This window comes from Desertivirga brevis (assembly GCF_017355835.1).
Genome location: NZ_JAFEWF010000002.1, coordinates 519044 through 567537, shown reverse-complemented (window position 1 = coordinate 567537; position 48494 = coordinate 519044). Strand labels below are relative to the sequence as shown.

The window sequence follows — 48494 nt, the reverse complement described above, 5'->3', positions numbered from 1 at the left end:
TCGCTTTAGCGCATCTTCTTTCCTTTCATACTTCTCCATAAAAGCAACCTCCCAATCCGACGGACCGCCAGTAAAACCTTTATGCTTGGTATTGTGCTTCCTTAAACGCTCAGGCAAGTTAGAGGTACTACCGATATAATACTTGTTTAAGGAGGAGGAATAAAGAATGTATACGATATACATATCCGGATAAGGCTAAAATAAAAAAAGCCGCATTTCTGCAGCTCTTGTGGGAGATACTGGGTTCGAACCAGTGACCCCCTGCTTGTAAGGCAGGTGCTCTGAACCAGCTGAGCTAATCTCCCTTCGGGTATTATGTTTTAGAAAGAAAAACCCTTCAATCGCTGAAGGGCTACTTTTTGTGGGAGATACTGGGTTCGAACCAGTGACCCCCTGCTTGTAAGGCAGGTGCTCTGAACCAGCTGAGCTAATCTCCCTTTTTTTGAACTAGTCAACTGAACCAATGACCCTCCCGATGTTAATCGGGATGCTCTGAACCAGCTGAGCTAATCTCCCTTTTTTTGAACTAGTCAACTGAACCAATGACCCTCCCGATGTTAATCGGGATGCTCTGAACCAGCTGAGCTAATCTCCCTTATGATCTAGAATGGATAATCTACCACCCCGTTTTCATGCTGCAAATATAGAGTCATAAATTAGTTATCCAAAATTAATTTTAAAATAATCTACAACCGTCTTTTTTACAGATATTTAGTTAACTCAGGTGATGTTGGCTTAACATTAGAACGGAACCTATGAATCAATTTTCCGTTCTCGTCAATCAAAAACTTCTCAAAATTCCATTTAATATCACCTGTAAAATCAGGATTTTCAGCAGTGGTTAAATACTTGAATAACGCATCAATATCTTCACCTTTTACACTTACTTTTTCTGCTAAAGGAAAAGTAACACCGTAATTCTTCTGACAAAACTCTTTGATCATAGGATTTGCCCCAGGTTCCTGGCCACCAAAATTATTGGCGGGGAACCCGATTACCACTAACTTCCCCTTGTACTGTTGCGACAATTTCTCCAGATCTGCATACTGCGGCGTGTACCCACATTTAGAAGCAGTATTTACGATAAGTACCTTTTTACCCTTGAAACTTTTCAAGTTCAAATTCTTACCGTCAATGGTCTTGATTTTGAAGTCGTAAACTGACTTTAATGGCGCTGCAAATAAAGTCAGCATCAGTACTAAAATAAATTTCATAACCTTTTTCTATCTAAGTTTAATTTTTTGACAGCTGTAAAAATCTTCGAAATACTTCGATAGGAGTATGTAGATGAAGACCTTTCTTCCAAAGTTAATACAAAAAAGCCTGTACTCTTTACAAGTACAGGCTTAGCAAACAAAAATTTACAACATAAACAGAATTGAAACCTTTACGATTGCAAAGGAAGCTTATTAAAAATCTTCGAAACAACCTTCGGGATGTCGTTAACTGCCTTTTCTGGATTAGTTACCTCTCCCTTAGCCACTCCCCTCCAAACTACCTTAGAGGTAGAGCGGTCAATAAGATCGATAACGATATTACCTTCTTCAAATTCCTCCTTACGCATTTCAGATCCTACATAAACTGGAAACGGTGTCATATATTGATAATAATAATAAGCCCTCCCACGTGCATATGCCACTCTCGGCACTAGCCGGGATGGGTACTGATAGTACATAGGATCATTAACAGTGCGCGACTTATTATCCACTACTGCAGTGTAACGAATTAATAGATCAGGTTTTTTTGCATCGTATTTTAATCCCCTTGAATTTAGTGCAGTACTTGCAGCATCTATAATCTTATCTTCTGCGATATCATTCTTATAATAATCATCCAGTTTAGACTCGTTTCCGCGAACCCAGGCATAGGTTTGATATTTTTCAATATCAACTTTGTTACTGTTTAAGGAATAATAATTATAAGATGAGCAGGAAGACAAAATCAAGGCCGTCAGTACAACTAACAACATTGCTTTTTTCATCTTTTCTTCCCTTTCTAATGTGTTTATTAATTAACGCAGGGAAGCTCATGAAGATATTTAACTAAATGCTTGTTACAGTACAATTACGCATCCTTGACAATGTAACTAAAAGGAAAGCTTACTTACGCCTCCGTAAGTAAGCTTTAATATCAGGAGAGATACTTTCCAACAATAGGCATTCTTCTGCCCATTCCGAAAGCCTTTGGAGAAACTCTTAAGATTGGCGGTGTTTGATAGCGTTTAAACTCTGCCTTATTTACCATTTTTATCACACGCTTAACCAACTCTTCATCAAAACCTGCAGCAATAATATCTCTCGAGCTCTTCTTCAACTCAATATATTGATAAAGTAGCTTATCCAGCACGTCATAGTCTGGCAGTGAGTCACTATCTTTCTGATCAGGGCGGAGCTCCGCTGATGGAGGTTTTACAATACTATTTTCTGGAATGATCTCCCGCTCCCGATTTATGTATCTGGCAAGTTCGTATACCTGCGTTTTATAAACATCACCCAAAACAGAGATTGCTCCTGCCATGTCCCCGTACAACGTACCATATCCAACGGCCGACTCACTTTTGTTTGAAGTATTTAATAGCACATTTCCGAACTTATTCGAAAAAGCCATTACAATTACCGCGCGGCTTCGAGCTTGTATGTTCTCCTCTGCAACGTTAAAAGGAAGTCCTCGGAACGCAGGCTCAAGTACATGATCAAAAGCATCGGTGATCTCCTTAATCGCAACAACCTCATGTTTACAACCCAGGGCCGCCACCAAGTCTAAGGCGTCTTTTATAGAGTGATCTGTTGAGTATTTTGAAGGCATTAACACAGCTAAAACATTTTCTGCCCCGAGTGCTTCGGCAGCTAAAGCACAGACTACGGCAGAGTCTATACCACCCGAAAGACCTAAAACTGCTTTAGTAAAACCCGACTTATAGAAATAGTCTCTTATACCAAGAATCAGAGCATCATAGATCTGTTTTACGTCTGGCCAAGGCTTATATTCAATCGGAGTATATCCTTTTATCTCCTGATCGGCAAATTCGTATATCTTAAGGTCTTCCTTGAAATATGCTAATTGGTCAAGAAGTTCACCTTTTTCATTGAATACAAAAGATCCGCCGTCAAACACAATTTCTGTCTGTGCTCCCACCTGATTAACATACAAAAGCGGAAGCTGATATTTCTTTGAATTATCGCTTAATACCTTATATCGGTTATCATCGTGATTATAAGAAAATGGGGAAGCTGCTATATTGATCATGAGATCCGGCTCCTCCTTTATCAACTCATCCATAGGCGATGAGATATAGAGTGGATTATCATTAATATTCCACAAATCCTCACAAATAGTAAGGGCGATCTTTACACCCTGGTATTCAATACAACTAAAATCCTGGTTGGGTTCAAAATAACGATATTCGTCAAAAACATCATAGGTAGGAAGAAGTGCCTTATTTACCACCTTCTTAACCTCTCCGTCTTCTATAAAATATGCTGAATTAAAGAGATCCTTTCCCTGAATTCTTGGATTTTTTGTGGGAGAACCTATAATACACGCTATGCCTTTTGTGGCAGCTGCAATTTCTGTTATACTATTTTCACAAAGCTCAATGAATTCTGTAAATTCAAGGAAGTCACGGGGAGGATATCCACAGATAGCGAGTTCAGCAAAAACGACGAGATCTGCGCCATTCGTCTTTGCTTGTTCAATTGCACCAATGATCTTGGCAGTATTTGATTCAAAATTTCCTATGTGATAATTCAGTTGAGCCAGAGCTATTTTCATAATTTTCCTAAGGTATTAAAATCAATTAAAACAGAACTCCAAGGGTTAAAGCCAGATAAGAGTTACGGATTGAAGGCCTCTTCGATAAAACATCAGTAAAGCCATTATTGAATGTAACACCAGTAATAAACTTTGAGTTTTCATTATAATCCCACTGCACCCCTGCACCCGCTACTAATCCTAACCGGACTTTGTTATCATTATCAAGACTTTGGTTCTTCAAGTCATCCGTGACAACAGTTGCTGTCCTTGTTTTCACATCGCTCTTGGCTCTGATATTAAAGGCTGTGCTTAAGCCGAACTGTCCGTAAAAGCTTTTTTCTGCAACGGTATTGGTCTTTAACTTTATTGTTAATGGAACCTCGATATACTGGATATCATAGGAGCGTGTAATGGATGTAGAGCCCTCTGTAAATGCACCATTTTCTTCAGTCTTTGCATTAATACTCGTTATGGCGAATCCTGTAGAAAAGAAATAGTTTCTGGCAAAGCCAAAGTCTCCAATAAGTCCATAAGAAAAACCAATCTTACTTGATTTTGATGCAAACGTGGAAGGAGCATCATTAAATCTTGCCCAACCAATATTCGGACTGGCTGTAAATCCCAGCTGAAAATTTTTCTCTGTTTCCTGAGCTTTAATTACAAAAGGTAACATTAGCACGAGGAGGTTAAACAGTTTCTTTTTCATTGTTTTTCGATATTCTTTTAACTGTAGTATTAGAACTTTCCCAGACAAATTAAATTATCTGATACAAACATAGCTTTTGTTATTTTCGTTCACTAAATTAAATTACACGAAATGGTAAGAGTGGTTCAAATCTACCTGTTTTTTTTAATTAGCTTATTTATGCTGGCTGGGTGTAAAAACAGAAAAGATGTAGATGTGTCAGATATAGAGCTGGATGTAAAGATCGAACGATTTGACAGGGAATTAGCTGCACTAACACCCAAAGAATTACCTGCAAAGATCCCTACCTTACAAAAGCGTTACGATCCTTTTTTCTCTGATTATATGCAGAGCATGTTGAGTGTTGGAAGCACAGCAGACACAACATATTATAATAACCTACGAACTGTTCTTAATAACAAGGACTATAACGCTTTAAAAACGGAAGTATTAAAAACGTTCCCTGATTTGAAGGAAACTGAAGAAAAACTTACAGATGCATTCAAGCACGTTAAATACTATTACCCTCAACAGAAAATACCCCGGTTTATTAGTTTCCTTTCTGGATTTGCTGTTCAGGTCCCTATCGGAAATAATTACGTTGGAATTGGTCTTGATATGTTTCTTGGCGGCGACTCTAAATTCTACCCTGCCTTAAGACAAAGTATCCCTCTATACATCTCCCGGAAGTTCAGTCCGGAAAATATCACCCCCCGTGTGATGGAAACTTACACCCGGGAAGAGCTCTTTCCTGAGCCCGACGACCTCAAAACTTTTCTGGATAGGATGATTTACAATGGCAAGGTTCTTTACTTTCTGGATGCCACGATGCCTGAACTTGCTGACTCTAGTAAAATTGGCTACACCACCGCGCAGATGGAATGGTGTAAGGGATATGAAGCAGGGATATGGGGGTATTTTTTGGAGAACAATCTCCTGTACGAAACAGACTATTTAAAAGTTCAAAAATACCTTACCGAGGCTCCTTTTACTCCAGGTATCGGAGAGAAGAACGACTCAGCTCCTAAACTTGGAATATTCTCGGGTTGGCAGATAGTGAGGAAATATATGGAAGAGAACGACGATGTTACGTTGCAAGAATTGATGGCAGATACCGACTATCAAAAAATCCTGACGAAATCGGGGTACAAACCAAAATAAGAAGGCCCAAATGATGGGCCTTCTTATTTGATTTATTTTAAGATTTTCTTTACTGCGCTAAGACAGATAACAACTCCGATAACTAATATGATATTCGAAATAATATCGATAAATCTGATCGTACCTATAAAGCGAATTAATACACCCGCCATCGTTACAATAATACCCAAAGCAAGAGTAGAGTAATAGCTTGGGTTATTTGCGTTATTTGTTTCTTTAATATCTGCCATTTTTATCTCTTAGTAGCCGCGAAATTACAAAACAGAATCTAATATGTGAAAAATAAAGCTGGCTTTCTGTTAACCAGTTGAAATCTCAAACTAAATAGCTAATTCTAGGTCAGACAGGCCATTAGTAATAAAACTGTACTCTTCATGGGTAAGTGAAAAACTCATTGCCTTAGCATTTTCTACTGCCTGAAACACGTTTCTTGCACCAACTAATGCTACCGTAATTCCAGGTCGTTCTAGGGTCCATCGCAACACCAATTGTCCAAGAGTTGCTCCCTTTTCATCTGCCAATGGTTTAATCTTGTCGAGGAAAACGTTTATTCTCTCAATATTCCCAGTGCTAAAAAATTTGTGATTCACACGATGATCACCTTCGGAGAATCGGTGTCCTGGCTTTATCTTACCAGTTAATAACCCTCTTTCTAAGGGGCTATAAGCCAAGATAGATTTATTGTTAGCCAAACAATAGGGCAACACCACCTCCTCTATTTTCCGATTAACCATACTGTAAGGAATTTGATTAGATATGATATTAACAACGCTATCTGCCAGCTTCAATTGCTCATCATTATAGTTGCAAACCCCTGCGTATCTTACCTTACCTTGTTGAATTAAAGCAGACACAGCTTCCATTGTCTCTTCAATAGGAGTTGTTGGATCAGGCCAATGGATTTGATAAAGATCTATGTAATTGGTACCCAAGAGCTTCAAGCTGGTTTCACATTCCTTAATGATGTTGTCCTTACCAGCGTACTTGTAAATATCAATATCTTGTCCCTGATTATTCTTGCTTTTGAAATAAAACTCACCCACCGGTGCATCCCATCTCAATCCATACTTGGTCAGGATTTGCACCCTATCCCTTGGAAGTTCTTTAATGGCCTCACCAACTATCTCTTCACTTAAGCCCTGCCCGTAAACAGGTGCAGTATCAATAGAGGTAACACCTTCAGCGTAAGCCGCACGAATTGCTTCGATGGCCTCCTTCCTTTCAGTTCCTCCCCACATCCATCCCCCTGCAGCCCATGAACCAAAAGTTATTGCAGAGAGCTCTAAATCAGAATTGCCTATTTTCCTATGTTCCATAATCATATTTTCTGCTTGAACATGAAGAACAATATTAAGTTTAAAAAATAAACTTCTTTAACGAGGATGGCTTTAATAAGAAATTATAATCCAACAAAAAAGCCCTAGCGTTCGCAAGGGCTTCATATTCAAAAAATATTGTTTTATCTATCCGTTTGATAATGCTGCTGCACCACTTACAATTTCGGTAAGCTCTGTAGTGATAGCGGCTTGACGGGCCTGGTTGTATGAAAGCTTTAAACTTCTTAACAATTCTCCGGCGTTATCTGTTGCTTTATCCATAGCTGTCATCCTTGCACCATGCTCTGAAGCATGAGAATCAAGGATTGCTTTATAAAGCTGGATCTTAATAGACTTGGGAATTAGCTGATTAACAATTTCTTCCTGTGAAGGTTCCAAAATGTAGTCCACATTATTGGAAGACTTCTTCACTTCCTGCTGTGCTCTCGGTATTGGAAGAAGCTGTTCAGTGATTAATTCCTGTACAGCAGCATTTCTGAAGTGATTATAGATCACCTCTACTCTGTCAAAATCTCCTTCTACGAACCCTTTCATAATAGCCTCAGTTATTTTAGAGGCATTTTCGAAAGTTAAAGCCGCATATAGCTCATTATTGTTACCAATAATATTGTACTTGCGTTTTTCGTAGAAATCCTGAACTTTTTTCCCAATAGCTATTATGCTCAAATTACCTTTCCTGTACTGTTCAGCGTATCTGGTCGAAATAAGCTGATTAGCAGTTTTGATAACATTGGCGTTAAATGCTCCCGCTAAACCCCGATTTGAAGAAACCACGACAATAAGAACTTTATTGGGCTCACGTTCCTGAATGTATGGAGAGGAAGCTGCTTCAAGATTTGCAGAAAGATTTGCCAGAATATCCTTTAACTTGTTAGCATAAGGACGTAACTGAACAATTGCATTAGTAGCTCTCTTCAACTTCGCCGCCGAAACCATTTTCATAGCTTTGGTGATCTGCTGGGTTGAACTTACCGATACAATCCTGTTTCTTACTTCTTTTAAATTAGCCATTGTTTTTTGAGATGTGAGATAAGAGATGTGACATATTTGACAAAGTCTTATATGCTCAAACTCATCCCGCTTTTGATCTATTTATCAAAAAGATTCCAGAAGTTAAGTTTGTAACCGGATTGATTTCCAACTTCCAAACCTAACTTCTTAAATCTAGTATCTTCCTTAGTATCTTCCTGAAAGCTCTTTAGCTACAGTTTCAAGAACTCCTGTAATTTGATCATCAAACTTACCAGCTTTTAATGCTTTCAAAGTTTCAGGATGACGAAGTTCTAGTTGCTGAGTATATTCAGCCTCGAACTCTTTCACTCTATTTACAGGCACTGAACGTAACAAACCTTTGATACCGCAATAGATGATCGCAATTTGTTTCTCAACTGTTACAGGAGAGAATTGACCTTGTTTAAGGATCTCCACGTTACGCGCACCTTTATCAAGAACAAGCTTCGTAGCAGCATCAAGATCTGAACCGAACTTAGAGAAAGCCTCTAACTCACGGTACTGTGCCTGATCAAGCTTTAATGTACCTGCTACTTTCTTCATCGACTTAATCTGAGCGTTACCACCTACACGAGATACAGAGATACCTACGTTAATAGCCGGACGAACACCTGCGTTGAACAAGTTAGACTCCAGGAAGATCTGACCATCAGTGATCGAAATTACGTTAGTTGGGATATACGCAGAAACGTCACCCGCCTGAGTTTCGATGATAGGAAGTGCTGTTAATGAACCTCCCCCTTTTACCAAATGCTTAATAGAATCAGGAAGGTCGTTCATGTTACGAGCAATCTCGTCAGAGGCATTGATCTTTGCAGCACGTTCTAACAAGCGACTGTGAAGATAGAATACGTCTCCAGGATAAGCTTCACGTCCAGGAGGGCGTTTAAGTAGAAGGGAAACCTCGCGGTAAGCAACAGCCTGTTTTGATAAGTCATCATAGATGATCAATGCAGGACGTCCTGTATCACGGAAGAACTCACCGATAGCAGCGCCGGAGAATGGAGCAAAGAACTGCATTGGAGCAGGGTCTGCTGCAGAAGCAGAAACAACTACTGTGTATGGCATAGCGCCATTTTCTTCAAGTGTACGAACGATTTGTGCTACTGTAGAGTTTTTTTGACCAACAGCAACATATATACAGAATACTGGCTGTCCAGCTTCGTAAAATTCTTTCTGATTGATGATCGTATCGATACAAACGGCAGTTTTACCAGTTTGACGGTCACCAATCACAAGCTCACGCTGACCACGACCAATTGGAATCATAGCGTCGATAGCTTTGATACCAGTTTGAAGAGGCTCAGTTACAGGCTGACGGTAGATAACACCAGGAGCTTTACGCTCGATAGGCATCTCGTATAGTTCACCCGCTAATGCACCTTTTCCATCGATAGGCTGACCTAACGTGTTAACAACACGGCCAAGCATACCATCACCTACTTTAATTGAACCAATACGGTTAGTACGTTTAATAGTATCACCTTCCTTAATTCCGGAATAATCCCCCAGCAATACGACACCCACATTATCTTCTTCAAGGTTCAATACGATACCTTGTAAGCCGTTTTCAAATTCAACCAATTCTCCCGATTGAACCTTAGTGAGACCGTAAACACGGGCAATACCATCGCCCACTTGTAGAACAGTTCCCACCTCCTCAAGCTCGGCCTCTGATTTAAATCCCGACAATTGCTGGCGCAGAATAGCCGAAACTTCGTCTGGTCTTACCTCTACCATAGTTTTATTTATAAATTTTAATTTTTTAAATCTTGAATACTTTTCTTAACAATAAAATGATCAAGGTCACAACCTGATCAACACAGCTTCACAGCTGCAATTTAGATCTTACGGCCGAATTCTTTCTTAAGCTGATTTAATCGGCTGGCAATCGTTGTATCAATCTGCCTGTCACCAACTTTAAGAACGAAACCACCAATAAGGTCAGGATTTATCTTTGATTCCAGTTCTACAGACCCACCGTTGGGTAAAGATTGTTGAACAACCTGAGTAATTTCCGCTTTAACAGCTTCAGATAAGGGACTTGCCGATGTAACAGTAGCCCTTACAGTGCCTTTAATTCTGTTATACTCGTTTATAAATTCTTTTGCAGTTGGGAATAAAATAGAGGAACGTCCTTTGCTAACTACAATTTTAAAAAACGACAATACAACCGGGTTGAACCCGCCAAATAATTCGTTCAGAATACCTAGTTTTTTATCCGTATTGATAATAGGATTCTTAAGAATAGCCTGCAATTGACTACTAGCACTTACAACAGAGATAAATGTATCAATATCTAGTTTAATCAGCTCTAATGAGTTCTGCTCCTTAGCAAGGTCAATTAAAGATTTTGCGTACCGGGAGGCTACTTGAATTTCAGACATAATTTTAGCTTGAATTAGAATATCAAAGTATGATATTCCTGCTTACGCGATTAGTTTAATTTAACCTCTTTTAACAAGTCAGAAACCAAGGCTTCCTGTTTGCTTTGATCAGCAAACTCTCTGCGAAGGATCTTTTCTGCAATCTCAATAGACAACGATGAAACTTGATTTTTTACGTCGGCTAGTGCAGCAGCCTTTTGACCTTCTATTTCAATTCTTGCCTTTTCGATCATTTTTGCGCCTTCAGCTTGTGCAGTAGCACGTGATTCAGCAATCATTTTTTCCCTTAGTTCTTTGGCTTCCTTAAGAATCAAATCGCGTTCAGCGCGTGCTTCTTTTAATAATGACTCGTTCTCACTTGTCAATCTAGCCATTTCTGCTTTTGCATTCTCAGCAGCTTGCAAAGCCGATTCAATGTGGCGCTCTCTCTCGTGGATAGCTCCAAGGATTGGTTTCCAGGCTAGCGCTCTTAACAATACAAATAGTATCACAAAAGCAAGTGTTGACCAAACAACAAAACCAATGTGGTGATTTAATAAACCTTCGAATAATTTATCCATTGTTTTCTATCGAAATAAAGTTCTGACTTAGAGATAAAGAGCCGTCTGATAACCAACCGTTATCTAACGGCTCTTAAATTGAGTTCTTGCTTTAGGAACGAAAATTATCCGTTTCCTAATAGAGCAACTACCACACCGAATAGCGCAACACCCTCGATAAGAGCGGCAGCGATAATCATAGCAGTTTGAATTTTTGAAGCAGCTTCAGGCTGACGAGCAATACCTTCCATTGCTTTACCACCTAATTGGCCGATACCTAAACCAGCACCTAATACTGCCAAACCTGCGCCAATCGCAGCAATTGAACCACCTACCATAATTGATATATATTTATTTAATTAAAAAATGATTTCAGATTAATGATGATGCTCATCTACAGCAGTTCCAATGAACAATGCTGTTAGCATTGTGAAAATGAAGGCCTGAAGAAACGCAACCAACAACTCAAGAACATCCATAAACAAAACAAATGCAACAGACACAGGCGCCAAAGCAATTGATTTGAAAATAAAGATCAACGCAATTAAACTCAACACGATAATGTGTCCGGCAGAAATGTTCGCATACAAACGGATCATCAAGGCGAATGGCTTAGATATAACACCGATGATCTCTACAGGAATCATAATTGGATACAACCACCATGGAACATCAGGAAGAAGGATGTGCTTCCAGTAATATTTGTTTCCATTTAGATTAACAACAACAAGTACTATAAATGACAGAACAAATGTCATGAAGATATTTCCTGTTACGTTGGCACCCCCTGGGAAAAGCGGAATCAAACCAAGCAAATTATTGATCCAGATAAAGAAGAACAAGGTCAACAATAAGGGCATGAACTTGCTATACTTATGCCCGATGTTAGGACGGGCAATTTCATCTCTCACAAAAAGAATAATTGGCTCGATAAATGATTGAAGACCCTTAGGAGCTTTTCCTTCTCTTTTCTTATAAGCTGAAGAGACAGATGAAAAGATAATAATAAGTAAAGCTACAGAAATCCAAATCGCTAAAATATTCTTAGTGATAGAGAAATCATAAACCTTTGAAGATGCCTCTTTATCGATAGCCCCGCTTGGGTTTACAACAAAGATCTTATCTTCAATAAGCTTGTAGGTGTAGAACTTACCTTCGTAAGCTTCCTCACCATGATGAAATGCAGAAGACGAAAACGTTTCAATACCTTTATCTGTATATAATATAACAGGAAGACCGATTGAAGTATGCCCCCAAAGATGCCAAGTATGGGAATCAGCAATGTGCTCCATAATAACAGTAGTTGGATCAAACTTTTCGTCTGCACCATGTGCGGCTTCATGCCCTGCAGCTTCAGCGCCAGCTTGGTGCTCCGCGACGTTCAGGATAGTGTCGGGTGCTTTTCCGAGAGATGTATCAGCCTGAGCTTTTACAGCAGTCTGATAGTTAACAAAAATTAAAAAAAGAGCAAAAACAGCACTAAATCTAATTTTTTTTGAGTTCAAAATGCGGCTTAAGGACATTTATTGCGAGTTTTTTATGTTTTGTTTTGGTCGCGCAAGTTACATAACAAGCCATAAACTTCAAAGGCAGTGAACAAGAAATATAAAGAAAAAAACTGAATTGCAAATGAAACGCCGTTTACATTGATTTTCAGGAGGTAAGCTAATACAAACCCCATACTAAAGAGCATCTTTATAGTAATAGACCCAATAATGGTAAACGTACCAGTTTCAGGTCCTTTTCTGATACCGATAAGGGATACGGAATAGGCAATGAGGGTAATAAAAAATTGAAAACCAAAAATCACCCAGAATTTAGGAACAAGAGAAACACTTTTACCACCGAATTGGGCAATTGAAAAAAAAACAACACCTAAAACAAGAGCAATTAGTGAAAAAAGTAAAGAAAAACGGAAAAAACTCAAGGATTTAATTTCTTAATTGAACGAATTACTAAATACAAGGAGCAAAAAACTCCTAGCAAACTCAAAAAAGCGGTCCATAAAGGTGTTTTAGAATTTTGGCGTTCATCTATTTTATAACCTATAAATGCAAACACCGCAATAACTGCAAACATTTGAAATCCCATAGCTGAATACTTTGCGTACGCACTAAAATATTTACGCTGCTTGGCCAGGCCCTTTTCTTCTTTGGTTTCTTCTGTTTGCATAAGCCCCGCTGAAATGTCTCCATCAAAAATAACAAATTAACCTACATTTAGTTGTCATTTAATTTGCATCCGCACTTAAAACTATCCCTTAAATGTACCCTTTTTATTATTTTTCAGTAATAAGAGTATTTGTGCAAATAGTATCTTTAACCACATTTGCTTACGGATAATATTTTTCACAAAGCTTTGTTATTGTATTAGTTTAGTCAAACCTGAATAATTTTGAAATCTGTCTATTTATCTGTAGCTGTACTTCTTTCCTGGCTGCTTATCGTGAGCGGATGCAGCTCTTCCAGAGACACAACTGCAAGCAGAGGCATGCAAAATCTTACTTCAAGATATAATATTCTCTATAATGCGAATATTCTTCTCGACGAGAGCGTTCGGAATATGAAGACTACTACTCCAGACGACTACAGTCAGCTGATCTCAGTTTACAAAGAGCCGGATGAAGCCGCAGCCCAGGCTATTTCTTCAGATCTTGATTCGGTTATCGGAAAAGGTAAGAATATCGTTGAAGATAAATTATACAGTAATTATGTAGATGATGCTTATTTCCTTATTGCAAAGGCTAACTATTATAAGGCCCGGTTTTTCTCGGCAGCAGAATTCTTTACCTATGTTTACAATAGCTACCCTGACGAAGATGAGCTGAGACTGCAAGCACTTACCTACCAGGCCAGATCCCTGATTCAACTTGATAAACTTCCGGAAGCGAAAGAATCCCTCGATACAGCTCTGAAACATATCGACGATTCAAAAAGAACAAAGAAACATGAGGCTGATGTATACGCAACAAGAGCTCAATACCTGATAAAAACAGGTAAAGAAGCTGAAGCAATCGTGATGCTGCAAAAAGCACTGGATGCCAAGGGTGTTAAACGGAATAAACTTCGTTGGACTTATGTATTGGCACAGTTGCAGGATCGTAATCAGCAATACGCAGACGCCTATAAGAACTATTCTTCAATCGTAAAGAGCAACGCTCCTTTCAATATGGCATTTAATGCTGGCTTAAATCGCATTGCGATAGAAGACGCCAGGAGTGGGCAGCAGGTTGATAAAATAGCCAGATTAAAATCCTTGCTAAAGGACGAAAAGAACAGGAATTTCATTGATCAGATCTACTACAGGATAGGAGATGTGTATTTGAGCCGGAATCAAACTAATGAAGCGATAACAAACTATAACACCGCTATCAGGCTAAGTGCTACTAATCAAAATCAAAAGGGCCTCTCCTATTTGCGAATAGCAGATATCTATTTTAAAAATGGAGACTATGTAAGTGCTAAAACTTACTACGATAGTACACTCACATCACTCTCTCCTTCCTTTAAAGGCTATGAGCTGATTCGACGCAAAGCCAATAATCTCGAGCTGCTGGCTAGTCGTTTCCGTATTATCGGAAGAGAAGACACCCTGCAGATCTTAGCGAGACTTCCAGAAGGAGAAAGACAAGCAAGGATTGGAGCCTTGGTAAGGGAACAAATTGAAAAGACACAGTTTCTTAGCAGTAACAATTCAGCACCGGAAACAATGGTAGCCGGACTTGACCGACCGGAAGCTGCAGGAACTGTTCAGGAAGGAAAGTTCTATTTCAATAACACTTCAGCAATAAGTCAGGGTCTGAACGATTTTAAAAGGCGTTGGGGAAATCGTCCCCTGGAGGATAATTGGAGAAGGAGCAGTAAAACTGCTGCTGAACATATTACAAGTGTTATGGGAGATCCGGATGCAAGCCCCATTAATTCAGGAAACATTGCCAATCCGGGAACTGCTAGTCCCGCAACTCCTGAAGCAATAAGAAATTACTACGTTGCCAATCTCCCTCTTACAGAACCGGCCCTCCAACTATCTAATCAGCGCATTGCCGACGCCTATTACGATATTGCAAGCTTCTACCGCGACGAATTAAAAGACAATGCAGAGGCTATAAAAATTTTTGAAGAACTACTAAAAAGAGTACCTGAAAGCAATTATAAACTCTCTATCTATTATAACCTCTATCGACTGTATGCGGATATTAATCAGCAGAGATCGGAGGAATACAAGAACCTTCTGCTTACTAAGCATCCTGAATCTCCTTTTGCAAAAGTAATTCTAGATCCCGACTATAGCAGGAAAAGTTCAGAGAAAGAGTTCGCGCTAAATGAGGCATATAATAAGGTTTATGAGCTTTACAGCCAGAAAAAATACCAGGAGGTAGTAACAGGAATATTAAAGGTCGAATTCGACTTCGGGAAAAATGTTCTATCGCCTCAGCTCTCCTATCTGAATGCTTTGGCTATTGGTCATCAACAAAAACTTCCGGCCTTTGAGCAAGCCCTAAAAAACCTCGTTAACTCATTTCCGGAGGATAAACTAATAACACCTCTAGTTAAACAGCACCTATTATATATAGATAACAACAGGATCCTATTTGCCAATAGGACAACAGCCCTAACAGAGTTTAACCCGTTTGAACCAGTAGTAATTGAACCATCTACCCAACAGGTAGCAGTTGCTACAAATAACCCTGCTCCTGTTAACACTCCGACTCCTGCAACAGATAAGTCATCAGTAAAAGTAACTGAAGCAACACCGATAGCTGAACCAGCACCGGTAGTGAAAGATAATTCGACAGGTCAACTGCCACCTAAAGCTACTGTTACTACTCCATCAGTAGAGGTCCCAAAGGCAAAACCTCTGTATGACCTTCCCTTGGTTGCAGAATACTATTTTACAATTCAAGTCACAGACCCCGCTGCTAATCTTAGCTCATCCAGGTTTGGAATTGGCCAGTTTAACAGGTCGAGGTTTGCCGACAAGCCAATTAAGCATCAGGTGAAACTGGTAAATGATGAAAGTCAATTAATTTTTGTAGGACCGTTCGAGAATCGTGACGAAGTAAAAGCCTATGAAAGAGCAATTCTGCCGCTAGTTAAAGATATAATGAAGGTACCTGCTGAAAAATACAATACTTTTGTGATCACAAAAACAGAGTTGGATAAACTTGCAGACAACTCGAAGATTAATGCATATTTAGATTTTTATAAGAACAGCAGCAGATAAAATGCAAAAAAAGACAAACACATTAACAAAAGAAGATATAACCCGGTACACCATTACCTTTTGGAAAATCGTTATCGGTTGTATTGCTTTTGGTATTATTCTACTTTTCAGCGTTGGCTTGGGCTTATTTGGAGAACTTCCTTCTTTTCGCGATCTGGAAAACCCTAAAAGCAATCTTGCATCAGAAGTAATTTCAGACGATGGAGAAGTTTTGGGAACTTATTTTGTACAAAATAGATCTAATGTGCGCTATGACCAAATCTCGCCCCATGTAATAAATGCGCTTATCGCTACCGAAGATATTCGTTTTTACAGTCATTCCGGGATCGACTTTAGAAGAACCTTTAGCATTCTTTTCTATAACCTAATTGGAAAAAAGCAAGGGGGTAGTACCATCACCCAGCAGCTTGCTCTAAATATGTTTCAGGAAGAAGGTCGCGCACGCAACCCCTTCAAACGCTTTATTCAAAAGTTACAGGAATGGATCATCGCGATCAAGTTGGAACGAAACTATACAAAGGAAGAGATCATCACTATGTATTTGAACACAGTGGATTTTGGCTCTTACAATAGCTTTGGAATAAAAGCCGCAGCAAGAACGTATTTTGATACAACTCAGGATAAATTAACCGCCGATCAGGCCGCTGTTTTAGTAGGTATGTTAAAGGGAACCTACATCTACTCCCCCATCAGAAATCCGGAGAACGCCTTAAAAAGAAGGAATACGGTTTTGTCAAATATGCATAACGCTAATTTCCTAAGTGATGCTGAAACTGCCGAACTTCAGGCAAAGCCATTGATCCTCAAATTGAATCCTACATCGCATAATGAAGGACTTGCAGCATATTTCCGGGGTTTCCTGAAAAAAGACATTCAAAGAATATTTAAGGAACAAAAAATTGCCAAAGCAGATGGTACTCCTTATGACCTTGACCGGGATGGCCTGAAAATTTATACTACCATCAACTCTAAAATGCAACGTTATGCAGAAGAGGCTCAACGTCAATACATAAGAGAATTACAGGTACAATTCGTTAAGCAATTCAAAGGTAGGAATCCTTTTAAATTTGAAGAAGCCGACATGGTAATTGAACAAGCAGTGAAGCGCTCTGATCGATACCGTGTACTAAAAGAAGAAAATCTGACAGAGAGTGAGATCTGGGAGAACTTCAGAAAGCCGGTAAAAATGACGGTGTTTAGCTGGAACAAAAAAGGTTCGAAAGACACCACGATAAGCCCATTGGATTCTATCAAATACTATAAACTCATCCTTCGTAATGCAGTAATGTCAATGGAGTCCAGCGGTCAGAATGCTGGGTACATCCGGGCCTGGGTAGGCGGAATCAACTACGAATACTTCAAATATGACCAGGTGAAGATGGGAGCAAGACAGGTTGGGTCGACCGCTAAGCCTTTCACTTATGCGGCGGCTATTAATGCTGGCTATTCTCCTTGCTATAAAGAACCTAATGAGCCTATTACTATCAACGGTTGGACTCCTAGGGCACACAAACCAATTCCAGGTTATATCACACTCAAAACGGCTCTTGCCCATTCAGAAAACTGGGTAACCGCACGCGTTATGAATCATGTTGGTCCTACAGCGGTCTCAACTTTAACAAAAAAGATGGGGATCACTACAAATGTTCCTAACTATGAATCTATTTGCCTGGGCTCTTTTGACGCTACCCTATTTGATATGGTTGGAGCCTATAGTGTTTTTGTAAACCATGGAATATGGAACGAACCGACCTATCTTCTTCGGATTGAAGATAAAAACGGCACGCTGATATATGAACAAAGTCGAAAAGTAGTTGAAGCATTGAATCCCCAAACTGCTTATGTAATGACCGACATGTTAAAAGCAGTTGTGCAACAAGGAACTGGAATGAGATTGAGAGGTCCAAAGTATCGGATCATGAATCCCGTAGGTGGCAAAACGGGAACAACACAAAATAATTCCGATGGGTGGTTTATAGGAATAACCCCTCAACTGGTAACCGGTGTCTGGACGGGGGCTGAAGATCGTGCTATCCATTTCCTTTCGATGAATCAGGGAGAGGGAGCTAATTCTGCTCTTCCTGTGTTTGCTTTGTATATGAAAAAGGTATATGCCGATCCTTCTCTACATTACTCGAAGGGTGATTTTGAACCACCTCCGGGAGGTTTAAACATCACTATAAATTGCGACGCTTACGCACCAAAGCCAGCTACAGACTCAACAGCAACCGCTGCACCACCAGCTGAAGATCCAAAACCATAAATTTAAAGGGACAGCCGAACAAAGCTGTCCCTTTACTTGTGTGAATGATAACGTGAATGGAAAAATTTAATCACCGCGAAGCTTTAAAACAAATTCCGCCTCGCCCGGGCGTCTACCAATATTGGGATGCTGCTGGCGAACTTATATATATTGGAAAGGCAAAAAACCTTAAGAACCGGGTTTCATCCTATTTTAACAAAGACAATTACAAAATCAATGCGAAGACAAAGGTTCTGGTAAGTAAAATTGCCAACATAACCTTTACTATCGTAGATACCGAGATCGATGCATGGCTGCTGGAAAACAGCCTTATCAAGAAGCATCAACCCCGGTATAACGTTATGCTGAAGGATGACAAGACCTATCCATGGATTGTTATCAAAAATGAACGGTTCCCACGCATATATTGGACCAGGAGGATTGTTAAGGATGGCTCTAAATATCTTGGGCCATATGCTTCTGTAAGCATGATGCATACTATACTTGATCTAGTTAAAGAGATCTACCCTTTGCGCACCTGTAACCTTGATCTTTCCCCTGCCAACATCGCTGCTGGGAAATATAAGGTATGTCTCGAATATCAGATAGGAAATTGTAAGGGCCCCTGTCAGGCATTGCAATCCCCTGAAGACTACGACCAGAGCATAGAGGATATTAAAGACATCCTAAACGGTAAGACGGGACTTGTAATAAGGAAAGTAAAGGCCGCTCTGGAATCAGCTGTTGCTAACTTAGACTTTGAGCTTGCTCACCGACTGAAACGCCAGTACGATCTCCTGGAGAAGTATCAAAGCAAATCTACTATAGTAAACTCATCAATATCAGATCTGGATGTATTTAGCATAGCATCGGATGAAAAACACGCGTTTGTGAACTTCTTGAAGATCATGAATGGAACGGTTATTCAAACTCAGACCCTGGAAATGAAAAAGCGTCTGGACGAGACAGATGAAGAATTACTAACTATTGCTATCTCCGAATTCAGGAGCAGGTTCAACAGCCACTCAAAGGAAATTGTAGTTCCATTTGAGATCGAGATTGATGATCCTGGAATCAGATTCACAGTTCCAAAATTGGGTGAGAAGAAGAAGCTCCTCGAATTGTCTCAGAAGAACGTTAGTTTTTTTAAGCGCGAAAAGCTTGAGCAGTACGAGAAGCTTAATCCCGAACACCGGACTGACCGGCTCCTAACTCAAATGATGAAGGATTTGCGCCTCAATCAATTGCCGAAACACATTGAATGTTTCGACAACTCAAATTTCCAAGGGAAATATCCTGTTTCAGCTATCGTCGTATTCAAGGACGCAAAGCCCTCAAAAAAAGATTACAGGCATTTTAACGTTAAGACAGTAGAGGGCCCCAATGATTTTGCAACGATGGAGGAGGCTGTCTATCGCCGCTATAAACGGATGCTTGAGGAGGGAGGAACTCTGCCTCAACTGGTGATCATTGACGGAGGGAAGGGGCAGCTTTCTGCTGCGATGAAAAGCCTGAAGGTATTGGGCATAGAAAATCAATTAACAGTTATCGGCATTGCAAAACGCTTAGAAGAGCTTTTCTATCCCGGGGATCAATATCCCTTATACCTGGATAAGAAATCTGAGACATTGAAGATCATCCAGCAATTACGCGATGAGGCACACCGCTTTGGTATTACATTCCATAGGGCAAAGCGGAATAAGGGAACTTTGGCAACAGAACTCGAAAGGATTCCGGGAATCGGCAGAACAACTTCTGAGAAACTTTTAAAACAGTTCAAATCGGTAAAAAGGGTTAGGGAAGCAACCGAAGAGGAACTTTTAAGTGTTGTAAATAAAAAACAGGCAGAAGCTCTGAAAAGCTATTTCGAATTGAATAAAAAAACCCCGGCAGAATCTTAATCTACCGGGGTCTTTTTTTATCAGAATTACTTAGTATGACCACAAATCGTGTTCATAGTCCATAAGTTCCTTTTTAACTCTATCTGATTCGTAAAGGCGGTCAATGCCCTGTGCATAATCCTTAATCCTCAAATCATCAACGTTAGATTCTTTAACAATGTAACTAGAGAATAACCGTTTCATAAACACATCATCAAAACTTAACCCTGTTGCATCGTTCATGCGACTTACAACTTCTTTAGTAACAAAGATCTGTCGGGCTTCAGGAAAATAGATCCAGAAAGCTGGTTGTTCACCTAAATCCTGTCCTGCAGCTTTGATCTTAACCATAGGAGCAATACCTACAATTCGTGGTTCAAAAATGGAACGCTGTCTGTCAAAGATCCAGTCCTCTTTAATTTGAAATTTAGTCACGCTATCAGGGTTAAATTCACCCGCTCTCACGCTTGTACCTATCTGTTCGCCATTATTATTGAACTCAGGAACAATAACACTGTCAGCAAACTTTGCCATAGCCTCTTCAGGCTTCAGAATATTACTGAACTCATCACCTCCGCGATCTTCCTTTGTAGGAGCAGCACTGTAAGCTGTTAATTCTCCTGCCATTACAGCGTTCATAATAACATCTATAAGCCTTGCTTTAGGCGATGCATAGGTTGCATTCATCTTCTCCCTTAAGTCAATCTCCCTCCAGATGCGCTTTTTAAACATCACATCCGATTCGCGAAGATTAGCGTAAGGTGTTACGCTTGCTTTAAAGATATTATCTTTTTTGAAGTATCCGTCTAAAGGTCTTTCAGTCGGAACTTTAGAACTTGCTTTAGAAGCTGCCGGTTGCTGAGCAGGCTCTGCTGCCAGTACACTATTATCTGTCGAAGCAACAGCAGGTGTAGAAGCCTTAGTTTTAGACGCCGCGGTACGGGTCTTAGTAGCTACAGGCTTCTTTTTAGAAGCAGTTCTAGGTTTAGCTTGCTGTGCGAAAACACCAACACTTATCATTACCGAGAGCAAAATCAAGCTTATCCTCTTCATAAAACTTCCTTTTTTAGTTTGCACTTAATGCGATTGAATTTAATTGACGTTGTGAACCATCCGGACCAACTGCAACAATACCATCGAAGATCACTTTAGATCCTGGAGTAATAGTGCTTATAGCAGACTGCATAGCGCCGCTCAAAGTATTACCAGATGTTTGTAATACGACAGCGTCTGCCCTAGGTTTCACGATTATAAGATTAAATCTGGTTACAGAGAAGTTAGCATCGAACTCGAAACCTTCAAGTACTGCGAACACTTTATTCTGAGCTTTAATCGCTACCGTAGGTAAGCTACCTCCGGTTTTACCACCAAATTTAGCAACCGGGTCAGGAATACGTTTCACACGGAACCTGGAGCTACCAATATTCTGGGTTTTTCCACCAATGTTAGCAGAAACGTTTACAGTAGCTTCTCCAGGAGAACTTACTTTTACTGTATAGCTACCACCTGATCCGGAAATACTTCCACCAGACATAGACACATTTATGCTCTCTTTAGGGATACCAGGAGCTGATACTGAAACCGGGTTTGGTACACCAATGTAGAACACGTTCATCTTATCAGGAGATACAACCGCTGATGGTCTTGCAACCTGATATTTTTGCTCCGGAGTCTCATAGTATTTGACAGATCCGTCAGTTTGTTTCACCGCAATCTTACCTTTCCAGCTAAATACGCCTTCACGGCCAGTGTTTACCGAATAAACCCCTCTTCCGTCTTTCACCTGTAAAGATGATCCGTTTACAGAGATTGAAGGATTTGCTTTTGAATCATAAGCAGTTAAGAACACTTCAGCAGTATAAGGCTGGCCCTGGATCAAATATGAAGTAGGAGCAACTGCCACTGCTGCAAATTTATCAAGGTTAACTACTGCCTGATCCATCTTACCAAAGATCTTTTTTACAACGTCAGACTCTGCGTTCTTAACGTCAGATTGCAATTTAGTAAGGATAGTCATGGCCGCAGTTAAAGGTGTTCCTTCACCAAAGTTTACATCTGCCCACTTTTTGTTTCCTTTTTCAGGATCTTTAGCCTCTAATGAGAAAGTTACCGTTTGACGCTCCTTTGCATCTAAAAGACCCAAAAGTTTTTCTCTGGTTTCGTTCACTTTCTTTTGAAGCTCTTCACCTTTTTTCTTATTGACCATGATACCAGGAGCGATATCAAGGTTAGCTCTCTCTACCAAGTCGCCAGTTTCGGCATCAATTCCCTGACCCGCAGTAGTGAACTCCTGTTTTATTCCTTCAATATATGTATTTAGCTCTGCAGCAATAGCTTGTGCTTGCTTAGCCTTCTCGTACAATGGTTTAGCACGAACAGGCTCTTCTTTCAACTTTGTTGCTTCAAAAGAGCTAAACAATTGCGCAACGCTTACATCAACGTTCTTGCGCGAGGTTTCTAAACTATCGTTAATGTTTTTGAATGCATTTAATATAGTATCAGAAACGTTCAGTGCGAGCATAGCGAGCAATACCAGGTACATGATATTGATCATCTTCTGCCTTGCTGTTTCTTTTCCTCCAGCCATTTTTTATTTTAAGCTTGTTTTCTGAAAATTTAGATTAATAAAACCAATTTAAAATGCGCGTTAAACGCGAGGCTGATTCATTGCAGATAGCATATTTCCGTAAACAGAGTTCAAAGAAGCAAGGTTCTTAGCCAAACGGTTCACTTCATCTTTGAATTGTTTAGAATCGTCTAATGACTCATTGAAGTTTTGCATAGTCAATGATAAGTTCTGATAGAATTTATTCATTGATTTCAAGTGAGCACTTGAATCCTGTAACTCAAGTTCGTATACTGCATTTAATGCTGACAAGTTCTTTGCAAGGTTATTCACCTGCTCGTGATATGCCTTGGAATCAACATTAGTATTAGCCATTTCAGTCAGGTTAGCTGTTGCTTTATCAAAAGCTGAACTTAATTTATCGAAGCCAGCACCTGCAGTTTTAATTTTGTTAGAAAATTCTACTGTTGCCGTAGCAGCATCAGCGGTGTTAGATATTGCAGCTACTTTATCACCGAAAGTACGCAAACCTGTGCCGAGACTGTTAATTAATTCAGGTCCAATTTTAGCGTCAGCTAACATTTTATCAAGAGCAGCAGTGTTTCCAGTTTCAACTTGTTGTTTAGGACGCACAGACGCTTTAGGTAGTTCTCCATCGTAGTCATCTGCTAATTCAGGATATACTTTATGCCAAGCAGGATCTGGTTTTGGTGGGAAAAATCCAGTTAAGAAGAATAGGAATGCCTCCACTCCAAGACCCGCACCGATCATAATGTTACCCCAAACACCTCCTAAGTGAAGGATCTTAAATAACGCACCAAGAATTACAATGGTAGCTCCCCAAGAAATTGCAACGTGCAACCAATCAAATTTTTTCTTTCCAGCCATGTTTTTTTTTAAAAGAATTAAGGATAATATAAGTGTTATTTGTTATGCTATTTAATTAATGCTTATCTCTAATATCTCTTCCTGTGAATGCAGTTACGCAACGGAAGCCTATGTAAGATTTAGCAGTATCTTGATATTCGTAGGATTTAGTCGAATTTTGAAGGAAATACCCAATGTCTTTCCATGATCCTCCTTTAATAACCTTTCTTTTCAATACCTCAGGATCATTGGCCTTAGCTTCATAATAGAATGTTGGGCTCAAATCATGGGTAAAGGTTGAGGCCGACTCGTCGTATGCTGAAGAAGTCCACTCTGCTACGTTTCCAGCCATATTGTACAAACCGAAATCGTTAGGGAAATACGACTTAACATTCACGGTATAGGCTCCACCATCGTCGATATAGTTACCTCTGCCAGGTTTAAAGTTTGCCATCAAACAACCTTTTGCATTCCTGATATATGGACCGCCCCACGGGTAGTCGTTTCCAATCCTTCCACCACGGGCTGCATATTCAAACTCCGCTTCAGACGGCAGAGAGAAAGGCAAGCGGCTTAACCTCGGCATACCTTTACTTTGAGCATAGTTTGCATACAAGTTAGTACGCCACACTGTAAATGCCCGTGCCTGGCGCCATGTAACACCAACTACAGGATATTCTGCAAAGGCAGGGTGGGAAAAGTAACCTTCTACCAATGGTTCATTTTGTGCATATGAAAAGTCTGCCAACCAAACAAGGGTATCCGGATAGATTGCAACAGTGTCCCTGTAGATATTATCAGAACGTTTTCTGTTTTTGTCACCACGGTGATTTGCAGCCTCGCGTTGAAGCATAATTGCAAAATCGTATTTTAGCAGGCGTACATCCACTTCGTTCCTGCCAAAGATCTTGTCTTCTCCCTGGTAGTACATGTTCTGTAACTTCGAAGCATTGGTATTCCCTTTCTTCTTGCTGCCCCAAATTGCAGCACCGTTACCAACTTTTTTCCAATCAATATATTTAGTACCATCAGCGTTTGCCGCCGTAGCGCCCTTACCCTTAGGTTTAATGTAAAATTGATCGTCCTTTAAGTAGTCAGTAATTGCAATTGAATCTCGAACCCAGTTAACGAACTGATGATACTCACTATTAGTGATCTCAGTTTCGTCCATAAAGAAAGCAGGAATTGTCACCTGCTTGTTTTGCGCTATTTGAGCGAAAGTTATATCCTGATCGGTTTGCCCCATCACAAAGGTTCCTGCCGGTACATAAACCATACCTAGAGGAATTTGTGTTGTAGGAAGTCGCTTTTGACGCACCCCTACTAACTCTCCATTACTTGCTCTCCCGCACCCACTTACTGCCGCCATTATCACAGCAAGAGCTATAAAGTAAATTTTTCTCATTGTCACTTAGATAGTATACTTGCAAAAAACGATTCTAATATATTGAAAAAACTTATCTACAACATAAACTTTTAACTTGGGCGGTAGAATACGCCTTTTTCAATATATCTTCTCCTCGTAATCCACAAGTACCACCTGTTACGAGGTTGGGTGATGCAAAGTTTCTTGAATTTTACTTTTTTTATTAATAAGACCTTTATCCCGAGCTATTGAAGATATAAAACGGGCATTAGAGCCAGAAAGATAATAGATCTTAGCCGCTGAAAATGAGCCTATAAAGCCAATAGCTCTACAAGTAGAGCTATTGGAAATAAGTATTACTTAAAAGAAATTTATTTATTAACCAGCTTGATATACTGCTCAATGGCCATAGTCATACTAGGAGCATTGGGTGTCGGTGCCGGAATATCAACAATAAGTTCCCTTTCAGCTATTGCCTTTTGTGTGCTAGCCCCAAATGCAGCTATACGAGTGTTATTCTGTTCAAAATCCGGGAAGTTTTTATACAAAGACTGGATGCTGGAAGGACTAAAAAAAGCGATCACATCATAAAAGACGTCTCTAAGATCAGACAAATCACTACAAACAGTTCTAAATAATACTGCTGGAGTAAAGTTGTAGCCATTTTCTTGAAGAAACTTCTGTGTTTCTTCCGCAGCTACATCTGAGCAAGGATACAGGAAGCGCTCGGAAGCATGCTTTTTAAGAACCTCAGCCAGATCAGCCGCCGTTTGCTTTCCAAAAAATATCTTTCTCTTACGATACTGGATATACTTCTGAAGATACAGAGCAATCGTTTCCGACAAGCAAAAGTACTTTAGCTCTGAGGGCACCTCATATCTCATTTCCTCGCAAATGCGAAAAAAATGATCAGCTGCGTTACGGCTCGTGAAAATCACTGCTGTATAATCAGGAAGATTAATCTTCTCTTTCCTGAACTCTTTTGCCGGAACACCCTCAACGTGTATAAAAGAGCGGAAATCTACCTTCACATTATATTTCTTAGCAAGATCATAATAAGGAGATTTTTCAGTATCCGGTTTAGGAAGGGTTACTAGGATACTTTTTACTTTCTTTTTTCTTGCATCAATTGATTGCATACTGTCCTTTAGAATCTAAGAGCTTTAATTAGTACTAATAATGGGCAAATTTCGAGGGCACAAAGATAGATAAATAAATAGATTAAAGGAAACTTGTAGCTAGATAAAATATTTGTGATAGCCCTCAAAAATTGGAAAAAGTAAATAAGTATCAGCAATATAAGAGATACGTATATATAAATAATCCCAAATCTGCCAGCAGTTAGACTAAGAGCAATAACAACAGGTAAAAAAAGCAGGCCAGCGTTAAAATAAGTAAGGAACAAAATTGAAATATACTCGCTCGCGATCTTTTCACCCTTAAATACAAAACCCAAACATTTAATTAGCAAGACTTTTAAGGTATAAAAAGCAATCACAATTATTGAAAGTCTCAAAAACCAATGCACGCCGACGTAATCGTATGACAACTGATAGTACCGGCAACATTGATATAAGAACATTCCTATAATAAAGCCAAATAGCAGGTATAAAAATACAAATGGCCAAGAGCTGAAAAACTGTTCCTCCTTATTGATCTGCCCTAATATCCTGTTGCTATAAAATGCGTGAATGAGTGAGGTAGACTCTTTTGTAAACCGGCTCTTAAGGATTGCAAATAACACCAGAAGAATAAACAAGAAGCCAATAACCCAGAGGTCCCCCTTCTTTTTCAACTTACCTTCATCGTACTTCTGGACCTTCTTAGGGAACCGGGAGGCCCACTCTTGAAAGTTGAAGTCTTTTACAAGGTAAACTTTAAGCAAGCTGTCAACGAATCTGTTCGGCCTTTCAGGGTCAGGTCTTTTGATATTAACCATGGCCAATGAATCCCCTACAGCACGAATAGAGTCCTCTACCCTTCTAATTGAATCTTTACGTTCAAGCCACCGGGCAAGGTAGGCCGAATCCCTAAAAACAAATCTTCGACCAGAGGTAGCTTGCGGAGCCTGATCGGAGGTACGTTGAAGAGAATCAGTTTGAGCTGAGCCCTTAATTACACTAAGAACAATCAACAGAAACAGTACAATAACCTTTTTAAACAACATTAGAACAAAGTAACCAGGCCGAAGTGAATTTTTCCGCTTTGCAAATTTAGCGGATTATCTTTTTGTTTTCCTAAAGCATAACTCAGAGAAAATATGCCTGTGTTTACACGCAAATTAATTCCAGCCCCAAATCCGAGTGGGTCATCTTTAATAACAGATGAAATCGTCGACCTCTTTAGGAATCCCTGGTTGATGAAGGCAAACAAATAGGAATAGTTTTCTATCATTAACCGGTATTCGGCATTGAAATAGGTATAAGAACTGGCTAGCATCGACTGCTCGTTAAACCCCTTTAGACTATTAAAGCCTCCTATCCTATAAAGTTCATTATCAAAAAGATTCTTTCCTACCAGTATTCCAGTTTCGTTGTTAAACCTCAAAACACTTCTGTTAGAGACTGGGAGATAGACATCTATCTTTGAATTTACTCTATACTGCTGACTGGCTCCTTGTATTTTATCAAAATTTGACGGCAATTCACTAAATTTTCGCTTCCCTGATTCTGCAGTTAGGGTGAAAGACATTCCACGGGTAGGTGAGATGGGCGAGTTTAGGTTTTGATGTAAAAATCCAACTCCATAGGTGGTTGAGTTAGTACTAGCAAAATTAGGAAAAGAGTTGCTTGCAGTATCCAAGTTTATCGGTGAAGCTGACCGGTTTTGGACAAGTAGAGATAGATTGCCACCAGGTAGTCTGTAATTAAAAGAAGCCCGGGAATTTATGTTCTGAAAATCATCTCCTTGTTTATACAAATTAAAACCTAGAGAAATCCCAAAAGGAGTAGAAAACAGCTCGCTAAGATTAAGTCCGAGGTTGAGCTCTTTACTCTTCTGAGGCAATCCTTTGTAATTGAACTCAATTTGCTCTGCTCTCCCGAAAGCATTCTGCAAATGAAGCTTTAAATCGCCTATGAACTGAAGTTTGCCAGTATTATCGTTGGGCAAAAAACCTAACACACCATCAAACTGATTGATTGGCTGCTTCTCCAAAAACAGCGTAATTTTCGCCTTATTACCAGTAAAACTTAACACCGGCGGCTTTACCGACTTTATAAAGGGTATAGTTCTTAAACGGTCCGCTACTTTATCTATTGAGCTTTGTCGGAACACCTCCCCCTGTTTTAAGTCCAAAAAAGACTCAAGATACCTCCGTGATACCTTTGAGTCTCCAGCTATTCGCAGAGAATCGTAGACAATAAAACTACCGGTCTCTGCATGTAGCGAGGCCTGAAGACTGGATACTCCTAGTTGCACACTATCAAGCCTTATAACAGTAAAAGGGTATCCACGGTCAGAATACAACGTTAGGAGCTTTTGAATAAGTCTTTCGATCTCATTAGGAATAAGATTCATACCCTCCAAACCATTGTCAGAAAAACCTGCCTTCGTTAGATAATCTCCTGGTATATTCCCTCTTGAGATCCTGCTGATCCGAAAAATGTTATTGGGAGTAATAGTTGCAGTTACCTTCCCGCTATTCCATTCAACTTTACTTACCTCGGCGAGTAAATACCCCTCTCCTCTCACCTCAGCCAATACCTCTTTGATCTTTCCAACAACCGCAGTACTATCTTTTAAGGACAACTCTCCGATCTTATGCAAAATTTTGAGTGGCAAGCTGCTGCTTTGGAATCGCAGGGAGTAGGTTTGAGACATCAGCAAAGGCTGCGAAACAAAGAATAGGAGGAGCAAACAAATAAATCGTTTCAATGCCTTAAAACTGTTCAATAAGCAGACTTTCAAATCTTATCAATTCAAGCCGGATAATAAAGATTTTTCCAATAATTATTTAGTAGTTAATTGTAGGTTTTTCTCGCGATCTGACGTGTTATCTCGTCGAGCTCGCAGCCACTCAGCTCCAGAAGCTGGATAAGCTCTTTGAGATCACTTTCCTCAGCAGCTTTTATAGTTTGTATTAAAGCCAGAATGTTAGCAAGGGGTTTCCGGATATAATGTGAATTGATACGAGCGATCTCTCTTAGAACAGTATTTTGTTTAAGGATCTGCTGTTGATGTTCCTTAATCTCTGTATGGTCCTGCATAGCGCCACACATTCTGGTAGGCTTTCCAAGACTATCTCTTAGAATGAACCCCGCCTCTTTTATATGAGCATAACAACCATCTGCTTTCAAAAACCGATATTCTGCGTTCCATAATCGTTTAGAGGGATCGTTAAGGCAAACCTCCAGAGAAGAAACTATTTCTTGCAGATCATCAGGATGCACCTTCTCTTCCCACCACCCTAGTCCTGTCACCGAATCTCTATAGCCAAAAATTTTTTCCAGACCTTCTCCCCAGTAAAGTTCATCGCTTAATATATCCCAATCGTAAATTGCATCTTTTGAAGCTTGGGTGACCAACTTGTATCGCTGTATATTCATGGCCAGAAAATCACGGGTTTGGTGACTTTCAATAATTATCTGAGTAAATGTAGCAACACGCTTTATAAGCTCATCATCAGCTTCAGAAGGGGACTTGAAGCCTTTGTAAAAAACAGCAACGCTAGCCAAAACATCCTCCTTCTGGTTGATAATTGGATAGGACCAACAAGAATTTATGTTATTCTCTTTTGCAAACTCCTTGAACTTATTGTTAGCGTTAGAAGCGCCAATATCAGGAAAACCACAACTTTTTTTGTAGTAAACAGCTGTTGAACAGGTGCCAATAAAGTCGGGAGCGATCGGAAATCCCATTTGAAATAGATCAATAAAGCGGGAAACCTTTGGTGAAGACAAAGGAATAATTAAATTTTCCTTCTTATTAACCAAATTTACCGCCAGTCGCATTTCTGGGTAGATCTTTGTTAATTCACTAAGATAGAAGTCAATAATATGTTTTAAACTGTAATCAGAGATTGTGTTCATTTTAAGTACACTCTTCTCTAATTTCAAATTGAGCTCGCGTAACTTGCTATCTGTAATATCTTTAAAAAAAATAGTGAGATTATTTTCAAAAGGATATGCGGAAACTTCGAACCAGCGCTTAAGGGCAGTAGCAAAACCGGCCACTTTAACATGAACATTTTCACAAAAGGCTTTTTCGTAAGCTTTGAAGAAAGAGCTGGCCTCAAGTTTATAGAAGAAATCCATTAAAGAGCGGCCATTTATTACTTTATCATTTAACCCAAGTAGCTCTACAGCTCTTTCATTATAATCTAAAATATTGTACTCTCTGTCTACCAGAATGAAGCCGTCGATGAAATTTTCGCTTAAGTTCTTTATTCGTGACAAGGCAGCCTTTTGAACTTCCGAATTCAATTGCTTTTCTTCAGTAATATCACGGACTGAGGTATAAATAAGATTATCTTCAGGATTTAGGCTCCTACTCCAGGATAGCCATCTGTAGTCGCCATTTGCATACCTAAACCGGTGCTCAATTTTGGTGGAGGAGTTATTAGTGCCTAAGTTGAGACTAACTGGGAGCCTATCCTCAGGATGAACGAAGGAGATGATAGGTTGAATTAAAAGTTCTTCTTCTGAATACCCTGAGGTGCGCTGAAAAGCAGGGTTAACAAGTTTGAAGTATCCATCCAAGCCCTCTATACACAGCAGATCATTAGAAAAGTAGAAAAATTTATCTGTGTGCATTGCTAGCATATCTTTATAATAATATCCTTTTCCTTAATGTCCAAAAGCGGATTCTAGCATTAGAACAAAGCCTAATTCTGTCAACATGTGCTTACGTAACTGCATTTTCGAGGTTACAAATATTTGAACACCAGGTTTATATTTAATCTCCTAAACAATTGGATAAAACAAGGGACCTTGATGAGGTGTTGTTAAGATATGGAAATATTCGACATCCAGATAATGCTTAAAGATGGGAGCCTGGCGCCCTATCAGGTCCAGAATGAGCGCGGTTCAGATCTATATAAAGTATTTGAACAAGAGAAACATGTTGCCACCTTCGCTGCGTCTAGGGATGGAAGCTGGAACTTAAATGAAAACCCTGAAAACATTAATGAAGACCTTGAGCATCGACTTATTAATCAGTTGAACGGTTTAAGGTATTAACGCACAAGGCAGCGTAAGCAGCGCAAAAGTGGGGTATTTGCCGACTTGCTAAGCTTCAATGAAATTCTTATCAGAGCTTAAACTTGCGACTTTCTGAAAGTTTAGAAAGCCGGCACCTCCCCTATTTATTAACTTAAAAGAAATTCCGGTGAAGATAATTCTTTACACCTTGCCTAGGTCTCAACCGTATCTAAACCATATCTTCACCGTATCTTGACCGACTCTCCACCGACTGGAGTCGCGAAAAATACGAAGGAAACACGCTTCAAATACCTATCGTATAAGTTAAATAACCCCACTTGCTAATCTCGATGTATTGTGTTTTTTATTACCAGACAATTCAGATTATGCGAGTAGAGATAACTCAGCGTCGAATAGCTAGAACTAGTCGAAAAATTATTGGTCGATCCTTAAGTACAAATGGGGAAGTAGATATCTAAGATATACCAAAAGCCCATGGAATATGAAGGCTGCGAACAACCTCTATTCAATGGGCTAATTGGAAATTTACGGCCTTCGCCGTATTAATCTGAGGAGTTTAAAAATAACGGGGACTTAGCGAACGGAAAATCCTTTTCGGGAAAGTAATACCAAGGGTAATTTCATGGGAACCGTTTTGAATTTTACTAAGTTCATTTAAGTTGTAATCGTAAGAATATCCCAATCTCAGATTATCATTAAGAAAGAGTTGAGCCACCGCTGAAACAGAGTTAGTCTCACTTAGGCTCTGGTTCTTTGAATAATCTTTTTCCCAAAGTTTCAAGCCCTGACGATAAGAGCCACCGATCCAGAACTTATCCCGGAAAATGAACATTGAATTAATGTCAAGACTTGTGGGGCCTTTAAAGTCCTCCTTGACCAAAATGCTTGGGCGGATCTTAATGTCTTCATTTAAGCCTAAGACAGTGCCTGCAATTAAATAAAAATGTTTATCATGCTTTATCACAGCCGCATTATCGGTCTCATTGCCCATAATTTTTGACGCGAAATCAAAATCAGCGAAAATATCCATCATAGAAGCCCCAATGTATACTTTACTGCTGGAGTAATATATGCCGAAGCGTGCATCTGGTATAAAGCTGTGAGTAGTTCCCTGTGACACGTATGAGTCGGTACCATCAATAGCGCTCAGCTTACTGTAGTCAAGCCCGTATTGAGATACACCAACTCCTAGACCAAAAGCAAGGCAACTTGACCCCTCGTCATTTAATTGCAGACGATAGGAATAATTGACATAAGCTGAATTAGCGCTTTGGGGTCCTAGCTGGTCGGAGGTAATTTGGAGACCGATCCCCATCCGCTTTGTTTCCGGATCGATAAGGCCGTCGATTGATACCTGCCCAGTCTTCGGTGCATCTTCAATTCCCATCCATTGTGCCCGCAAGCCCATCTGCCCAAACCACTCCTCCTTGTAACCAGCATAAGCAGGATTTACACTTAAGGAATTAAAAATATATTGAGTAAACTGAATGTTCTGTTGTGCATTCACATTAACTATAGCGAATCCCAGCAGTGCAACTGCAGTTAAAACACTTCTAAAAATAGTCCTTTTCATCATCTCTGATTCCTCCCAATTAACGTTTTATTAGAACCCATCCTTTTTTAACCTCGGTATTGCCGCCCTTTTTCAGTTTGACCACGAAATAGTAGGTACCTGCGTTAAGTCCCTCACCTGTCCACGTACTTTGGTAGTTAGGGTTCCTATATACCTCATTTCCCCAACGATTATATATAGTTAGATCTGCGCTATCATAATCTTCTGCTCCTACAATGACGAATGTGTCATTCTTACCGTCGCCATTAGGGGTAAACACATTTGGAAGGATATATCCAATAACCTTGATACTTACAGTGGCAATATTAGTAAGGTTCCCCATATCATCCTTTACCTGATAAGTAAATTGGTCCTTGCCAATGTATCCTTTCTCAGGAGTATAAGTAATTGAACCATCAGCATTTACTTTGACGGTTCCGTGAGTGGGCAGGGCAACAATTACTACTGTACCAGGGTCAAGCTTAAGGCTTTCATCGCTCGTGTCGTTATCAAGGATCACGATAGTAAGCTCTTTCGAATTTTCAACTTCTCCCTGATCGTTTACTGCCACAGGGTTATCAATACCTACCTTAACTTCTGTCGGGTCGTTGACTGCAGGAGTAACAGGATCATCTGATGGAACTGGTGTCAGCGAGGGACCTGTTGGAGGGGTACCTGTAGCATAAGCTATATTAGAAACCTTTCTTGCATCAATATCTGCCTGAGTAACAATATGAGCAGCAGTGATAGCCGTGGAAGTAGCTCCGGGAGCTAGCGAGGCAATAACGCTTGGAGATGAAATTGCTGCATTCGGATCAGTCACGGTCACATTTGTTAGAGTAACATTTCCGGTATTGGTAACCTTAATAATGTAATTAATAGAGGATCCCAGGATATAAGGGCCTTTTCCTGTGATTTCTTTTGTCACACTTAATGATGGAGTTGGATCAATAGTAATATCTGTTGGTTCCGTGCCAGGGGTAGAAAGATCTGAGTCAGAAGGCTGAACAACAGGAGTGCCTACAGGAGGTGTACCTGTTGCAACTGCTACGTTACTGATCTTACCCGCGTCGATATCCGCCTGAGTAATAGTATAAGTTGTTGTAATCACCGACGTGGCTCCTACTGCAAGACTTGCTATCGTTCCTCCTGAGGAGATCGGTGCCTTTAGGTCCTCTACCATTACTGGAGAAAGCGTAACATTTCCTGAATTCTTTATCTCAATTTCGTAAGTGATCACCGATCCTACTTTGTTTCCATTAGTCGAGCTTTTAACCTTTTTAAAGACTGATAGCTTAGGATCAGGCGAAATAATAGTCTCAGTCGGCTCGAGAGTTGGAGTATTAAGATCCGCATCAGATGGCTGATTAATAGCAGGTCCCGTAGGCGGGGTTGCTACAGCTATGGCAACATTACTAACCTTTCCAGCGTCCACGTCCTCTTGCTTGATGGTGTAAGTTGTGGTAACAATAACTGCTGCACCTGCTTCAAGCTTTCCGATAGTCCCTCCCGTGGTGATTGGGGCTTTCGCATCTGTTACCGTAACCTGGGAAAGCGTCACATTTCCCGTATTCTTAACTTCTATATCGTAGGTAATAACTGAACCAACCTTTGTTCCATTGCTTAAGCTTCTCACCGTTTTGAAAAGCGAAAGTCTGGGATTAGACGGTATTATTGTTTCAGTTGGCTCGAGTGCAGGGGTAAGAAGATCTGCATCCGAGATCTGGCGAATCGCAGGACCTGTTGGAGGTGTACCCACTGCCACTGCCACATTGCTTATTTTACCAGCATCAATATCTGCTTGTGTAATGGTATAAGTTGTGGTAATAGGCGGCATAATTGCCCCTACTGGCAGGCTCGCTATCGTTCCTCCTGATGTTATAGGTGCTTTATCATCGGTTACCTGAACCTGTGTAAGTCCCACATTACCGGTATTCTTAACCTGTATTTCATAGGTGATAACCGATCCAAGCTTTGTACCATCACTTAAGCCTTTTACCGTCTTTAAAACATATAATTTGGGATCGGGAGTAATTACAGTTTCAGTAGGTTCAGTTGCAGGGGTAGAAAGATCTGAATCTGAAGGCTGACTAATTGCTGGTCCGCTTGGAGGAGTACCGACTGCCAATGCCACATTACTTACTTTACCGGCATCTATATCAGACTGCGTTATGGTATAAGTGGTTGTAATGAGTGGCATGCTCGCTCCTACAGCCAGCGAGGCAACTGCATCTCCTGATGTTATTGGAGCTTTATCATCAGTAACCTTTACTGAAGAAAGGGTAACATTGCCTACGTTCTTAACGGCAATCTCATAAGTAATCACTGAGCCTAGTGATACACCGTTACTTAAACTCTTTACCCTTTTGTATACCTGTAACTTTGGTTCAGGGGTAATAATTACGTCTGTCGGCTCGAGAGGAACTGTATTAAGATCTGCATCAGAGAATTGTTCGACAATCGCTCCTAACGGTGGCTTTCCTACGGCTTTTGCTACGTTAATGATCTTTCCCGCATCTACATCTGCCTGGGTAATAGTATAAGTAGTTGACACAACAACAGTTTCTCCTACTTTAAGGCTTGCAATCGTTCCTCCAGACACTATTGGTGCTTTAGTGTCTGTTACGGTAACAGGAGAAAGGGTAACATTACCGGTATTCTTTACTTCAATATCGTACGTGATGACAGAGTTTACCTTTGTGCCATCGCTATAGCTTTTTACCTTTTTGAATACTGATAACTTAGGCTCAGGAGCAATTATAATATCAGTAGGCTCATCAGGAATAGCATTTGAAAGATCTGCATCTGATACTTGTTCTACCGGAGTTCCAACAGGTGGTGTACCTATCGCTTTAGCAACATTGCTGATCTTTCCTGCGTCGATATCTGCTTGCGTGATAGTATAGGTAGTTGTAACAATCTCAGTTTTTCCTACTTCCAGCTTTGCAATAGTGCCGCCAGTTGTTATTGGAGCTTTAGCATCTTCTACTTTAACAGGAGCGAGAGTAACATTTCCAATATTCGTTACTGCAATCTCGTAAGTAATTACAGACCCTAATTGTGTTCCGTTTGTCTGTCCTTTTACTTTCTTTTCTACAGCAAGCTTGGGCTGGGCAGTGATGGTAGTTTCGGTCGGCTCAAATGCTGGTGTATTTAAGTTCGCATCGGATACCTGTTCAATTGTTTTCGAGTCCGGAAGGGTACCTTTAGCCACTGCCACATTACTTACTTTCCCTGCGTCTACGTCTGCCTGGGTTATGGCATAGCTGGTAGTGATTATACTTGCAGTAGCGCCCGGCGCTAGACTCGCTATCGTTTCACCAGAAATTATAGGCGCCTTGTCATCTCTTACTACTATTGGAGCAAGCGTTACTGTACCGGTGTTTTTCACCTTAATTTCGTAACTGATCACAGAACCGGCTTTTGTACCGTCGCTTAAGTTTGAAACAGTTTTTTCGACTTGAAGGTCAGCAACACTGATCGTTACAGTTATTTCATCAGATTCGACTCCATCGCTGGTGACCAGTTTGTACCCGTAGGTATCAGTACCAGCATAGTTGGCGTTAGGAGTATATTCAATTGTACCTGTGGAATTACTTACGATCCGAGGCGTGCCATTTAAAGGGTTTTTCGTAATGACAATTGTAGTTCCGGTTCCACTAGGTCCATCGTTCGTTTTAACATTTGTGGTTACGGAAGAGTTCTTTTGTACGTAGTCATTGTCTGCTGTTCCAACTGGTTTAACATTAATGGTTACGGTTATCGGATCTGAAACTACACCATCTTTAGCTAAAGTGTAGGTGTAAGTGTCTTTACCTACAAAGTTTAAAGAGGGAGTATAAATTACTTTTCCTGTTGCGTCAACAGAGGTTGTGCCTTGTTTAGGGGTTGGTGAAACTGCTTGAAAAATAATTCCTGCAACACCTTTAGCCGCATCATTGTCTAATACCGGAGTGGATTTAGGATTACCTATAGTTGTAATATCAGCATCAGGTGATCCTATCGGTTTCACATTGATTGTAAAGGTTACAGGAGAAGATTTATCTTTCCCCCCATCAGCGGTTCCTCCATTGTCCTCCAGTACTACAGTTACCACTGCCTTGCCTGCAGCGCCTGGTGCTGGTTGGAAAGTAAGTTGACCTGCTAAAGTGAGCGCTGGCTGAGCGCTAAATAAGCCGGGATTATCATTTGTTAGATTGAACGCAATAAGACTTTGAGTAGATTCGTTCGGACCTGTGCTCATTCCTGTTGCCCATCCAGCTACAGTCTTAACTCCGGTATTCATATTCACAGCTTGGTCCTGACCTTTAGTAAATGCAGGAGGATCATTTACCGGTTTAACGTTGATCTTTACTAATGCGTTTGTTGTAGAATAAGAAGTCCCATCAGATGCTTCCCAGCTAAAGGAGATTTGATTGTCGCCAAAGAAATCTTTTGCAGGCTCAAACGTAAGTTTTACGATATCTGCCACTGCTATTTCCTGGTTTACGGTAATGGCAACTCCATCATACTTAAGAGTACCATTTGAAGGAAGAGTAGTGATCTGGATTTTGTTTAGAGGGTCATTATTTGTGTCTGTGTATTTATTTTGGAAATCAGCAACAGTGAATGTGTAAGTCTGGTCCTCAAGGATCTCTATCTGAAGATCATTAACCGTTGGAACTGTGTTTGAAATGGTTAAACTAACTGCGGCATCAATTGAATATTCAGTCCCATCGGTAGCTTGCCAGGTAAAGGAATCTGTACCTGTAAAATTTGTATTAGGTACATAAGCTATCGTAGCAAGGTTCGCTGCAGGAATTTCGTCACCAACAATAAGATTTACTAAGCCAGCTCCCTTATTTCCTTGAAGGATTCCGCTCAATGGCAATTTAGTTATCTTGATTTTAACGAGAGGGTCGTTATTGACATCGGAATATTGAGATGATATATTAAATTTCGTATTTGTAAGAGGAGATAGGGTATTGTTCTTAACGACTAATTCGGAAGTATTTTGAACGACAGGTCTGGTATTTTGAAAGGTTAAACCAACTGTTGCAACATTATCAGCCCAGTCTGTTCCATTGTACCCGTTCCATTCGAAGTTCACAGGCCCCGTGTAATTTGCAGCAGGGACAAACTCAATGCTTCCAACATTAGCCCAGGGAATTTCCTGAAGATTTGTGATAGCTACGCCGTTTAATCTTAACTCACCCGAAGTATTAGCAGGGAGTGAACTGAAGCGTACGGAAGTAGGAGTCGCAAGAACGTTATTAACTTTAAATTTCGAACTAAAATCGGTTTGGCTGAAAGTTATTTTAGTATTTTTTTGAACTGGAGGTTTGGCAATGGGGTCAACAGTTGGTTTAGGGGTAGCCACAGTAACAGCTATTTCCGCCGTATTGGATTCCATTCCAAAGTTATCCTTAAACTTATAATCAATACTAAATTTCCCTGTAAAACCAGTCACCGGTGTAAACGTAACTAATCCATTAGCATCAACCGTAAAAGTCCCTTTGCCACTAACAGTAAAAGACTTATCGATAATAGCGGTGGAGGGATCTAAATCCACTGAGCCCGGTTCATATTTAGAGTCAGCACCATTCACTTTAGGGTCGTCCGTAGAAATAATATTAATCGCTTTAGCTGTATTTATAAGAGTATTTATTTCATCCTTTACAGCAAATGGATTCTTCAACTCACTAGCTGAAGGTGTAATCGTTACGTTCCGAATTTCATGATTATTAACAAATTGGCCGGTGGAGGCCGAAAAACCAGCTTGTAATTTAGTGGGAGCCCCACCTGCGGGTATATAATGGACCTCCTTTAAAACACTTATCCATTTAGCCTTACTACCGCCTCTGAAAACATCCACATTGATGACAAATTCAGATGCATTAATCTTTTTCACATCCATTCTAACCCTACGGTACCCGTCCTGAGTTTCGGCTGTCCTTCTACTTTCCGTAGAGATCGAAAACTTATCCTCATCAGCCAATAGGAACTCGGAATCCGCTTGTGATCCGTAAAGATACCCAGTTACCTTCCCACCTATAAAAGGATACGCAGCTTCAGAGAGCCTGTCTCCTCCCGCACCTACTGCTCCGCGTACTGTTATAGCTCCATCTCCCTGTAATTCATGAGTATGTGGAATACCCTTCCAAGTATAACCCGGGCCTCTTCCCTCGTTATTTACTCCAAAATTCATATACTCATCAACTCCTATTGCCAGAAACCCTCCCTTCATACCAGGCCTACCTTGACTTTGAGCATATCCTAAAGCTCCACCGAACTGACCCGGCTCAAAAGCTCCTGAAGGTTCAAATAAGAAGAAAGTGATACCGTCTGCTTTTCGGACTAAGCTGTATGAAAAAAACTCAAATTCTACCCTTAGACCTTTACTAAAATCAAATTCTTGTTGAATGAGGCAGTACCCTTGCTGCTTTTCTATTGCATCTGTTAGTCTTAATACACCATTCCCTGAGGGATCTATATTTCCGCTTGTTAATTTAGCCGCATCTCCTAGCTTAATTCCATTTAGATCGTCGGTCTTGAAGGAATTCTTATAAACAAATTGAGAGAAACCATTATTGCTTAGTAATAGCGCAACAATCAATAAAGGCAGAAAAAGTAAACGTTTTTGCATCTGTGGTTTGCTTATGAAAGCTTTTTGCATTCCCGCGGCTATTGAGCCATCCGGAAAGTTAATTGCGTTAGGTGGTAGCTAAACAAAATTAGTTCTAACAAAGAGGAATATGACTACCTTCTTCATTAGAACTAAATTGTAAACCCTAAATTCTATTAACTAAACTCATCTAACAGCACGGCATTTGCCAAATCTATGCCAGCTGTTTCTGCTATTTCAGCTTCCTGTTCTTCCTGAACTTATAACCGTCTTTATTTACCTAAGGAGTATGAAAAATTTAAAATCAGGAGAAATCATTAATTAAAAAAACTTTTCGCTTTATTACTAACCACTAGTATTTCAAAACCTTCAACCCTTAAATGTAGAAAATTTTTCCCCATTTTTCACCTAAACATCTCGAAATCCGCACTATAGATCTTTTCTCAACACTTCCAGGGGCGGCCGGTTTAGAATACCCCGGATATTAAAGAGCCCTATAATGACTGTTAGCATTGAAATAGCAACAAACAAGACCAATGCAGGAGAAAGATCAGGTGCAAAGGCGGTCTTGAAACTAAACTTAGCTAATGCCCAGCTAGCGAGGATAGAGAGCAATATTCCGGTAAAAGAAGCTAAGGCCCCTAGAAAGAAATATTCAAGAGCGGTGATTATGAGTATTTGCCGCCTTTTTGCACCCATTGTTCGTAACAGGACGCTCTCTTGTATCCGCTGGTATTTACTTATAAGAACAGATGCTATTAGCACTACAATTCCGGTAACGATACTGAAAGCCGCCATGAACTTTATGACGAAGCCTATTTTAGTCAGGATCTCGTCGAGCACACTCAGCACAAGTGTTAGATCAATAACAGATATATTCGGAAATTTTTGAACCAACTGTTGCTGAAAGGAAACTGAAGCTTTGCTATCAGGCACTCTAGTTATCAATACGTGAAACTGCGGAGCATCTTCCAGGACACCCTTTGGAAAGAGCACCCTGAAATTCGTTTGAATACGATTCCAGTCAACCTCCCTAAAGCTTCCAACGATCGTAGGAACCAAGGCCCCCTGCACGTTAAAGGTCAGGGTGTCTCCAACGTTAACACGTATCCGGTTAGCATACTGTTCTTCAAGGGAGACGTAAATCGTACCGTCTTTAGCTGTATTTCCACGCCATTTGCCTTCACTAATTCTTTCGGCAGCAGTTAAGGTATCACGAAAGGTAACACGGAGTTCTGAACCGAATGCTTTTGGGGAAATTTTCGAGCTGCTGTCTTTTTTAACTTCCGCAGCGGTTTTGCCATTTATTTCTTCAATCCTTACTGTGATTATCGGGACCTGTTGAATTATTGGCAGCCTATTCGCCTGTGTAACACGAGCAACCTCTTGCTTTTGTTCCGGCTGGATATCAAAGAGGACCATATTTGGCTGATTCCCGCTTGCGGAAAGGCTTACCCGCTTTATTAAAATGTCTTGAACAAGAAAAAGATTGCTGATAAAAGCAGTACCAAGACCGATAGTGACAATCAATATAAGTGTTTGATTATTGGGGCGAAAAAGATTAGCCAAACCTTGCCGCAACAGATAACTACCTGAAGTGGGAAAGAAACGGCGAACCATCCAGACAAGAAGGGAAGCTATACCGGTAAGCACCAGGAAAGAAACGATCACACCTGCCGTAAAGATCAGTGCCTGTTTTATTCCGTCAAGCTGGAAATAACCAAAAGCAACTATAAACAAAAGCACGAGAGCGTAAACAAGCCATTTTAAGGGATCGTTTATTTTGCTGGCCCCTTCATGTACAACGCGAAGGGTATTTAGAGGCGAGATTTTGCGAATAGAAATTAAAGGAAGAAGTCCAAACAGAACTGAAATAACTAAACCAAGGAGAATGCCCTGCCCTATCGCAGCCCAGGAGATATTAGAGCTTATCGCAACCGGTAGAATGTCCTTCAGTACAAGAGGAAGCAACTGTTGTACTAATGTTCCTATTGCGGCTCCAATAATTCCGCCTATGAGTCCGATGCCTGCTATTTGGATCAGATAGATCAGAAAAGCTTCCCATCCCTTCAGACCCAGGCAGCGAAGAACGGCAATAGAATTTATTTTTTCCCTGATATAGATATGAATTGAACTTGCTACACCAATACAACCTAAAAGCAAGGCGATAAATCCTACAAGGGATAGAAACTGGGTAAGATCTTCAAATGACCTTCCTGTATCCTTTTTCTGCGAAGCGATGGTGTCGTAATCCAGACCTTCCTTCTCAAGTTTGCCACTTATTTTCTTTAGCGTTTTCTCAACTTCGGTAGCGTTGCCAATCCTATAGAAATATTTATAATTTACCCGGCTCCCCCTTTGCATTAATCCTGTCTCTTGCAGATACCTAAAGGGAATATATACAATGGGAGCAATAGAGGATGAAAGCCCTGTTTGTCCGGGGGCCTTGTTTAAGACGCCCGCTATCTCGAATGAAAGCTCGCCTACTTTGATCGAGTCGCCAACTTTCGTGTTAAATTGAAGCATTAAAGTTTTATCAACTAATGCGTCTCTTCCCTGCCTGAAAGTTTTACCTGCAGCGGCCGGATCTGTCTCGATTTCCCCATAATAAGGGTAATTGCCCTCTAATGCTCTGATTTGAACAAGTCTGGTACCGCCAGCTGTAGGAAAAAGCACCATAGAAGCAAAGCTTTGTTCTTTTGAACGATCGTTTCCAATAGAATCCAATAGAGGAACAATTTTGTCAGATGGCTTTTTATTTGAGGAAACAACGAGATCTGCCCCCAGTAGAGTTGCTGCCTGATCATCAATATCTTCAGCAAGGTTATCTCCAAAAGAATAAATGGCTACCAGGGCGGCTATACCAAGAATAATAGATGAAATAAAAAGAAAAAGCCTGGAACGGTTACGGCGACTATCGCGCCATGCCATTTTAAAAAGCCAGGGAAGATTTAAAGGTCTTTTACTGTCCATCTTTAAGCGCTTGTTACAATTTCATCGCTGATAATGGCACCGCCCTTAATGCGTATTATCCTCTGAGTTTTTTGAGCGAGATCCATGTCGTGCGTTACCAGAACCAGGGTTGTGCCTTGCTCATGATTCAAATCAAAAAGCAATTTTACTATGCGGGCGCTTGTCTCGGCATCGAGGTTACCGGTTGGCTCATCAGCAAATAGGATCTTAGGACTATTAGAAAAAGCCCTGGCAAGCGACACTCTCTGCTGTTCTCCTCCGGATAGTTGCGATGGGTAATGATGACCTCTTGAAGCCAGACCTACCTTATCAAGCAGATCCAACGCACGGCCTTTTATATTCTTTTCGCCTCTCAATTCTAAGGGAACCATCACGTTCTCAAGAGCTGTAAGGGTAGGTAAGAGCTGAAAGTTCTGGAAAATGAATCCCACATGTTCATTACGTACCTGAGCTCTCTTATCCTCGCTCAACTGATCAATTCGTAAACCGTTTAATTCTATAGAGCCAGAAGAACTCCTGTCGAGCCCGGCACACAAGCCTAGCAAAGTAGTTTTGCCACTACCGGAAGGGCCAACAATAGAAACGGTGGAGCCTGCCTCTATTGAAAAATTTACCTCATTTAATACCGTTAAATTTTTCCCGGCACTCTGGTAGGTTTTACCTAGATTTTCAACTTTTAATATTTTATCCACTAGTTTAGCTTGTGTTTGTTTTATTTGTTTGATTCCTATCTTAGGAGAATATTACAAATCGTATGTAAAACTATTGTAAGAGGGGCATGTTTAAAACTCTTACAAAGATTTAGCACTTGTTGCTTTAAAATTACTTTGATTCCGTTTATGCAAAGATTACCCATTATCCTCCTCGCATTATTACTGATAGTAGCGTCGTGCTCTGGTAACAAGCCTGAGAAAGAGAAGCAAAGTGAGAAAAAAGAAAAAATGACAGAGATAAAAAACCTTGTATTTTTTGGTAATAGTTTAACAGCTGGGTATGGGCTGGAAGATCCGTCAGACGCATTTCCTGCAGTGATACAGAGAAAAATCGACTCTCTAAAACTCCCTTATAAAGTAATCAATGCAGGCTTAAGCGGTGAAACCACAGCAGGTGGCAAAAGCCGTATAGACTGGTTACTAAAACAGAAAGTGGATGTATTTGTGCTCGAGCTGGGCGCGAATGATGGTCTTCGGGGCATCCCTGTTACTGAAACAAAGAAAAACCTTCAAGCTATTTTAGACAAGGTAAAAGCTAAATATCCTGAAGCTCAATTGATCCTGTTGGGAATGGAAATACCTCCTAATATGGGAGGCACCTACGTTCAACAATTCCGGTCGATATTTAGACAAGTGGCAGAAGCAAATAAGATTCCGTTCGTCCCATTTTTATTAGAGGGAGTTGCTGGCAATGTAAAGCTTAATTTAAAAGACGGCATACACCCTACAGCAGAAGGATATAAGATCGTAGCTGAAAATGTATGGGAAGTCCTGAAAGAAGAACTTTAAATCGGAACATGCATTTTCATTAGGAATTATCATAACATCTTCGCCTCTTGGCATGATATTTCTGCTCTCATAGAATCTACCTCTAATGCTATGAAAACCTTAATAATAACATTGACTGCTTCGCTAATTTTATCGGTTTCATCTTTTGCTCAAAGCAAAAAAGATAGTTTGAAACTACGGGCCGACCTTGACGCCATCCGTCAGGGCAAACAAGTAAAGTCAGGTAAAACAAAAAGTGTGGTGAGGGCTAGTACCCCCGCGGCTAAAGTTGATACTGGTGCTATCAAATCGGGCACTCCAACCCCTATTACGCCTACGCCTAACAACCCTAATCCTCATGACCCACGCCCAAGCGTGATTAACCCTAACTCTTCGACCACCCCTCCGGAAAATCCAACAGTCCCTCCTGGCTCACCTAAAGGACCCGAATTTGATCCGAACAAAAAGAAAGAATAATAATTCTTAAAAAGCTGGGTTACATTTCCACCTACCGCGTATTAATTTAAAAGAAACAAAAAGTATATGACAGCAAAGAATATCCCCTAAGCAAGCAACAACACTTAGCGCAAACTAATCGCTATATACCATCTTAAATTAACAAAACACGGTTTTTTCACGAAAAACCAATTGCTGAAATTTCTATTTCAGTATACTTTCAAGTAATCTTAATTTTTTCTTATAAGTTAATTAAACGAAAAAAAAACTCGTAATGACACGCTATTGCCTAATTAAGAGCTCAAGCAAAAGTGTGATCAGAAACGCTTACAAATTTAAATAACAGAACAATTTAACCCTATACCCACGCTAAAATGAAAACTATTAAATTTTCATTAGGGATGCTTATTGCCCTAACTTTTGCAGCCTGTAGTGCAAACAAAGGTAACTACGAGTCAGATTCAGCTTCTGCCGACTCCACTTCTATTGAAACTTCCGTATCGGATCTCCCAGCTACTGAGACAAAACTGGTGAAGACTGCTAATATAGAGTTTAAAGTACATGATGTTTATAGAAGCAGCCGTCATATTTCTCAGTCTGTAAGAAGCCTGGGAGGTCTGGTTACTCACCATAATATTGAAAGCACTCCTCAAGGAAGTAAAACTATCCCCCTATCCAATGACTCACTCCTTGTTGTTTCATCTTATGATGTTGAAGCAGAAATGACCGTACGAATTCCTTCTAATCACCTGGAAGAGTTTGTTCAGGCAATAGCTGATGACGCCACATTTATAAAACAGGCGAGGTTAGATGTAGACGACCGTAGTATTGATTTTCTCTCTTCGAGCCTAAAACAGCAAAGCAGACAAAAGATCCTGGATGCCCAGAACCTGAAGGAGAAGTTAAAAACTAAAGACGCATTAACTATTGCGGACGAGCAGGATCAGGTAATTGAACAGAAGATGAATAATTTGAGAACCGAGGCGAACACCAGGTACAGTACCTTGGAGCTGAGGTTTAATCAAAATACATTGATAAAGAAAGAAGCTATTCCTAATAATGATCTGAGTACTTACCGATCTCCGACAACTCAAAGGTTCGGTGACGCTCTTGCCACAGGTCTGAACTTCACTTTGGATCTCATTATCGGCATTACTCATCTCTGGGCTTTTATTATATTAGGAATAATAGGGTGGCTTGCCTACAGATATTTTTCACGGAATTGGAAACAGAAAGCTAGTTCCGCACAATAATGGGAGCCAAATGCAGAGCTACTAGAGCTCTGCATTTGCTAAATATACGATACGGCAACAGTTGATTCGGAATTATAGAACACCGGATTAAATACATCCTCTGCCAGTTCACACCCTACCTCAATCCAACTACAATTTACATTCCCGAACAAATTTGCTATTGCTGTGTCTGCGGCGTCCCTTCCGGTTGCTATCTTAACTAAGCCGTTCAGAGGAGCTAATTTTGTAGCGTCGAAAATAACCCATTCACCTCCCAAATAAGCTTCAAAACATGCATGGAAATCGGCTGGCTTTAAAAGATAAGAATACCCGGTAAAATACCTGGCCGGTATGGATAAAGCACGACATAAGGCTATACCCAAATGAGCAAAATCACGACAAACGCCAGCCAACTCAGTAACCGTATCATATGCGGAAGTTTGAGAATTAGTAGAACCGCTTAAGTATTCAACATTGTCGTGGATCCAGTCAGAAATCGCCAGCACTTTATTAAACGCAGGTTCAATACTGCCAAACTTATTATTTGCAAAACGATAAAGTTTATCCGACTGACAATATCGACTGGGATTTAAAAAGGTAAGTACGCTGGCTGGAAGCTCTTCTACCGCGACCTCTGTTAATGAATTGGTGTCGAGATGCTTGTAAGAGTTATCAATAAGCGCTTTATACTCTATCTTGACATTAGTGCCAGCGTTCACTTTGAACCTAACAAGCCTGCTTTCACAACCGGTACTAGTGATTTCTTCGGTCTTAATGTAAGGATCAATCTGGAGAGTTTCTTCAAGTATTGTTTGCGTAGGGGTCCTTAACGCATGGACGTTCAAAATTATAGTAGAATCCTCCTGAACATAGTAAGTAAGTCGACTGGAAACATTAAACTTCATTGGCCTGCGTTTTATAGGTATTCATCTTGTCAAAAGCCGTTTGCATCCAATCATTCGATATATTCTGTAACGACTTTTTCAATTCACAAGCCCACTGCGCTGAAATATTCTCCAGATCCTGCTTCTCGTAACGGTGTTGTATCAAATTGAAGCTATTTTTTCTGTATAAAACTACATCGATAGGAAAATCTACGTCGTTTGCAGCTGCTCTTGTTGAATCAAAAGAAAGGAATCCTGTTTTAAGGGCAAGCTCCATACTGGAGTCATTATGAAGTGTACGTTGAAGGATTGGTTTGCCGTGCCCAGAATTTCCAATGATGACAAATGGAGAACCTTCATCCATCTCCACCCAGTTACCTTCGGAATATAAAAGGAACATTTTATGTTCTTCATCATCCCGCAACTGACCTCCTATGATTGTTGTTAAGTTAAACTTAAACCCGGATTGTTCGAGAGCTGCCCGGTCTTCTCTACCTACTCTCCTTACTTGTTCACCAAATGCATTGACCGCTTTATATAACTTATTATACTCAGTTCCTTCGTCAATCAGCTCTTTGAAGTAAATAACAGCCTTATCTCTTACTGACCTCAATCCACTAGTCATGATAAAAATGGAATGCTGTTCACGTTGATCAACATACACCTTTTTTTTCACGGTGGTATCTGTGCCTGAAGTGATACGGGTATCTGCAATAGCAACAAGACCTTCCCTTACCTTAATTCCTAAACAATAAGTCATATAAACGATAGTACTAAAAAAACAAAGTGGAAAGATAAGGATATTAAGCAAGTGTTTCTTAATTTGAAGATCCTTTCAACACTTTATCCAGAAAATTCACCGTGTATTTTACAGTATCATTGAACCATGGATGGAATAAAGGAAAAACGTGAGGAGCTTCGGGAAAGCTTTGCACCTCCGAATAAATGTTATACTGATTCAGCTTTCCGATCATATCTGTTCTGCCGGCATGCATCCTTGCAACAGAGCTATTGATAAATAATATAGGCGGAGTTTGAGGACTAACGTGATTCAAAGCCCCGGCTTCATGCCATAATGCAGGATTTTCTGCTTTGGGTACACCAAACCATAATGTTGCTGCCGACTTACCTTTACTGTCGTCACCCTCGCCTGATTCGGGATGTATAAAGGCCAGAGTCCCGTCGAGATCGACGATTGCCTGAACCTTACTTGAGTAAGTAGAATTACAGGTATTGCCTTCATCAAACTTCTTCATTCCATTAGTGGTTCCTATCAAGCTTGCTAACTGACCTCCCGCTGAGAAACCAAGAACAGCAATTTTGGAGGTATCAATCCTATACGAATTAGCATTTGCCCTTGTCCAACGAATAGCTGCCTTTACATCCTGTACTGCTGCGGGATAAAGAGCTTCGGTGGATAACCGGTACTCCACATTTACAGCCACGTAACCATTTTTTGCAAGCTGTTGGGCTAAGGGAACATTTTGAGAGCGGTCTCCTGACCTCCAACCACCGCCGTGAATCAATATAACTGCAGGATAACCCTTTTTAACTTTCCTGGAAGGATGAAATACATCCAAAGAAAGACTCCTGGAACTATTAACAACACAGTACGCTATATCTTTTTTAGCTTTAACCTTTTTAGGCATCGCCTCGGATACCATTTGAATATTCGGATACGCCTTTTTGGTTTTAACATAAGTACTGTATAAAGCAAAGGAAGTATCTTTTGGCACAGTAACTTTTTGGGACATTGCCTTATCTACAAGCGAAACTAGTAAGGTTAGGACCATCAACAACGACAAAGACTGTTTTTTAAATTTTAACATACCGTGATATTTATAACATGCGGGGGATTTTAATTACCTAAAAATACAAGGTTATAATCAGTCGGCACGAGTGAAAAATGAAATATATGAAAGCCTCTACAAAATCAAATTACGTTAAACAGTATCAGTAACAGTTGGTTAAATATTTAGATCTAAATGAGGCTGACCCTTTTTCAGAAATTTGAATTAGCCTCAACCTTTTAAAAACAAAAACTAATTGAAGAACATGAACAATTCGATGATTAACAAGGTATCTGAAACATTAAACAAAAATGTTTTGCAGCAAAACCCTAGCGCCAATGTTG

At 40.2% G+C, this 48494-nt stretch carries 38 protein-coding genes and 2 tRNA genes (1 of these 40 cut by a window edge); 9 read left to right on the top strand and 31 right to left on the bottom strand.

Annotated features, from left to right (window positions below; genetic code table 11):
- The 7 genes from J4N25_RS10430 to J4N25_RS10400 form a co-directional block, all read right to left on the bottom strand.
- On the bottom strand, nucleotides 1-183 hold a 183-nt coding region (locus J4N25_RS10430), incomplete at its 3' end, for a GIY-YIG nuclease family protein (protein ID WP_207422125.1).
- Nucleotides 184-230: 47 nt separating this feature from the next.
- Nucleotides 231-305 (bottom strand) — tRNA-Val (locus J4N25_RS10425).
- Nucleotides 306-362: 57 nt separating this feature from the next.
- Nucleotides 363-437: transfer RNA gene (locus J4N25_RS10420), tRNA-Val, on the bottom strand.
- 264 nt (nucleotides 438-701) lie between these two features.
- The gene (locus tag J4N25_RS10415; RefSeq protein ID WP_207422124.1) at nucleotides 702-1214 is read right to left on the bottom strand and encodes a glutathione peroxidase; all 513 of its coding nucleotides are present in this window, start codon (nucleotides 1212-1214) and stop codon (nucleotides 702-704) included.
- Nucleotides 1215-1387: 173 nt separating this feature from the next.
- On the bottom strand, nucleotides 1388-1981 hold the full coding sequence (locus J4N25_RS10410) for a DUF4136 domain-containing protein (RefSeq protein WP_207422123.1): 594 nt from the start codon (nucleotides 1979-1981) through the stop codon (nucleotides 1388-1390).
- Between the two features lie 149 nt (nucleotides 1982-2130).
- Complete coding sequence (locus J4N25_RS10405; protein ID WP_207422122.1) at nucleotides 2131-3771, bottom strand: NAD+ synthase; 1641 nt, start codon at nucleotides 3769-3771, stop codon at nucleotides 2131-2133.
- 25 nt (nucleotides 3772-3796) lie between these two features.
- Nucleotides 3797-4459: a porin family protein gene (locus tag J4N25_RS10400; RefSeq protein ID WP_207422121.1), complete on the bottom strand. Its 663-nt coding sequence runs from the start codon at nucleotides 4457-4459 to the stop codon at nucleotides 3797-3799.
- A 111-nt stretch (nucleotides 4460-4570) separates the two neighbouring features.
- Here J4N25_RS10400 and gldB point away from each other — a divergent pair, with 111 nt between their 5' ends.
- Nucleotides 4571-5599: a gliding motility lipoprotein GldB gene (gldB, locus tag J4N25_RS10395; protein WP_207422120.1), complete on the top strand. Its 1029-nt coding sequence runs from the start codon at nucleotides 4571-4573 to the stop codon at nucleotides 5597-5599.
- A 32-nt stretch (nucleotides 5600-5631) separates the two neighbouring features.
- Here gldB and J4N25_RS10390 read toward each other — a convergent pair whose 3' ends face one another.
- The 9 genes from J4N25_RS10390 to J4N25_RS10350 all read right to left on the bottom strand — a co-directional run bounded on the left by J4N25_RS10390 (nucleotide 5632) and on the right by J4N25_RS10350 (nucleotide 13045).
- Nucleotides 5632-5829: a hypothetical protein gene (locus tag J4N25_RS10390; protein WP_207422119.1), complete on the bottom strand. Its 198-nt coding sequence runs from the start codon at nucleotides 5827-5829 to the stop codon at nucleotides 5632-5634.
- Between the two features lie 90 nt (nucleotides 5830-5919).
- Nucleotides 5920-6915, bottom strand: a complete 996-nt coding sequence (locus J4N25_RS10385; protein ID WP_207422118.1) for an aldo/keto reductase — start codon at nucleotides 6913-6915, stop codon at nucleotides 5920-5922.
- Between the two features lie 147 nt (nucleotides 6916-7062).
- Nucleotides 7063-7947 (bottom strand): ATP synthase F1 subunit gamma, encoded by an 885-nt coding sequence (gene atpG / locus J4N25_RS10380; protein WP_207422117.1) that lies wholly within the window; start codon nucleotides 7945-7947, stop codon nucleotides 7063-7065.
- Nucleotides 7948-8112: 165 nt separating this feature from the next.
- Nucleotides 8113-9687, bottom strand: a complete 1575-nt coding sequence (atpA, locus tag J4N25_RS10375) for a F0F1 ATP synthase subunit alpha (RefSeq protein ID WP_207422116.1) — start codon at nucleotides 9685-9687, stop codon at nucleotides 8113-8115.
- Between the two features lie 101 nt (nucleotides 9688-9788).
- Nucleotides 9789-10334 (bottom strand): ATP synthase F1 subunit delta, encoded by a 546-nt coding sequence (gene atpH, locus J4N25_RS10370; protein ID WP_207422115.1) that lies wholly within the window; start codon nucleotides 10332-10334, stop codon nucleotides 9789-9791.
- A gap of 50 nt (nucleotides 10335-10384) precedes the next feature.
- Nucleotides 10385-10894, bottom strand: coding sequence for a F0F1 ATP synthase subunit B (locus J4N25_RS10365; RefSeq protein ID WP_207422114.1), 510 nt, complete (start codon nucleotides 10892-10894; stop codon nucleotides 10385-10387).
- 104 nt (nucleotides 10895-10998) lie between these two features.
- Nucleotides 10999-11211: an ATP synthase F0 subunit C gene (gene atpE, locus J4N25_RS10360; protein WP_207422113.1), complete on the bottom strand. Its 213-nt coding sequence runs from the start codon at nucleotides 11209-11211 to the stop codon at nucleotides 10999-11001.
- Between the two features lie 39 nt (nucleotides 11212-11250).
- Nucleotides 11251-12396, bottom strand: coding sequence for a F0F1 ATP synthase subunit A (gene atpB / locus J4N25_RS10355; protein ID WP_207422112.1), 1146 nt, complete (start codon nucleotides 12394-12396; stop codon nucleotides 11251-11253).
- Nucleotides 12397-12796: 400 nt separating this feature from the next.
- The gene (locus J4N25_RS10350; protein WP_207422111.1) at nucleotides 12797-13045 is read right to left on the bottom strand and encodes an AtpZ/AtpI family protein; all 249 of its coding nucleotides are present in this window, start codon (nucleotides 13043-13045) and stop codon (nucleotides 12797-12799) included.
- 222 nt (nucleotides 13046-13267) lie between these two features.
- Here J4N25_RS10350 and porW point away from each other — a divergent pair, with 222 nt between their 5' ends.
- Genes porW through uvrC form a run of 3 tightly spaced genes read left to right on the top strand, consistent with a single transcriptional unit; the run spans nucleotide 13268 to nucleotide 20239 of the window.
- Nucleotides 13268-16096 (top strand): type IX secretion system periplasmic lipoprotein PorW/SprE, encoded by a 2829-nt coding sequence (gene porW / locus J4N25_RS10345; RefSeq protein ID WP_207422110.1) that lies wholly within the window; start codon nucleotides 13268-13270, stop codon nucleotides 16094-16096.
- A 1-nt stretch (nucleotide 16097) separates the two neighbouring features.
- Nucleotides 16098-18359 carry a transglycosylase domain-containing protein gene (locus J4N25_RS10340; RefSeq protein WP_207422109.1) on the top strand — a complete coding sequence of 754 codons (2262 nt, stop codon included), beginning with the start codon at nucleotides 16098-16100 and terminating at the stop codon, nucleotides 18357-18359.
- Between the two features lie 56 nt (nucleotides 18360-18415).
- The gene (gene uvrC, locus J4N25_RS10335) at nucleotides 18416-20239 is read left to right on the top strand and encodes an excinuclease ABC subunit UvrC (protein ID WP_207422108.1); all 1824 of its coding nucleotides are present in this window, start codon (nucleotides 18416-18418) and stop codon (nucleotides 20237-20239) included.
- Between the two features lie 30 nt (nucleotides 20240-20269).
- On the opposite strand, the gene porN is transcribed toward uvrC, so the two are convergent.
- The 8 genes from porN to J4N25_RS10295 all read right to left on the bottom strand — a co-directional run bounded on the left by porN (nucleotide 20270) and on the right by J4N25_RS10295 (nucleotide 30770).
- Nucleotides 20270-21271: a type IX secretion system ring subunit PorN/GldN gene (gene porN / locus J4N25_RS10330; protein ID WP_207422107.1), complete on the bottom strand. Its 1002-nt coding sequence runs from the start codon at nucleotides 21269-21271 to the stop codon at nucleotides 20270-20272.
- Nucleotides 21272-21284: 13 nt separating this feature from the next.
- A complete protein-coding gene (porM, locus tag J4N25_RS10325; RefSeq protein WP_207422106.1) occupies nucleotides 21285-22805 on the bottom strand; it encodes a type IX secretion system motor protein PorM/GldM in 1521 nt (506 codons plus the stop codon).
- 60 nt (nucleotides 22806-22865) lie between these two features.
- Nucleotides 22866-23672, bottom strand: a complete 807-nt coding sequence (gene porL, locus J4N25_RS10320; RefSeq protein WP_207422105.1) for a type IX secretion system motor protein PorL/GldL — start codon at nucleotides 23670-23672, stop codon at nucleotides 22866-22868.
- A 55-nt stretch (nucleotides 23673-23727) separates the two neighbouring features.
- On the bottom strand, nucleotides 23728-25056 hold the full coding sequence (porK, locus tag J4N25_RS10315; RefSeq protein WP_207422104.1) for a T9SS ring complex lipoprotein PorK/GldK: 1329 nt from the start codon (nucleotides 25054-25056) through the stop codon (nucleotides 23728-23730).
- Between the two features lie 332 nt (nucleotides 25057-25388).
- Nucleotides 25389-26156 (bottom strand): uroporphyrinogen-III synthase, encoded by a 768-nt coding sequence (locus J4N25_RS10310; protein WP_207422103.1) that lies wholly within the window; start codon nucleotides 26154-26156, stop codon nucleotides 25389-25391.
- Nucleotides 26157-26164: 8 nt separating this feature from the next.
- Complete coding sequence (locus J4N25_RS10305; protein ID WP_207422102.1) at nucleotides 26165-27184, bottom strand: DUF4271 domain-containing protein; 1020 nt, start codon at nucleotides 27182-27184, stop codon at nucleotides 26165-26167.
- Nucleotides 27184-28800, bottom strand: a complete 1617-nt coding sequence (locus J4N25_RS10300; RefSeq protein ID WP_207422101.1) for a BamA/TamA family outer membrane protein — start codon at nucleotides 28798-28800, stop codon at nucleotides 27184-27186. Before J4N25_RS10300 ends, J4N25_RS10305 begins: the two co-directional genes overlap by 1 nt.
- Before the next feature lie 179 nt (nucleotides 28801-28979).
- Entirely contained in the window at nucleotides 28980-30770 is a 1791-nt protein-coding gene (locus J4N25_RS10295) for a PAS domain-containing protein (protein ID WP_207422100.1), read from the bottom strand.
- 198 nt (nucleotides 30771-30968) lie between these two features.
- Between J4N25_RS10295 and J4N25_RS10290 the strand changes: the two genes are divergently transcribed.
- Nucleotides 30969-31196, top strand: coding sequence for a hypothetical protein (locus J4N25_RS10290; RefSeq protein WP_207422099.1), 228 nt, complete (start codon nucleotides 30969-30971; stop codon nucleotides 31194-31196).
- Nucleotides 31197-31734: 538 nt separating this feature from the next.
- On the opposite strand, the gene J4N25_RS10285 is transcribed toward J4N25_RS10290, so the two are convergent.
- The 4 genes from J4N25_RS10285 to J4N25_RS10270 form a co-directional block, all read right to left on the bottom strand.
- Nucleotides 31735-32754 carry a PorP/SprF family type IX secretion system membrane protein gene (locus J4N25_RS10285; protein ID WP_242695850.1) on the bottom strand — a complete coding sequence of 340 codons (1020 nt, stop codon included), beginning with the start codon at nucleotides 32752-32754 and terminating at the stop codon, nucleotides 31735-31737.
- Nucleotides 32755-32770: 16 nt separating this feature from the next.
- On the bottom strand, nucleotides 32771-39355 hold the full coding sequence (locus J4N25_RS10280; RefSeq protein WP_207422098.1) for a CLIPPER-2 domain-containing protein: 6585 nt from the start codon (nucleotides 39353-39355) through the stop codon (nucleotides 32771-32773).
- Between the two features lie 408 nt (nucleotides 39356-39763).
- On the bottom strand, nucleotides 39764-42307 hold the full coding sequence (locus tag J4N25_RS10275; protein ID WP_207422097.1) for an ABC transporter permease: 2544 nt from the start codon (nucleotides 42305-42307) through the stop codon (nucleotides 39764-39766).
- Nucleotides 42308-42309: 2 nt separating this feature from the next.
- Nucleotides 42310-42999 carry an ABC transporter ATP-binding protein gene (locus tag J4N25_RS10270; RefSeq protein WP_207422096.1) on the bottom strand — a complete coding sequence of 230 codons (690 nt, stop codon included), beginning with the start codon at nucleotides 42997-42999 and terminating at the stop codon, nucleotides 42310-42312.
- 147 nt (nucleotides 43000-43146) lie between these two features.
- Here J4N25_RS10270 and J4N25_RS10265 point away from each other — a divergent pair, with 147 nt between their 5' ends.
- From J4N25_RS10265 to J4N25_RS10255, 3 genes are all read left to right on the top strand, one after another.
- A complete protein-coding gene (locus J4N25_RS10265) occupies nucleotides 43147-43809 on the top strand; it encodes an arylesterase (RefSeq protein ID WP_207422095.1) in 663 nt (220 codons plus the stop codon).
- Between the two features lie 90 nt (nucleotides 43810-43899).
- Nucleotides 43900-44265: a hypothetical protein gene (locus J4N25_RS10260; RefSeq protein WP_207422094.1), complete on the top strand. Its 366-nt coding sequence runs from the start codon at nucleotides 43900-43902 to the stop codon at nucleotides 44263-44265.
- 353 nt (nucleotides 44266-44618) lie between these two features.
- Nucleotides 44619-45497 (top strand): DUF4349 domain-containing protein, encoded by an 879-nt coding sequence (locus tag J4N25_RS10255; RefSeq protein WP_207422093.1) that lies wholly within the window; start codon nucleotides 44619-44621, stop codon nucleotides 45495-45497.
- Nucleotides 45498-45535: 38 nt separating this feature from the next.
- On the opposite strand, the gene J4N25_RS10250 is transcribed toward J4N25_RS10255, so the two are convergent.
- From J4N25_RS10250 to J4N25_RS10240, 3 genes are read right to left on the bottom strand one after another with little or no spacing between them, the layout of a single operon-like run.
- Nucleotides 45536-46381 carry a transglutaminase-like domain-containing protein gene (locus J4N25_RS10250; RefSeq protein ID WP_207422092.1) on the bottom strand — a complete coding sequence of 282 codons (846 nt, stop codon included), beginning with the start codon at nucleotides 46379-46381 and terminating at the stop codon, nucleotides 45536-45538.
- Nucleotides 46371-47120: a proteasome-type protease gene (locus tag J4N25_RS10245; RefSeq protein WP_207422091.1), complete on the bottom strand. Its 750-nt coding sequence runs from the start codon at nucleotides 47118-47120 to the stop codon at nucleotides 46371-46373. The genes J4N25_RS10250 and J4N25_RS10245 overlap by 11 nt, the downstream gene beginning before the upstream one ends.
- Nucleotides 47121-47178: 58 nt before the next feature.
- The gene (locus tag J4N25_RS10240) at nucleotides 47179-48189 is read right to left on the bottom strand and encodes an alpha/beta hydrolase (RefSeq protein ID WP_207422090.1); all 1011 of its coding nucleotides are present in this window, start codon (nucleotides 48187-48189) and stop codon (nucleotides 47179-47181) included.
- A gap of 226 nt (nucleotides 48190-48415) precedes the next feature.
- Here J4N25_RS10240 and J4N25_RS10235 point away from each other — a divergent pair, with 226 nt between their 5' ends.
- A protein-coding gene (locus tag J4N25_RS10235) for a YgaP family membrane protein (RefSeq protein WP_207422089.1) crosses the window boundary here: on the top strand, nucleotides 48416-48494 show its 5' portion. 227 nt of this gene lie beyond the right edge of the window; only the first 79 of its 306 coding nucleotides appear in the window; it begins with the start codon at nucleotides 48416-48418; its stop codon lies off the right edge, out of view.

What these genes read in the sequence shown, in the direction of transcription:
- J4N25_RS10415 (WP_207422124.1), bottom strand. Translation starts at nt 1,214, where the DNA reads ATGAAATTTATTTTAGTACTGATGCTGACTTTATTTGCAGCGCCATTA.
- J4N25_RS10410 (WP_207422123.1), bottom strand. Translation starts at nt 1,981, where the DNA reads ATGAAAAAAGCAATGTTGTTAGTTGTACTGACGGCCTTGATTTTGTCT.
- J4N25_RS10405 (WP_207422122.1), bottom strand. Translation starts at nt 3,771, where the DNA reads ATGAAAATAGCTCTGGCTCAACTGAATTATCACATAGGAAATTTTGAA.
- J4N25_RS10400 (WP_207422121.1), bottom strand. Translation starts at nt 4,459, where the DNA reads ATGAAAAAGAAACTGTTTAACCTCCTCGTGCTAATGTTACCTTTTGTA.
- gldB (WP_207422120.1), top strand. Translation starts at nt 4,571, where the DNA reads ATGGTAAGAGTGGTTCAAATCTACCTGTTTTTTTTAATTAGCTTATTT.
- J4N25_RS10390 (WP_207422119.1), bottom strand. Translation starts at nt 5,829, where the DNA reads ATGGCAGATATTAAAGAAACAAATAACGCAAATAACCCAAGCTATTAC.
- J4N25_RS10385 (WP_207422118.1), bottom strand. Translation starts at nt 6,915, where the DNA reads ATGGAACATAGGAAAATAGGCAATTCTGATTTAGAGCTCTCTGCAATA.
- atpG (WP_207422117.1), bottom strand. Translation starts at nt 7,947, where the DNA reads ATGGCTAATTTAAAAGAAGTAAGAAACAGGATTGTATCGGTAAGTTCA.
- atpA (WP_207422116.1), bottom strand. Translation starts at nt 9,687, where the DNA reads ATGGTAGAGGTAAGACCAGACGAAGTTTCGGCTATTCTGCGCCAGCAA.
- atpH (WP_207422115.1), bottom strand. Translation starts at nt 10,334, where the DNA reads ATGTCTGAAATTCAAGTAGCCTCCCGGTACGCAAAATCTTTAATTGAC.
- J4N25_RS10365 (WP_207422114.1), bottom strand. Translation starts at nt 10,894, where the DNA reads ATGGATAAATTATTCGAAGGTTTATTAAATCACCACATTGGTTTTGTT.
- atpE (WP_207422113.1), bottom strand. Translation starts at nt 11,211, where the DNA reads ATGGTAGGTGGTTCAATTGCTGCGATTGGCGCAGGTTTGGCAGTATTA.
- atpB (WP_207422112.1), bottom strand. Translation starts at nt 12,396, where the DNA reads ATGTCCTTAAGCCGCATTTTGAACTCAAAAAAAATTAGATTTAGTGCT.
- J4N25_RS10350 (WP_207422111.1), bottom strand. Translation starts at nt 13,045, where the DNA reads ATGCAAACAGAAGAAACCAAAGAAGAAAAGGGCCTGGCCAAGCAGCGT.
- J4N25_RS10340 (WP_207422109.1), top strand. Translation starts at nt 16,098, where the DNA reads ATGCAAAAAAAGACAAACACATTAACAAAAGAAGATATAACCCGGTAC.
- uvrC (WP_207422108.1), top strand. Translation starts at nt 18,416, where the DNA reads ATGGAAAAATTTAATCACCGCGAAGCTTTAAAACAAATTCCGCCTCGC.
- porN (WP_207422107.1), bottom strand. Translation starts at nt 21,271, where the DNA reads ATGAAGAGGATAAGCTTGATTTTGCTCTCGGTAATGATAAGTGTTGGT.
- porM (WP_207422106.1), bottom strand. Translation starts at nt 22,805, where the DNA reads ATGGCTGGAGGAAAAGAAACAGCAAGGCAGAAGATGATCAATATCATG.
- porL (WP_207422105.1), bottom strand. Translation starts at nt 23,672, where the DNA reads ATGGCTGGAAAGAAAAAATTTGATTGGTTGCACGTTGCAATTTCTTGG.
- porK (WP_207422104.1), bottom strand. Translation starts at nt 25,056, where the DNA reads ATGAGAAAAATTTACTTTATAGCTCTTGCTGTGATAATGGCGGCAGTA.
- J4N25_RS10310 (WP_207422103.1), bottom strand. Translation starts at nt 26,156, where the DNA reads ATGCAATCAATTGATGCAAGAAAAAAGAAAGTAAAAAGTATCCTAGTA.
- J4N25_RS10305 (WP_207422102.1), bottom strand. Translation starts at nt 27,184, where the DNA reads ATGTTGTTTAAAAAGGTTATTGTACTGTTTCTGTTGATTGTTCTTAGT.
- J4N25_RS10295 (WP_207422100.1), bottom strand. Translation starts at nt 30,770, where the DNA reads ATGCACACAGATAAATTTTTCTACTTTTCTAATGATCTGCTGTGTATA.
- J4N25_RS10290 (WP_207422099.1), top strand. Translation starts at nt 30,969, where the DNA reads ATGGAAATATTCGACATCCAGATAATGCTTAAAGATGGGAGCCTGGCG.
- J4N25_RS10285 (WP_242695850.1), bottom strand. Translation starts at nt 32,754, where the DNA reads ATGATGAAAAGGACTATTTTTAGAAGTGTTTTAACTGCAGTTGCACTG.
- J4N25_RS10280 (WP_207422098.1), bottom strand. Translation starts at nt 39,355, where the DNA reads ATGCAAAAACGTTTACTTTTTCTGCCTTTATTGATTGTTGCGCTATTA.
- J4N25_RS10275 (WP_207422097.1), bottom strand. Translation starts at nt 42,307, where the DNA reads ATGGACAGTAAAAGACCTTTAAATCTTCCCTGGCTTTTTAAAATGGCA.
- J4N25_RS10265 (WP_207422095.1), top strand. Translation starts at nt 43,147, where the DNA reads ATGCAAAGATTACCCATTATCCTCCTCGCATTATTACTGATAGTAGCG.
- J4N25_RS10260 (WP_207422094.1), top strand. Translation starts at nt 43,900, where the DNA reads ATGAAAACCTTAATAATAACATTGACTGCTTCGCTAATTTTATCGGTT.
- J4N25_RS10255 (WP_207422093.1), top strand. Translation starts at nt 44,619, where the DNA reads ATGAAAACTATTAAATTTTCATTAGGGATGCTTATTGCCCTAACTTTT.
- J4N25_RS10250 (WP_207422092.1), bottom strand. Translation starts at nt 46,381, where the DNA reads ATGAAGTTTAATGTTTCCAGTCGACTTACTTACTATGTTCAGGAGGAT.
- J4N25_RS10245 (WP_207422091.1), bottom strand. Translation starts at nt 47,120, where the DNA reads ATGACTTATTGTTTAGGAATTAAGGTAAGGGAAGGTCTTGTTGCTATT.
- J4N25_RS10240 (WP_207422090.1), bottom strand. Translation starts at nt 48,189, where the DNA reads ATGTTAAAATTTAAAAAACAGTCTTTGTCGTTGTTGATGGTCCTAACC.